The following is a 55,834-nucleotide window of genomic DNA, read 5'->3' as shown; positions in this document are numbered from 1 at the left end:
TCGTGATCCGCAGTGGCGGCGGGTCGCCCGCGGGCGTGCGTCCGGCGGGTCGGGCTCCCGTTCATCGCGGCACGCCGGCGGGTTCCGGAGGCGGTCGACGTATGCCGCCCGCCGGGGACGGGGCGCGATCCGTCCCCAGCGGGCGTCTCTGGTGAAACTAACCCGAAAAGCGTTCGGACACAAGCGCTTGCTCGGTTTTCTTCGCCCTCACGTCTCGTACTGGATCGCGGCGCGCTCCGCCGCGATCGGCGCGATGTAGTCGCCGACGACCGCGCGGTGCGCGGGATGGTCGCGGTAGACGAGGTAGGCGTCGCGGTCGGCGAAGTCCGCGACGATCACGAACTCGTAGGCGCCGGGGGTCACCCCGGCGTCCACCCCGATGCTGTACGCCCCGATCTCGGGGATGGCGCCGGGCAGTTCGCCCAGCCTCTCCGCGACCTCGTCCTGCTGGCCGGTCGTCGTCCCCTCGGCCCACCTGAACATCGCCACATGGCGGAAACCACTCATGCGGGCAAACTACCGGCCGCCCGCTCAGACGCCGCCGAGTTCCGCCGCGGTGACCGCGCCGAGCTCCCAGCACGCCTCCAGGTCGGCCTTGCCCGGCTCGCCGACCACCACGACCGGCGGCTGGACGGCCTTCCACTTCAGCCCCGTCGTGATGGAGTCGAGCGCGCGCAGGGCGCCGGTGGCGTCGTTGTTGCCGTGCAGGAAGGCCCCGAACGGGCGGCGCACGGTCTCCTCCAGGCACGGATAGTAGATCTGGTCGAAGAAGTGCTTGAGCGCACCGGAGAGGTAGCCGAGGTTGACCGGGGAGCCGAGCAGGTAGCCGTCCGCCTCCAGGACGTCCACGGCGGACGCCGTCAGCGCCGGCCGGGACACGACCTCCACGCCCTCGATCTCGTCGGTGGACGCGCCCGCGCGCACCGCCTCGAACATCGCCTGGACGGACGGGGACGGCGTGTGATGGACGAGCAGGAGCCTCTTCATCACCCCGAGGCTAGCGGTGTCGCCCGCGCGTGGCCGGGTATGGCCGTGCGGGACGGTTCGGCGCTGCCCGCGTCGGCGTCCCAGGGTCCCGAACGGCGCGCGACGTGGGCGAACAGCCGTTCCCGGCCCGCGATTTCGGCCGTACGGTGTCCTTGGGAGGCATATCGAACGCCCGGCCGGGGGAATGAGTTCCAAAGGATCTTGGTTGGGGACTCAGCGGAGGTGTCCTTCGTGCAACCAGGGAAACCGGCCGTGCACTCGACCGCACGGCCCGTCCGGCCGCTCGCGCTGGCCACCGCGCTCGTCGCCGTGCTCATCGCGGTGCCGGCGCTGTCCGGCTCCCCCCACTGGCTCGGCCGGCTGTCCCGGCTCGTCACCGGCAGCCCGCTCGCCCCCGCGCACGCCGTCGCCCTCGGCCTGGCGCTCGCGCTCGTCGCCCGCGGCGTGCTGCTGCTGCGCCGCGCCGCCTGGTACGGCCTCGTCGCGCTGATCGTGCTCGGCCTGCTCGCCGTCGTCACCGGCGAGGACGCGCTGTGGCGGCTGCCGATACTCGGCGCCGTCCTCGGCGGGCTGTGGCTGGAGCGCGACCGGTTCCCGGTGCGCCCGCACCCCGAGCGCGTCCGCACGGCGGTGAAGACCGGCGCGCTGCTGGTGGTGGCCGCGGTCGCCGGCTCGCTGCTGTTCGGCGGCGTGTCCGTCCGGTCGGTCGGCGACGTCGCCGCCGGCCTCGGCTCCACCGGCGCGCCGCTGGACGGCGCGTCCTGGCTGCCCGGCGTGCTCGGCCTCGCCGGCGCGGCCGGGCTGCTCGTCCTCGTCATCACGCTGCTCGCGCCCGACCCGGCGCCGCCGCCCGGCGACGAGGCGGAGCGCCGCCGCGTCGCGGGCCTCGTCGCGCATCCCGGCTCCGACACGCTGGCCCCGTTCACGCTGCGCCGCGACAAGGCGTACGTGTTCAGCGCGGACGGGCGCGCCGCGATCGGCTACCGGGTGGTGTTCGGCGTCGCGGTGGCGGGCGGCGACCCGGTCGGCGACCCCGCCTCGCACACCGGCGCCGTCGACGCGTTCCTCGCGATGTGCCGGACGGCGGGCTGGCGCCCGGCCGTCATCGGCGCGAGCGACGAGCTGCTGCCCGCCTGGGGCCCGTGCCGCACGATCGGGTTCGGCGACGAGGTCGTCGTCCGGCCCGCCGAGTTCACGCTGTCCGGGCGGCGGATGCGCAACGTCCGGCAGGCGGTGAAGCGCACCGAGAACGCGGGCGTCACGTCCCGGATCGTCCCGGAACAGGAACTCACGCCGGCGCTGCGCGCCCAGTTGCTGGACGTCGCGTCCCGCTCCCTCGGCGGCGCGGCCGAGCGCGGCTTCTCCATGAACCTGGACGAGCTGCTCACCGGCTACCACCCGGGAGCGGTCGTCGCGATCGCCTACGGCGAGGACGAGGAGCCCATCGCGTTCCAGCGCTACGTCACCGCCGGCCAGGGCATCAGCCTGGACGCGATGCGCCGCAGCCCCGGCGGGCCCAACGGCGTCAACGAGCGGCTCATCGTCGAGATGATCGAGTACGCGGCCGAGCGCGGGCACGGCGTCGTCTCGCTGAACTTCGCCGCGTTCCGCGACCTGCTGGACAACGCGGAGCGCGGCCTGCTGGAGAAGACCGGCTACCAGGCCCTCCACCTGCTGGACCCCTGGATCGCCGTCGAGTCCCTGTACCTGTTCAACAAGAAGTTCCGGCCGTCCTACAAGCCGCGCAACGTCGCCTTCCGGTCGTGGTCCGACATCGTCCTGCTGGCGGCCGCGCTGCTGACCCTGGAGTTCGGCCGCACCCGCCTGGCCCGGCCGGCGGCCGAACCGCTGACCGAGCCCGTCCACCATCTGGGCCGCTGACCGCGCCCGGCTCCGCGGGGAATCCTAGAACGTGATTCTATGGAGTCCCCGTGGAGAGGAATGCGGCAATGGGCACTGTGCAGGGGCACTGCGATCCGGCGTTCGCCGGCGTCCGCGAGGTGTTCGAGCAGCACTTCGCCGAGGGGCGGGAACTCGGCGCGGCCGTCGCCGTCTACGCGGGCGACCGCAAGGTCGTCGACCTGTGGGGCGGCGTCGCCGACCGCCGCACCGGCCGCGCGTGGCTGCCCGGCACGCCCTGCTTCGGGTTCTCCTGCACCAAGGCGGTCACGGCCACCGCCGCGCTGCTGCTCGCCGAGCGCGGCGCGTACGACGTGGACGGCCCGGTGACCGGCTGGTGGCCGGAGTTCGGCGCCGCGGGCAAGGACGGCGCGACCGCCGCGCACCTCCTGTCGCACCAGGTCGGACTGCCCGCGTTCGAGCGCCCCGTGTCGGCGGAGGAGGCGGCGGACGCGCCCGCGCTCGCCGCGGCGCTGGCCGCGCAGGAGCCGGAGTGGACGCCCGGCGAGGCGCACGGCTACCACGCGCTGACCTACGGCTGGCTGGCCGGCGAGATCGTCCGGCGCCACTCGGGCCGGACGGTCGGCGCGTTCGTCGAGGACGAGTTCGCCCGCGGCCTCGACCTGTGGATCGGCGCCCCGGACGAGGTGATCGAGCGCGCCGCGAAGCTGTCGGCCGGACGGCGCGGCCCGGCCGCCGAGCGGCGCGGCGCGTCCGACTCCCCGAGGACGGCCGACCACGACCTGCTGACCCGCCTCGCCGCCGCCTACGGCGACCCGGACAGCACGATGAACCGGTCGCTCAACAACCCGCATCCGGGCAAGGGCGGCTACAACAACCCGGTCGTGCTGCGCGCCGGATGGCCGTCCGCCGGGATGCTCGCCACCGCGCCCGCCTTCGCCGCCTTCTACCGCGACCTCACGGGGGGCCGGATCCTGCGCCCGGACACGCTGCGGGAGGCGATGCGCCCGCGCGTCAGCGGCCCGGACCGGACGCTGCTCATCGACAGCGCGTTCGGGCTCGGCTTCATGCGCCCGGCCCAGACGTACTTCGTCCCGGCCGCCGGACGGGAGACGGCGTTCGGGCACACCGGCGCGGGCGGGTCCATCGGCCTCGGCGACCCCGACGCCGGGCTCGCGCTCGCCTACCTGCCCAACCTGATGGGCGACGCGGCGACCGGCGACGTGCGCGCCTACCGCCTGGTCCAGGCCGCCTACGCGTCGCTGTCCTGAGCGGGCGGGTAGCGTCCCGGGCATGGTGATCCGGGAACTGCACGGCCCGCCGGCCACGGCGGAGGAGGCGGAGGCGATCCAGGAGCGGCTGCGCCCGCTGCTCGAACTGGACGTCCCCGGGCCGGCCGCACCGCGCACGGTCGCCGGCCTGGACGTCTCCTACGCGGGCGACGGCGGCGGAACCGGGACGCGGCTGGCCGCCGCCGCGGTCGTCCTGGACGCCGCGACGCTGGAGGTGCTGGAGGAGTCGGTGGCCGTCGGCACGGCCGCGTTCCCGTACGTCCCGGGCCTGTTCGCGTTCCGCGAACTGCCGACGCTGCTCGACGCGCTCCGCGGCCTGACGACGACGCCCGACCTGCTGGTCTGCGACGGGTTCGGGGTCGCGCATCCCCGGCGGTTCGGGCTCGCCTGCCACCTCGGCGTCCTGACCGGCCTGCCGGCCGTCGGCGTCGGGAAGACCGCGTTCGTCGGCGCGTACGAGCAGCCGGGCGCGCGGCGCGGCGACGCGAGCCCCCTGCTGGACGGCGGCGAGGTCGTGGGGCGCGTGCTCCGCACCCGGGACGGCGTGAAGCCGGTGTTCGTGTCCGTCGGGCACCGCATCGATCTCGACACGGCCTGCCGGAACGTCCTCGCCCTCACGCCCGCGTACCGGCTGCCGGAGACGACGCGCCGCGCCGACCGGCTCTCGCGGGACGCCCTGGCGTCCCACGCGGCCGGGTAGCGCTCGTCCACCGGATGATGGCAGGCTCGTCCCGAACCAGGCGGCGACCACCGCAGGTCATCCCGCTACCGCTGGACGGTGCCCATGGACACTCGCCCGATGCGGGCCGACGCCCGCCGCAACTACGAGCGGCTCATCACGACCGCCCGCACCGCCTTCATGGAACACGGCACGGGGGCGTCCCTCGACGACATCGCCAAGCGCGCGGGCGTCGGGTCCGGGACGCTCTACCGGCACTTCCCGACCCGTGACGCCCTGCTGCACGCCGTCCTGCGGGAGCGCATCGACGGGCTCCTCGCGCACGCCCGCGAGCTGCTGGCCGAGACCGGCCCGCCGGACGCGGAGGCCGCGCTCGGCCGCTGGCTCCGCACCTACCTCACCGGCGCGGCGACCCCGCGCGGCACGTCCACCGTGATCATCGAGGCGATGTCGGCGGAGTGGGCCGACACCGGCCTCGGCGCCGCGGCGGCGGCGATCTGCGACGCGCTCGGCCGGCTGCTGGACCGGGCGCAGCGGGCCGGGGCGATCCGCGCCGAGATCGACCCGGGCGACCTGCTCCGGCTCACCAACGCGATCGGCGTCGCGTCCGAGCGCACCGCCGACCCCGGCGCGTACGCCGACCGGATGCTGGCGCTGCTCTTCGCCGGCCTGCGCACCGGGTAGGGGCGGCTTGTCCAGTTGACCAAGCGTTCGCTAGGTTTGCGGGACGGCAACGGGCGACGAGGAGCGTTGATGGGGCAGCTAGACGGCAAGGTGGCGCTGATCACCGGTGGTGCGCGCGGGATGGGCAAGTCGCACGTCCGCCGGTTCCTGGACGAGGGCGCCAAGGTCGTGTTCGGCGACGTCCTGGAGGAGGAGGGCGCCAAGCTCGCCGCCGACCTCGGGGACGGCGCCCGCTTCGTCCGGATGGACGTGACGTCGCCGGACGACTGGCAGGCGGCCGTCGAGACCGCGACGACGGCGTTCGGCGCGCTGAACGTCCTCGTCAACAACGCCGGGATCCTCCGGCACAAGTCCATCGAGGACATGTCGGTCGACGAGTTCCGCACGATCCTGGACGTGAACCTGGTCGGCCAGTGGCTCGGCGTGAAGACGGTGACCGCGCCGATGCGGGCGGCGGGCGGCGGCTCGATCGTCAACGTGTCCTCGACCGAGGGGTTCATCGGCGCGTCCGGTCTCGCCGCCTACAGCGCCAGCAAGTTCGGCGTCCGCGGCCTCACCAAGTCCGCCGCCCGGGAGCTCGGCGAGTACGGCATCCGGGTGAACTCCATCCACCCGGGCGGCGTGGTCACCCCGCTCTTCATGCAGGACGACATCATCGCGGCGAAGGCGGACGGCGCCGACGCGTTCATGAAGGCCCTGCCCCTCGGCCGCATGGCGGCGTCCAAGGAGGTCTCGGGCCTGGTCGTCTACCTGGCCTCGGACGACTCGTCCTACTGCACCGGCAGCGAGGTCCTCGTCGACGGGGGCATGCTGACCGGCGCGGGCTACTGAGCGCGACGGGCCGCCGGTACCGGCTCGGACCCCCGCACCGGCGGCCCGCCGCGAGTCTCAGGGACGCCGCTCGACCCACCCCTCGACGGCCTCCAGCTGGGCGGCGAGCGAGATGAGCGTGGCCTCGTCGGAGTCGTGCCCGAGCAGCTGGGCGCCGATCGGCAGGCCGCTCTCGGTGAAGCCGGCCGGCACGTTCACGCCCGGCCACCCCAGCACGTTCCACGTCCACGCGTAGGGGCAGGCCGCGGCGACGCCCGACTGGGTCTTCTGATAGCCGGCCCCGTCGAAGGCCCCGATCCGCAGTGGCGGCTGGGCGGTCGTGGGCGTCATCACCACATCGGCGAACTGGAAGATGCGGCCTGCCTTCCGCCGCAGGTAGGGATCCATCCTCTTCGCCAGCGGCAGCAGCCGCTTCCCCGCGATCCGCCCGATGCGCGCCTCGGCCTCCGTGCGCGGATCGGGCCGCGGGTTCGGCAGGGAGTCCAGCCAGTCCGCGACGCCGGCCGTCCCGCGCGGGATGAGCCCGAGCCCCACCAGCCCGTAGTCGGGATCGGCCGGGAAGACCTTGTGCCCGAGGTCGGTCAGCCTTCTCGCGAGCCGCTCGACCGCCGTCCGGATCTCGGGGTCGAGCTTGCCGCTCACGCCGAAGGCCGTCCTGAAGGAGACGGCGATCCGCAGCCTGCCCGGCTCCCGCTTCGCCGCCTCGGCGAACGGCGTCAGCGGCGGATCGACCTGGTACGCGTCGTCCGGGTGGCTCCCGCTCAGGACGTCGAGCAGCAGGGCGGCGTCGCCGACGCTCCTGGCCAGCGGCCCCCAGACGGTGATCCCGTTGAAGGGGTCGGTCTGCGGATACCCCGAGACCCTCCCCCGCTGCGGCTTGATGCCGACCAGCCCCGTCCACGCCGCCGGGATCCGGATGGACCCGGCGCCGTCCGACCCGACCGCCCCGGCGACCATCCCCGCCGCCACCGCGGCGGCCGACCCGCCCGACGACCCGCCCGGCGTGTACACGGGGTTCCACGGATTCCTCGCGCACCCGTACTCGGCCGACTCGCTGAACGGCCACAACCCGAGCTCGCACGTCGTGGTCTTCCCGACGATCACCGCGCCGGCGGCCCGCAGCCTGCGCACGACCTCCGCGTCCCGCGTCGCCGGCCGGTGGTCCCCCGCGACCGCGAACGGCGTGGTCTCGCCCGCCAGGTCCGTGTCGTCCTTGATGGCGACGGGCACCCCGAGCAGCGGCAGCCGCTCCCCCTCGCCGAGCCGCTTGTCGGCCTCCAGCGCCTCCTGTGCCGCGGACTCGGACCGCACCACCCGGAACGCCCCGAGCGACTCCTTCCGCCCGATGCACTCCAGGCTGTCCTCGACCAGTTCGCTGGACGAGATGTCGCCCCGCGCCAGTGCCTCCGCCTGCCCCGCCAGCCCCAGCACCACACGACCTCCACTATCGTTCGTTCGAACGAACGATACCGAAGCCGCCTGCCCTAGGGAAGACTGTGCAGCAATGAGCGCCCGCGACGAGATCCTCCAGGCCACCCTCCGCCTCATCGGCGAGCGAGGGATAGGCGCCGTGACCAACCGCGCCGTCGCCCGCGCGGCGGGCGTCTCCCTCGGCTCCCTCACCTATCATTTCCCCAGCCAGGAGGACCTTCTCCGCGAGGCCCTGCACACCTTCGTGGAAGAAGAGATAGCCCGCATCACCGATTACTGCACGGCCCTCGCCGATTCCGGCATGGCCCCCGTCCAGGCCCCCGACCAGGTCGAGAAGGCGATCGTCGATTTCACCGACGGCCCGGAGCAGATAGCCAATCTGGAACTGCACCTGCACTCGGCCCGCGACCCGTCCCTCCGCGAAACCTCGAAACGCTCCGTCGCGGCCTACGACCGGCTGGCCGCCGCCGTCCTCAAGGCCCTCGGCATCCCGGACGCCGAACAGCACGCCCCGGCGATCGTCGCCATGCTCTACGGCCTCGCCATCCGCCGCCTCGCCACCGGCGACACCAGCGCCGCCGGCACCGCCGACGCCTTCCGCCTCCTCCTGCTGGGCGCGCTCCCCCGCTGAAAAAGGATTCTGGCCCGCACGGCCCCAGAGCGGGGTTACAAGGCCGTGCGGGCCAGAAACCTGTCTCAATCAGGAACCTCAGTCGGAACCTCAGCCGACGTCCGCTTCGCTCTCCGCCTGTGCACCTCCGCCGTCTCTTCAATCTGACATCCGCAACGCTATGCCGCCGCGTCCCCCAACAGAACGCCCTTAAGACTCACTTAGGGAAGGGCTCACCCACTCTTATTCAGAGCCAATCCGGGACCGTCGGGGGAAGTCGTGCCGAGAAGCGCTCACCTGCGGAAACAGGAAAGGAGAGCGGGGGAGGCATTCGGCGCCGCGGCCGGCGCGCCACCGCACGGCCGCGCCAACGGCGGCGGGCATGGCCTGCCGACTCGATATCCGCGGCACCGCCTCGCGGCCCGTCGTACCGGTCGACTGGGACCGGCACTCCGCGCCGGCGTCCTGCGCGGGACGGGAGGCGCCGGCGCGCGGCCGTTCCAAGTGCCGCCCGCGGGTTGGACAAGAAGAGTCTTCGTTACTTTACGTCTACCTATCATGACTCTGGGTAATGGTCCCGAGTGCATGTCGGACGAACCTGGAGGGGATAGATGCGCGTAGGTACGAAGCTCGGTGTGGGGCTGGTGGCGGGCGTGCTCGCCGGGGGAGCGCTGAGCGTCGGGGCGGTCGCCGAGGCGCAGCCGCCACCGCAACCGCAGCAGCAGCAACAGGAGGAAGAGGGCCACGGGCCCGGGGCCATCGTCGTCGGGCCCGAGGGCGCCGCCAAGGCGATGGACCGGCTCATCAACCGGGACGAGGAGCGCACCCGCTGGTGCCGCGGAACCGTCCTGCCGACGGACGGGCTGAACGTCCGCACCGGGCCGGGCGTCCACTACCGGAAGATCGGGACCCTGGCGCACAACGCCCAGGTCTGGACGGACTGGGACACTGTCCAGCGCCGCGACGGATACCTGTGGGTCCGGACGAACCAGCAGCACTGGATCGCCGACTACAAGCTCGGCAACGGCAATGGCAAGTGGTACGTCAGGTACTCCAACTGCTGATCGCGGTCGGGTCGGCGGCCGGCACGGCCGCCGACCCGCTCCGTCCTCTGCACGCCGATCGCGGAGGCGGCGGCCAGGCGGTTCCACACCGGCCGGATCTCGTACGAGGTGGGCCCGGTGGGGATGTTGCCGCCGGCGAGGACGCCGGCGACCGCGATCGCGGCGGCGACGAGCAGGCCGACCACGCCGATGGCGGCGGCGGCCACGTACTGGGGGCGGGGGCGCTTCATGGCGGTCAAGCTAGGGCCGTCCGGAGGCGGCCCTTTCGCGGTTAAGGCGGATTTAAGCTCCCGCTAGGGCGCGGCCGCTATGTGCGGGAGTGGCGGCGGCGGCCGACGAGGCGGCGGGAGCGGCGGGCGGGCGGCAGCCAGCGCGTCCGGAACCACATCTGCACCTGGGCGCCGCCGAGGACGCTCCGGTGGATGCGCAGGTAGCCGCCGCTCGACTCCGCGGCGCGGCGGGCGATGTCCAGGCCGAGGCCGGTGGAGCCGCCGCCGCTGCTGCCGCGCTTGAGCGCCGCGTCCGGGTCGGCGATGCCGGGGCCGCCGTCGGCGACGAGGATGCCGGTGACGCCCTGGCCCTGGTGGAGGGTGACGACGAAGCCGGTGCCCTCGGCGGTGTGCCGGAAGATGTTGCCGAGCAGCGCGTCGACGGCGGCGGCCAGCTCGGTGCCGGGGATCGGCAGCGGCGCGGGGCCCTCGGCGCCGATCAGCTCGCAGGAGCGCCCCTCGTCCTCGGCGAGGACGGACCAGAACGCGACCCGGTCGCGCAGCACCTTGGACGCGTCGCAGCTGCCCCGCCCGGTGGGCCGCCGGACGGTCCGGATGATCTGGTCGACCTCGCGTTCGATGCGGTCGACGGCCTGCCGGGTCTGCTCGGCGACGGACCCGTCGCCGAGCGCCTCGGCGTTGAGCCGCAGCGCGGCGAGCGGGGTGCGCAGGCGGTGCGAGAGGTCGGCGGCCATCTCGCGTTCGGCCGACAGGAGCTGGACGACGTGGTCGGCCATCGCGTTGAACGCGAGCCCGGCCTCGACCAGCTCGGGCGGGCCGTCCGGCTCGATGCGGACCGACAGCTCCCCGTCGCCGAACGCGCCCGCCGCCTCCGCGAGCCGCCGGGTGGAGCGGATCATGCGGTTGCCGAGCCGGTCGGCGACGGCGACGGACCCGGCGACGAGCGCGCAGGCGACCGTCGTCATGACGAGCCACGCCTTCCAGACGCCGCGCGACAGGTCGTCGTCGGGGAGGAACACCTCGACGACGGCGGTGCGTCCGGCGTCGAGGGACACCGGCTGCAGGAGGGCGTACCCGCCGTCGACGCGGGCGGTGTAGGAGCGACCGCGCCGCCCTGCCTCGGTGAGCTGCTCGGGGCCCGCGCTGAAGTCGCCGTGGGCGTCCCGCGGGACGAGCGCGCCGTCCGGGAGGTGCACGGTCATCCGCCCGGCGGCGCCGGCCTGGGTGCTGGCGACGGCGCGTTCGAGGGCGGCCGGGTCCTCGGTGACGACGAGGACGGGGCCGAGGGCGCTCGCCTGCCGCTCGGCGGTGGTGAGCGCGCGGTCGCGGGCGATCTCCCGGACGGTGAGCGCGAGCGGGATCAGGAACGCCAGCGCCACCATGGAGGTGACCGCCAGCGACACCAGGACGAGCGTCTTCCTCATGACCGCGGTTCGGGTTCTGCCAGCCGGACCCCGACGCCGCGCACCGTGTGCAGGTAGCGGGGCGCGGCGGCGGTCTCCCCGAGCTTGCGGCGCAGCCAGGACAGGTGGACGTCGATGGTCTGGTCGTCGCCGTACGCCTGCCGCCACACCTCGGCGAGCAGCTCGCGCCGCGCGACCACCCGGCCGGGCCGGGCGGCGAGGTAGGCGAGCAGGTCGAACTCGCGGCGGGTCAGCTCCAGCGGCTCGCCGTCCAGCAGGGCCTCCCGCCGGTCGAGGTCGATGTGCAGGCCGCCGACGGTGAGCTCGGCGGCGGGCCCGGACCGCGCCGAGCGGCGCAGCACCGCCGCGAGCCGGGCGCTGAGGTGCTCGATGGAGAACGGCTTGATGAGGTAGTCGTCGGCGCCCGCGTTCAATAACCGGACGATCTCCGGCTCGTCGTCGCGCGCCGTCGCGATGATGACCGGGACGTCGGAGATGCCGCGGAGCATCTTCAGGACCTCCGCGCCGTCGAGGTCGGGGAGCCCGAGGTCGAGTACGACCACGTCGGGCGGCGACTGCGTGACCTCGCGCAGCGCGTCCATCGCGGTTCCGACGCTGCGCACGACGTGCGACCGGACGCTCAGCTCCCGGATCAGGGCGGTCCGGACATTCGCGTCATCCTCGACCACCAGAACACTCGCCATGGCGGAACCGTATGCCACCATGTGCCCATGCGTCGCGCAATGTCGTATGTTGCCCCATGGGCCGGGGTGACCGCGCTCGCGGTGGCGCTCTCGTGGCTCGGGGTGCGCGACGTCGTGCGCGGCGCGGTGTCGGAACGGTCGGCGCCGCCGCCGATCGCCGGGCCCGTCATCCACTCCAGCCCGGCGGCGCCGCCGGGCCCGACGGCGATCGGATCGCCGACCGCGCGGCCCCGCCCGCCGGACGGCGCGGACACGGCGCCCAAGCCGTCGAAGTCCGCGAAACCGCCGCCGCCCGACGAGCCCGCGAAGACCCCGAAGCCGCCCGACAACGTGCGCAGCTACGCGACCCGCGGCGGGCGCGCCGCGATGTCGGTCGAGAAGGACCGGGTCCGCCTCGTCTCGGCGACGCCGAACCCGGGGTACGAGACGCGCGTGACGCAGGCCGAGGGGTGGCTCCGCGTCGACTTCCTCGATGACGAGCACACCTCGTCGGTCATCGCCTCCTGGTACGAGCACGCACCGATCGTGAAAGTCTACGAATACTGAGCTCAGCCGGGGAAGGACCACCCCATGCCCATCATTTCCCGCGGATTCGGCGGACGGCGCCCCTCCGGCGACCACGAGCTCCCGCCCGGCCAGTACGAGACGTTCGATTTCCCCGTGCTCTCGGCGGGACCCACTCCCCGGGTGCCGCTGGACGAGTGGGAGTTCACGATCAGCACGGAGGACGGCGCCGAGCACCGCTGGAACTGGGACGACCTGCTGGCGCTGCCCGCCGAGACGCCCACCGTCGACCTGCACTGCGTCACGAAATGGTCGAAATTCGACACGGAGTGGCGGGGCGTCTCCCTGGACGTCCTCTTCGAGGACGTGGAGAGCGCGGCCGACTTCGCCCTCGTCCACTCCTACGGCGGCTACACCACGAACCTCCCGCTGGACGATCTGCTCGACGGGAAGGCGTGGATCGCCTACGGCTACGGCGGGGAGGAACTGCCGCCGGAACACGGCGGCCCGGCCCGGCTCCTCGTCCCGCACCTCTACCTCTGGAAGTCGGCGAAGTGGGTGCGCGGGATCCGGCTCCAGGCCGCGGACGAACCGGGGTTCTGGGAGAGCGCCGGCTACCACGACTACGGAGACCCATGGCGGGAGCAGCGGTACCAGGGCGACTAGGCGGGCGGCTGCGCTGGCACGCCGCCGAACTGCTGGAGCGGCGCGCCGAGTCGGCGACGGCCGTCACGCTGGTCTTCCGCGTGCCCGGGTGGCCGGGTCATCTGGCGGGCCAGCACGTGGACGTCCGGCTCACCGCCGAGGACGGCTACAGCACGCAGCGCGGCTACTCGATCGCGTCCGCGGGCGGCGCCGGGGACGGCGGCGGGGACGGGGACGGCGAGCGCGTCGAGCTGACCGTCCAGCGCGTGGCGGACGGCGAGGTGTCGCCGTACCTCGCCGACACGATGATGCCGGGCGACCTGGTGGAGTTCCGCGGGCCGGTCGGCGGCTGGTTCGTGTGGCGTCCCGAGCAGGCCGAGCCGGTCCTGCTGGTGGCGGGCGGCTCCGGCCTCGTCCCGCTGATGTCCATGATCCGGACCCGGCGGGCGGCGGAGAGCCGGGTGCCGTTCCGGCTGCTGTACTCCGTGCGCGGCCCGGACGACCGGCTCTACGCGAGCGAGCTGCGCCAGGGGTCGCCGGGCCTGGACGTGACGCACCTCTACACCCGCCGCGCCCCGGACGGACGGGGGCGCCCGCCGGGCCGACTCACCGCCGAGGACCTCGTCCGGCACGGCTGGCCCGCCGACTTCGAGCCGTCCTGCTACGTGTGCGGGCCGACCGGTTTCGTCGAGAGGGCCGCCGCCTACCTGGTCATGCTCGGGCACGCGCCCGAGAGAGTCCGGACCGAGCGCTTCGGCCCCAGCGGAGGATGACATGGCGATCCTTGACGACCAGCGCGACGACTTCACCGACGGCAACGCCCTCGCGGGCCCGCTCGCGGAGGTCTTCGCGGTCGACGTGACCGCCGCGCGCAGCCGCTGCGCCGGCTGCGGGCGCACCGGCCCGGTCGCCGAGCTGCGCGTCTACGGCCGCGCGCCCGGACTCGTGGCCCGCTGCCCCGGATGCGGCGACGTCGTGCTGCGCCTGGTGCGCGCCCGGGGAACCGTCTGGCTCGACATGCGGGGCGCGGTCTCGCTCTCGATCCCGGTCGGCGACTGACCGGAGCGCTTCGGCGACGCCCGCGGTTTCGGTGGCGAAGCGAGCGGGCAACAGCCAGATGCAACCGCTGAGACCGACGGGGGCGGTCGGAAAGGCAAGCTCCCATGGTCCTGGATCCCGGAGAGGCCGGCCGCGCCCGCGCCGCCGATCCCGGCGAGCGGCGCGCGCAGGTCCGCAAGGCCGCCGCCGCCAGCGTGATCGGCACCTCCATCGAGTGGTACGACTTCTTCCTCTACAACACGGCCGCGGCGATCGTCTTCAAGGACGTCTTCTTCCCCGAGTCGAGCGACTACGCGGGGACGCTGTCGGCGTTCGCGACGTACGCGGTCGGGTTCGCGGCCCGTCCGGTCGGCGCCGCGATCTTCGGGCACTGGGGCGACCGGCTCGGCCGCAAGGCGACGCTGATCGTGACGCTGGTGCTGATGGGGGTGTCGAGCGCACTGATCGGCGTGCTGCCGGGGACGGAGACGATCGGCTGGGCCGCGCCCGTGCTGCTCGTCCTGCTGCGGATCCTGCAGGGCATCGCGGTCGGCGGCGAGTGGAGCGGCTCGGTGCTGCTGTCGATGGAGTGGGGCGACCGGAGGCGGCGCGGGCTGATGGCGAGCCTGCCGCAGCTCGGCGTGCCCATCGGGCTCATCCTCGGCACCGGCATGATGACGGCGATCGCGCTGTCGGCGGACGAGGCGTTCAAGGACTGGGCGTGGCGCGTGCCGTTCCTGTTCAGCCTCGTCCTCGTCGGGATCGGGCTGTGGGTCCGGGTCCGGGTCATGGAGACGCCGCTGTTCGCCGAGGTCGTCGAGCGGAACGAGGTCGCCCGCGTGCCGGTGGCCGAGGTCGTGAGACGGCACCCGAAGGAGATCGTCCTGAGCGCGCTGCTGCGCTGCTCGGAGCAGATGCCGTTCTACCTGTTCACCTCGTTCGCCCTCACCTACGTGCACGAACACCTCGACCTGGCGCAGGGGCTGGCGCTGAGCGCGGTGACGGCGGCGGCCGTGCTGGAGCTGTTCACGATCCCGGCGGCGGGGCACCTCGGCGACCGGATCGGCCCCCGCCGGGTGTACGCGGCCGGGTCGGTCTGCGTGGCGCTCTTCGCGTTCCCGTACTTCGCGCTGCTCAACACCGAGGTCGCGGCGCTGATCGTCGTCGCGGTGGTGGTCGCGCAGATCCCGCACGCGATCCAGTACGGACCGCAGGCGTCGCTGATCGCCACGGCGTTCCCGACCCGGCTGCGGTACGGCGGCGCGGGCATCGGCTACCAGCTCGCCTCGGTGTTCGCGGGCGGGCCGGCGCCGCTGCTCGCGACCTGGCTGCTGCACGACTACGGCTGGCAGGCGATCTCCGTCAGCATGATCGTGGCGTCCGCGCTGACGCTGACCGCGCTCGGGCTCATGCCCGCGCCCGCCGCGGACCGGCCCGAACCGGCGACCGCGGCGAAGGCGCCGACGTGAACCCGGTCAGGCGGCGTGGACCAGGTCAGTCGACGTGAACCGGGTCAGGAGTGCGGGACGAACCGCTGCGGCATGATGAACATCGCGGTGGCCTCCACGGTGACGCGGCCGTCCGGCCCGGAGATCGTCCCGGACGCGTAGACCTTGCGTCCCTCCACCCGGCTCGCCTTCGCCTCCACCGTGAGCGGGACGCCGAGCGGGGTCGGCCGGCGGTACCGCGTCTCCAGGGTCGCGGTCATGCCGGGCGTGCCGGACGCCGCGGCCGCCATGCCGAGCACCTGGTCGAGCACCATCGCGGACACGCCGCCGTGCACGTACGACGGCGGGCCCTCGTAGACGGGGCCGAGCGTGAACTCGCCGCGGACGATGCCGTCCGAGCCGACCGTCAGCTCGACGGGCGGCGCGAGGGGGTTGAGCGCCCCGGTGACGGGGTTGCCGATCTGCCGGTCCATGCGGCGCTCGCCGGCCGGGACGAAGGGCGGCGCGTCCCGGCGCTCGGCGGCGAGCCGGGCGGTCAGCGCCTCGACCTCGGCGGCGACGGCCGCGGCCTCGGCGGAGCCGACCGCGGTGAGCACGGCGGCCTCGGCCAGCTCGCGGACGCGGGCGGCGAGGCCGCTCAGGACCGCCGCCTCGGCCTCGCCCAGCTCGGACCGCTCCATCGGGATCGCGCTCATTCACCCTCCTCGCAGGGGGCCGCCTCTGGCCGCCCCCTAAGCCGAACGAAATTCTAAAATAGCGGCGCGAGCACTCCGGACACCGGGTCCCGCTCAGCGGCGGCCGGATGCGGCGGACCCGATTGAGATAGATTCCTGCCGTATCTCCACCGGCCGCACCGCAGAGCGCTAGGACAGCACGTGACGGACCAGCCCCCACCGCCGCCCGGTCAGCCGCCGCCGTACGGGGGGCCGTACGGGCAGCCGCCCGGCGGATACGACCCGCGGTTCGGGTACGGGCCGCCGGGCGTCCCCTACGGCGTGCCGCAGCAGGGCCCCGCCGAGGAGACGACCTGGGCGATCTTCGCCTACCTCGGCAACGTGCTGATCGGCTTCCTGCCCGCGCTGATCATCTACCTGGCGAAGAAGAACACCTCGCCGCTCACCAGGTTCCACGCGGCGCAGTCGATGAACCAGCAGCTCACCCTGCTGATCCACCTACTGGCGGTGGTCGCGGTGTGCGTGCCGCCGGCGATCGTCCTGGAGGCGCCGGCCTTCCTGCTCCTGCTGCTGATCCCCTACCTGGAGCTGCTGATCGCCGGGTGGACGTTCATCATCCTGGGCGCGGTGAAGGCGGGAAAGGGCCAGTACTACCGCTTCCCGACCTTCTTCTGCTTCCGCATGATCCGGTGACTCACCGGCACGCGCCCGCCGGGAGCGAACGCGTCTGCCCCGGACGGACCGGTCACAGCAGGACGGCTCGGTCGTCCACCCGGGCCACGGCGCGGACGGGAGCGCCGCCGGCGCCGGCCAGGGCGATGGGGAACAGGGAGACCTCGATCGCGCAGCCGCCGTCCTGCGCGTCGACGAGGCGGTCGAGGCCGGTCAGGTTCTCGGCGATCACCGCGCCCGCCCCGCAGAGGACGCGGTGGGCGGCCAGGGAGAAGTCGCCGGAGCCGGGCGGCGGGGTGCGGTCCACGCTGAGCGCGTCGATGCCCACCGTGCGGACGCCCGCCGCGATGATCGCCTCGGCCGTCTCGGGCGCGGGGTAGGGGTGGGCCGGGTAGTCGCCGGTCCCCCAGTGCCGCGACCAGCCCGTCGCGATGAGCAGGACGTCGCCCGGGGCGAGACCGGGCGGGACGGCGTCCGGCGGGATGGGCGTGCGGGGCGGCAGGCCGCGGACGTCCATGACCACGGCCGGGCCGGTGAAGCGGGTCAGCGGCAGCTCGTCGAGGCGGGGCAGGGCGTCGTCGATGTGGAACGGCGCGTCCACGTGCGTGCCCGTCTGCGAGCCCATGTGCAGGCGCAGGACGTTCACGCCGGAACCGGCGACCGTGAGGGCCGGGACGGCCTCCACCTCGGGGTCGCCCGGGTAGACCGGCATGCCCGTGGTGATCGGCACGGAGAGGTCGAGCAGCTCAACGCCCATATATCGATTATCCCGCGCCGACCCCCACCCGGTAGCGTTGCGACGTGTTGCCACATGTGACGGCCATCCGATACGTGACGCCGCTCCGCGAGGGCGGTTCGCTCCCGGGCATCGTCGAGGCCGACGACCTCGGCACCTACGTCATGAAGTTCCACGGCGCGGGGCAGGGCCGCAAGGCGCTGATCGCCGAGGTGGTCGCGGGCGAGCTGGCCCGCAGGCTCGGCTTCCGGGTGCCCGAGCAGGTGCTCATCGACCTGGACCCGGCCATCGGGCGCCACGAGCCCGACCCCGACGTGCAGGACCTCCTCAAGGCCAGCCCCGGCTGGAACCTCGGCGTCGACTTCCTGCCGGGCTCGCTCGGCTTCGACCCGCTGGGGTGGGGCCCCGACGCCGACTTCGCGTCCCGGGTGCTGTGGCTCGACGCGTTCATCGGCAACGTCGACCGCAGCTGGCGCAACCCGAACATGCTCGTCTGGCACGGCGACGTGTGGCTGATCGACCACGGCGCGAGCCTCATCTTCCACCACGCGTGGACGAACGCGGCCCGGCTGTTCTCCGGCCCGTACGACGTGGACGACCATGTGCTGACCCCGTACGCGACCCGCCTGGAGGCGGCCGAGGCCGACCTCGCCCCGCGGATCACCGAGGGGCTGCTGCGCGAGGTGACCGAAATGGTGCCCGACCGCTGGCTGGAGGGCGAGCCCGGTTTCGCCGGGCCGTCGGCGCTCCGGGACGCCTACGTCGACATCCTGCTGCCGCGCGCCGGCAAGCCGCGCGAATGGCTGCCCGACCTGGACGTCGGCGGCCGCCGGCGGGGCACGCCGGCGCGGCGCGGCGAGAACCGCCCCGACTGGCTCGGCGGTCCCTCGTGAGCGGCGCCGGCGTGAGCAACATCAGGACGCCCGGCGAGCCGACGGTGTTCGAGTACGCGGCGCTGCGGATCGTGCCGCGCGTCGAGCGGGGCGAGTCCATGAACGTGGGCGTGGTGGTGTACTGCCGGGCGCTCGACTACCTCGGCTGCCGGACGCACCTGGACGAGCGGCGCCTCCTCGCCCTGGACCCCTCGCTCGACCTGGAGGGCGTCCGGGCGGCGCTCAAGGGCGTGGACGCGGTGTGCTGCGGCGGCGAGGGCGCCGGGCAGGCCGCGGACGAGTCGCCGGGCAGGCGGTTCCGGTGGCTGACGGCGCCGCGCAGCACGATCGTCCAGCCCGGCCCGGTGCACCCCGGCCTCACCGCCGACCCGGCCGCCGAGCTGGAGCGGCTGCTGCGCCTGCTCGTCCTCTAGTCCCACTCCCAGCGGATGCCGTGGTAGCCGGCGGCCATGCCGAACTCGATGAAGTGAACGCTGTGGTAGCTGGACATGCGCAGGTCCGCGGAGTCCTTCAGGGCGGTCTGGCCGTCGGGGCGCCACGTCCGGTGGCAGCGGGCGGGCAGCGCGGACGGGTGGAACCGCACCTCGATGAGGAACTCGTGCTGCGGGGTGCGGAAGCCGCGCCCCTCCTCGGTGATGGGCGGGCCCGTCTCGTCGAACCCGAAGCCGTACTCCAGCAGGTACGTCTCGCCGCGGCCGAGCGCCCGGTCGAACAGCAGCTCGGCGGCGATGAGGCCGCTGGCCTCGTCCATCCGGACGCGCCCGAACCGGCAGCCGCGCGCGGTCCGCGACGACGGCAGGACGCCCTGCGGGTGGTGGTACACGGCGATCCAGCGGTCGACGCCGCGCTGCTGCGCCTGGAACACCGCGCGGCAGCGGACCTCGCGCAGCTCCCGGCGGCGGCCGAGGATGTACTGGTCGTGCAGGCTGAGCCCGGTGAGCTGCCGCTCGCCGCGGTCGCCGATCTCGTCCAGCAGGTCGCGGACGCCCGGTTCGGGGCACAGCTCCTCGACCGGCAGCCACGGCCCGGCGGTCCGCTCGGTGGTCGGCCTGAGCAGCGTCAGCAGGGAGTGCCGCGGCAGTTCGAGGATGACCTCCAGGCCGCGGACGGCGCGCAGCGAGTCGGCGCGCTCGGGCCTCGTCCGGCCGCGCTGCCAGTAGCTCAGCGTGGACAGGCTGACCGCGATGCCCTGCTCCTCCAGGCGGCGCCGCAGCGAGTCGAGGCTGAGGCCGCGCGCCTGGATCGCCGCGTGCAGGGCGACGTTGAACGGACCGTACTGGAGGACCTGTAGGAGATCGTCCTCAGCGACACTCTGCACCTGCGGCCTCCGGATCGGCTCCGGCCGGCCCCCGTCCAACGGCCTTGACTCCCTCTATTGCAGCTTCCGCGCTCACTGTAAAGCGGTTGGCCCCCGTTGCCAACGGGCAACTTGTCACAACCGGGGGTCCACGCGCTAGTGCCACTCCTATTCGACGCCGACGATGCCGCGGCGGACGGCGCCGACCGCGATGTTGGCACTGCCGGACGTGCCGACCCACAGCTCGCCGAGCCGCCGCCGGGGCGCGTGCGAGCTCTCGGCGGTGAACCCGTAGCAGCGCGCGGGGAGCCGGCCGCCGTCGAACTGGACGATCGCGACGTAGTCGTGGACGGGATGGGGGAAGCGCCGGTCGTAGCTGTCGGACGGCGGCTCCCCCGCCGGGCCCAGCTCGTACTCGACGACCGCCGTGTCGCCGGCCGCCAGGACCCGGTCGAAGACCAGCTCGAACGCCATCAGGCCGTCCTCGGCGCGGATGCGGCCGGGCCGGCAGTACCGCACGGCGGCGAGGGCGGCGGCGCCCCGTCCGGGCCGGTCGCCGGAGGCGCCGCCGGTCTCGGGGCTGCCCGGCTCGGGGGCGCCGGCCGTCTGGTGGACGCAGACGACGCGGTCGATGTCGTCGCCCGCCGCGCGCAGGACGGTCCGGACCGACAGCGTCCAGGAGCGGCGCGCCTCGTCCAGCCGGTACACGTCGTGGATGCTGAGCCGCTCCAGCCGGTGGTCGCCCGACCGGTCGAGCTGCCCGACGAGGCAGGCGTAGCGCTCGGGGTCGGGCCACAGGTCACGCGCCGTGCGGCTCCGGTCCGCCGCGCCCGGCCCGGCGCCGGGTCCGCCGCGTCCGGCCGCCGTCCGCGCGGGCGCCGCGGTGGGCGCGGGATCGTCCAGCAGCCCGGTGAGGCCGCCCGCCGGGACCTGGAGGATCTCCTCCAGCGCCGCGACCACCGTGCGCGAGCGCGGCCGGCTGCGGCCCCGCTGCCAGTAGCTGAGCGTGGCCACGCTGACGGTCAGGCCCCGCCGCCCGAGCCTGTGCCGGATCCGCTCCAGGGTCAGCCCGCTCGCCTGGACCGCCTGCCGCAACGCCCCGGCGAACTCCACGGCGGGATGGTACCCGCCGGGCAAGATCAAATCAGGTACCGGGGCGGATCGGGCACGCAGCGACAAGCCGGGCGCGGGTCAGAACAGGACCGACATGAAGGAACCGAGCTCGCCGAACCCGACCCGCCGGTAGGCGGCCCGCGCGCGGGTGTTGTAGTCGTTGACGTACAGCGAGACGGTCGGCGCGACGCTGCGCAGCGCCTCCCGCACCACCGCGGACATCCCGGTCTCCGACAGGCCGCGGCCGCGCAGGTCGGGCGGCACCCACACGCCCTGCACCTGGCAGGCGCGCGGGGTGACGGCGCCGATCTCGGCCTTGAACATGACGCGGCCGTCCTCGATGCGGGCGAAGGCGCGGCCGTCGCGGATCAGCTCGGCTACGCGGGCGCGGTAGAGCACTCCGCCGTCGCCGGTGTTGGGCGAGACCCCGACCTCTTCGGTGAACATCGCCACGCAGGCCGGGTAGACGACGTCGAACTCCTCCATCCGGACGCGCCGGACGCCCGGGTCGGGCGGCATGTCGGGGACGGCGGAGGTGGCCATTACCGGCTGGGACGCGCGGACTGCCCGCGGCGGCCCCCAGTACGGCGCGAGGATCTCCCACAGCTCGCCGACCGCGTCGACCGGCCCCACGATGGACGAGCAGCGCCGGCCCTGCGCCTGCGCCCGCTCGGCGAACGCGCGGACCGCCTCGGGCCCGGCCGCGACCGGGATCAGGTTGGCGCCGGAGTAGCACAGCGAGACGAGCCGCCCGTCGCGCAGGTATCCCCACATCTGGGCGCCGAGGCGCCGGGGGTCGAGCCCCGCGGCGTGCACGCGCGAGCTGACGAACACGTTGGACACCGGGTCGGCGTCCAGGATCGCGAGGGCCTCCGCCCGGTACCGGTCGTCCAGCACGCGCACCGGCATCGAGCCCAGCATGCGCATGGTTACCGGCCCCTGGACGGGAGCGGCCCCCGTTCGGCCCTCACCACTGAAAGCTCCACGTGGACAAGCCTATGCGGTCCGGAGCCCGCGCACTGCTGCGGGCTCCATACCGGCCGGCGCGAAATGGGCTCAGCGGGGTGCCGCCGTCTGGCCGGCGCGGAGGCCCTTCTTGCCCGCGGCGGGCTCGGGCTCCGGCCCCGCCTTGCACGTCGCGTCCGGGCCGGGGCGGTTCGGGGGCAGCTCCCCGCGGCCGAGGTAGGCGGCGACGTGCCGGTCCACGCACGCGTCGCCGGACAGCGAGACGCCGTGGTCGCGCCCGCCGGCCTGCACGAGCAGCCTGGACCCGGGGAACCTGCGGTGCGTCTCCAGCGCGCCCGGGTACGGGGTGGCGGCGTCCTCGGTGGCCTGGACGAGCAGGACCGGCGGCGGCGACGGCGCGCCCCCGACCCGCGGCGGCGGGCCGCCCTGCGCCGGCCAGAACGCGCAGGGCGCGTTGTACCAGGTGTTGCCCCAGGTCTCGAAGCGGTAGCCCGCGCGGTAGAGGCGCTCGCTGTCGGCGTGCCAGCGGGCCCAGTCGCGCGGCCAGGCCGCGTCCCGGCACTGGACGGCGTTGTAGACGGTGTAGTTGTTCTGGTCGAGCCGCCCCAGGGGCTGCCACTCCTTGCGCAGCGGCCCGGGGTCGCGCCGGACGACGAACGCCGACAGGGCGCGCGCGTGCGCCGGCCAGGCGTAGTCGGCGTAGCCGTCGGCGAGGAACACGTCGTCGAGTTCGGCCGGGCCGATCTTCCCGTCGACGGGCTTCGCCTTGACCGCGGCCCGCGCCCTGGCGTACGAGGCGGCGACCTCCCGCCCGGTGTCGCCGAGCCTGTAGACCTTGTGGTGGCGGGCGATCCAGGCGAAGTACGCGCGGATGCGCTTCTCGAACGCCACGTTCTGGTCGAGGTTGTCCTGGTACCAGACGCCGCTGGACCGGACGACGCTGTCGAGCACCATGCGCTGGACGCGTCCCGGGTACATCGTCGCGTACACCGCGCCGAGGTAGGTGCCGTACGAGTAGCCGAAGTAGCTGATCTTCCGCTGGCCGAGGGCGCGCCGGATCGCCTCCATGTCGCGCGCCCCGTCGGCCGTCCCCATGTGCGGGAGGAGCCTGCCGTACCTGCGGCCGCAGTCGTCGGCGTACGCCTTGGCCCTGGCCTTCCACGCCCGCTCCTCCGCCGCGTTCGCGGGGACGGTGTCGGGCCGCGCGCGGCCCGGGTCCTGGTAGGCGGGGTCGCAGATCAGCTCGGGCCTGCTGGCGCCGACACCGCGCGGGTCGAAGCCGATCCAGTCGTAGGACGCGGCGACCTTCGCGGGCAGCGACCGCGTGAAGAACGCGGGCAGGTCGCGCCCGTGCGCGCCGGGCCCGCCCCGGTTGAGCAGCACCGCGCCGCGCGACGCGGCCGCGGTGTGCCGGGCGCGGGTGAGTTCGAGGGTGATCTGCTCGCCGCCCGGACGGGCGTGGTCGAGCGGCACCTTGAGGGACGCGCACTGCAGGCCCTTGAGCCGGGCGCCCTCGACCGGGTCCTTGGCGGGGCACGGCTTCCAGGCGAGGCCGCGCGGCTTGAGCGCGGCTTCCGGCACGGGGGGCGCGGCGGCGGCCGCGGACGTGCCCATGGCGGCGGCCCCGAGCGCGACCGCGGCGGCGGCCGTCCCGGCGGCGGCCCTTCTTCCAGCGTCGTTCAGCACCCCCGTTTTCTACCGGCCGGGGGCCGCCGATCGAGGGACCTCCGGATCGCGCGATTCCGTCCGGAACCGGGGTCACCGGCCCGAAACGAATCGCGGCGCGCCCGCCCCGCGAGTGGGACGGGCACGCCGCGAGCCAGCGTGCCGACCGGGTCTTACGGACGTCCGACCGGGAGGTCCTTGCCCGCGGCGGCGCGGGCGGCCTTCGCGGTCATGGCCGTCGGGTCCGGGTCGTTCAGCGCCGGGACCGCCTTGCAGTAGGCGTCCGGGCCGCGGTGGCCCGCCGGCAGCGCACCCGAGTCGAGGTACGCGGCGACCTTGTCGTCCAGGCAGGCGTTGCCGTTGAGCGTGTTGGCGTGGGTCTTGCCGCCGACCTCGAACACCAGCCGCGAGGACGGGAAGGCCTTGTGCATCTCCAGGCCGCCCGCGACCGGCGTGGCCGCGTCCTCGGTGGACTGGACGAGCAGCATGCCCGGCAGGTCCCGCGCGCCCTTCAGCTTGACCGCCGGCCCGCCCTGGAAGGGCCAGAAGGCGATCGGGGCGTTGAACCAGACGTTGCTCCAGGTGTTGAACCGGTAGCCCTGGCGGTAGAGCTTCTCCGCGTCAGCGTGCCACTTGCCCCAGTTGCGCGGCCACCGGGCGTCGGCGGCCTGGACGGCGTTGTAGACGGCGAAGCCGTTGTCGTCGCCGCCGGTGCTCATCCAGCCGAGCAGCCCGGAGGCGTCCTCGCCGTTGACCCACGCGGACAGCGCCTCCGCGAACGGGATGTAGTAGCCGGTGTTGTAGCCGGCGGACAGCACCGTGTCGTCCAGCTCGTCCGGGCCCATCTGCCCGCCGATCGGCGCCTTCTTCGCGGCGGCGCGGACGGCGTAGTACTTGGCCTCGACGGCCTTCTCGGTCTTGCCCAGGTGGTAGACCGAGTCGTACTTCGCGATCCAGCCCCACCACGCCTTCATGTTGTGCTCGAACGCCTTGTCCTGTTCGAGCTGGGCGTCGTACCAGACGGTCTTCGGGTTGACGTTGCCGTCCAGCACCATCCGCTTCACGCGCTTGGGGAAGAGCGTGGCGTAGGTGGCGCCGAAGTAGGTCCCGTAGGAGAAGCCGTACCAGCTGATCTTGCTCTGGCCGAGTGCGGCGCGGATCGCGTCGACGTCGCGCGCGGCGTCGGTGGTGCGCATGTGGGGCAGCAGCCAGCCGAACTTCTTCGCGCAGTCCTGCGCGTACTTCTTCGACTTGGCGATCCAGGCCCTCTCCTCCTTCGCCGAGCCCGGCACGTAGTCCGGGCGGATCGGGTCGGAGAAGTTCGGGTCGCACGACAGCGCCGGCTTGCTGGACCCGACGCCGCGGGGGTCGAAGCCGATGATGTCGTACTTGGCCGCGACGTCGGCGTGGCCGACGCCGCCGATCCAGCGGGCGAGGGCCGGCGCGTAGGCCAGGCCGGAGCCGCCGGGGCCGCCCGGGTTCACGAACAGGACGCCCTGGTAGTTCTTCTCGTCGGTGTGCCGGTAGCGCGACACCGCGATGGAGATCTTGCGCCCGTTCGGCCGGCTGTAGTCGAGGGGGACCTCGACCTGCGCGCACTGGGCGCGGTTCATCGGGTCGTCCGGGCCGCTGACCTCGCACTCGCCCCAGTCGATGCCCTGGGCCGCGACCGCGGCGGGACCGGACGGGCCGGTGTCCGCGCTCGCGGAGACGGCGGCCACGGCGCCGCCCCCCGCCGTCACGACCGCGGCGGTCGCGACGATGACCATCTTCTTCACTTGACCCCCTCAGATCGGCGGCTCCGGATGCCCCGTCGTTGGGCCGGAGGGGGGAGCCACGCCGATGCATAGCGGATGCGGATTGCGTGGAGATTGTGGCGGTTATGTCGCTTATGACGGCAGAGCGCCGTGCGACTGGATGCGAAATCGTGACAAGATCAACGGAACTTCGTGATATCGCCGCGCGTTTGCCCCGCTTCGGACCGAACCGGCGCCCGGTACGGCCCGCCGATGTCACGGCAGGTGGAAGGCCCGGCACACGGAAGGCCGGGGCACGCGGAAGGGCCCCGGGGATCGCTCCCCGGGGCCCTCGTCACGCTCGGCCGTTCGCCGTCTCCCCGCGTCAGCGGATGACGTCGGCCTCCAGGCGCGCGGCGTTCGGCACCGCCGCGCCGCTCAGCGTCCGGGCGGACGCCTGCGACGGCGGAACCGGGTCACCGAGCTGCGGGACGTGCACCGTGCGCCGCTCCGGACGCTCTCCCCGCAGGAAGTAGGCGTCGAAGTAGGCGTCCACCGCGGCGGAACCGCGGTGCACGATGCAGTGCGTCCGGTCGCCGTCCTGGACGACCAGGCGCGAGCCCTTGAGCCGGCGCTGCATGTCCAGCGCGCCCTCGTACGGCGTGGCCGCGTCGGCGGTGGACTGGAACATCAGGATGTTGTCCGGCAGGTTCCGGGCGTGCCCGATGTCGACCGGCTTGCCGGCCTTGGCGCCCCAGAACAGGCACGGCGCGTTGAACCAGGCGTTGCCCCAGGTCTCGAACGGGTGCTTGCGGTTGATCCGCTCGTTGTCGCGCTGCCACTTGCCCCAGCTGAGCGGCCACTGGACGTCCGTGCACTCGGTGGCGAGGTACATCGCGGTGCCGTTGTCGTCGGACTCGCCGGTGGTCTGCCCGCCGAACGTGCCCGCGAAGGTCGCGGTGTCGCCGGTCTTGTAGGCGGCGAGCCCGGCGGCGTAGCCGTGCCAGATCGCCTGGCTGCGGCGGTAGCCGGCGTTCAGGATGACGTCGGTCAGCTCGTCCGGCCCGACGGCGAGGGTCTGCCCGCTGTCCGGGTCGGTGTAGTAGACCGGCTTCTTCTTGAGCTGCCCGCGCAGGCCGTAGAAGAAGTCGCGCACCTGCCGCTGGGTCGTGCCCAGGTGGTACACCGAGTCGTACTTGGCGATCCAGCCGAAGTAGTAGTCGATGTTCTTGTCGAACGCGACGTCCTGCTTGAGGTTGGCGTCGTACCAGGCGTCCGACGGGCCGACGTTGCCGTCCAGCACCATCCTGCCGACGTTCTTCGGGTACACGGTGGCGTAGGCCGACCCGAGGTACGTGCCGTACGAGGCGCCGTAGTAGTCGATCTTGTCGTTGCCCAGCGCCTTGCGCATCGACTCGATGTCGTTCACCGAGTCGATCGTCTTGACGTGGTCGAGCAGCCCGATCTTGTCGCCCTCGGCGCAGTCGTCGGCGTAGCCCTTGGACTTCTTCAGCCAGGTGGTGACCGACTCCCGGTCGCCGGTGCCGTAGTCCGGACGCGGGGCGTTGGCCCACTCGGGGTCGCACCTGACGGCCGGGACGCTCATGCCGACGCCGCGCGGGTCGAACCCGATGACGTTGTAGGCCGCTCGCATCGGGGCCGAGTTCTGGGCGAACACGCGCGGGCCGAAGAGCGCGCCGCCGCCGCCCGGTCCGCCCGGGTTGACGATGATGTCGCCCTTGGCCTTGCCCTCGCCCGTGTGGGGCGTCTTGGTGAGCTGAAGGGTGATCTTCGTGCCGTTCGGCCTGGCGTAGTCGAGCGGCACCGACAGCTCCGCGCACTGCATGATCGTGGAGACCGGGTACAGGGCGTCGTACAGGTCGTGCACCGTCTGGACGAAGTCCGCCGGGCAGGCGTGCCATTGCAGCGCGGCGGGGTTGAAACCTCCGGCCGTTCCGGCGGAGGGGCCCGCGGCCTGTGCGCTTGTGGCGCCGAGGCCGGTGAGACCGAGCCCGGCCACCGCGGCCACGACAACGATCCTCTTCACATATCCCCCTATCGTGCCGACTCCGGTTGAGTCAGACATACGGGTAAATGACAGGAGATTGTGACGTCGTTGACGCGAGCCCCGACAGGGCCCGCCACAAGTGGATGCCGAATCGTGACAAGATCAGCGGAACTCCGTGACAAGTCCGGACGTTCCGGTCACGGAACCGGATACGGCCCGGCTCACCGGGCCTTCATGCACGCGCGAAAAGGGCCCCGGGTGTGCACCCGGGGCCCTTCGGCGTTCGCTACCGCGTCAGATCAGCCGACCACCACGTCGGCGCCCGGCCCGCTCACCGAGCCGTCCTCGCCGATCTCGATGCCCATCTCGTCGGCGATGCGCATGGCCTCCTCGATCAGCGTCTCGACGATCTGGGCCTCCGGGACGGTCTTGACGACCTTCCCCTTCACGAAGATCTGGCCCTTGCCGTTGCCGGACGCGACGCCGAGGTCGGCCTCGCGGGCCTCGCCGGGCCCGTTCACCACGCAGCCCATCACCGCGACGCGCAGCGGGACGGGGAAGTCCTTCAGGCCGGCGGTCACCTGCTCGGCCAGCATGTACACGTCCACCTGCGCGCGCCCGCACGACGGGCACGACACGATCTCCAGGCCGCGCTGGCGCAGCCCCAGCGACTCCAGGATGGCCGTGCCGACCTTGACCTCCTCGACCGGCGGCGCCGACAGCGACACCCGGATCGTGTCGCCGATCCCCTCGGCGAGCAGCGCGCCGAACGCCACCGCCGACTTGATCGTGCCCTGGAACGCCGGACCGGCCTCGGTCACGCCCAGGTGCAGCGGGTAGTCGCAGGCCGCGGCCAGCCGCCGGTACGCGTCGATCATCACGACCGGGTCGTTGTGCTTGACCGAGATCTTGATGTCCTGGAAGCCGTGCTCCTCGAACAGCGAGCACTCCCACAGCGCCGACTCCGCCAGCGCCTCGGGCGTGGCCTTGCCGTACTTCTCCAGGAGGCGCTTGTCGAGCGAGCCGGCGTTCACGCCGATCCGGATCGGCACGCCCGCGTCCGTCGCGGCGCGCGCGATCTCGCCGACCTTGTCGTCGAACTTCTTGATGTTGCCGGGGTTCACCCGGACGGCCGCGCAGCCCGCGTCGATCGCCGCGAACACGTACTTGGGCTGGAAGTGGATGTCGGCGATGACCGGGATCGGCGACTTGCGGGCGATCGCCGGCAGCGCCTCGGCGTCGTCCTGCGACGGCACCGCGACCCGCACGATCTGGCAGCCGGCGGCGGTCAGCTCCGCGATCTGCTGGAGCGTGGCGTTCACGTCGGCGGTGAGGGTGGTGGTCATGGACTGCACCGACACCGGCGCGTCGCCGCCGACCGGAACGTTCCCGACCATGATCTGCCGGGACTTGCGGCGGGGCGTGCTCGTACCCTGCGCCCCCTGCCCGCCGCCTTCGCCCCGGACATTAGGCATTCCCAGTGAAACGCTCATCCCTCTCCTCTTACTTGCGGCCCCGTACAAAGCCTAAGCGCCCGGTGCGGCCGAACGGACGCCGCCCGGCACCGAACAGTGTGACCTTATGGATACTCTCCGCGACCACCCGAGGTCATTCCGGCAGCCGCAGCGGGTTGACCAGGTCGGCGAGGATCAGCAGCACCCCGAAGCCCACCAGCAGCAGGACCGCCAGATAGGTCAGCGGCAGCAGCCTGGTCATGTCGACCGTGCCGGGGTCCGGCCGTCCGCGGACCCGGTTGACGCCCGCGCGCGCCCGCTCGTACGCGACGACCGCGAGATGCCCGCCGTCCAGCGGCAGCAGGGGCAGGACGTTCAGCGCGCCGAGGAAGATGTTCACCGACACGACCAGCGACAGGAACAGCGCGACCTTGTCCCGCGCGGTCTCGTCGGAGGAGAAGATCTGCCCGGACACCTCGGTCGCGCCGACCACGCTGCCGACCTGGCCGCCGGGCGTGCTCTCCCGCTCGGGCGAGAACAGCCTCGGTATCGCCGCGGGCAGGTCCGCCGCGACCCTGCCGATGCCCTCGACCGTCCGGCCGATGCCGCGCCCGGCGAACACGGCGGCGTCCACCGGCCCGGCCCGCTCGTACCCGCCGCCGGCGACCTTCGCGGAGACGCCGACGAACGGCTCCCCGCCCGCCTCCGCGAGCGTGACCGGCACCGTCAGCGGGCGGTCCGCGCCCGGCCGCTGGACCGTCACCGCCACCGTCTCCCCCGGTTTCGCGTCCCCGATCGCCCGGGTGAGGTCGTTCCAGTCGGAGACCGGCGTGCCGCCGAACGCGACGATCCGGTCGCCGGCCCGCAGCCCGGCCCGCGCCGCCGGCGACGGCGGGCGGCCGCTCTCGCAGGCGCCCTGCATGGTCGCCGGAACGCAGGGCGAGACCTCCTCCACCGTGCTGGTCACCGTGCCCGGCAGCGGCTTGCCTATCGTCATGGCCATCACCATGAGCAGGACGAACGCGAACGCGAAGTTGGCGACGACGCCCGCCCCGATGACGACCGCGCGGCGCCCGGCGGGCTGCCGGTAGAACGCGCGGGGGCGGTCCGCCTCGTCGACGTCCTCCAGCGGCGTGTAGCCGACGATCTTGACGAAGCCGCCCAGCGGGATCGCCTTCACGCCGTACTCGGTCTCGCCCCGGCGGGTGGACCACAGGGTCGGCCCGAAGCCCACGAAGTACTGGGTGGCCTTCATCCCGAACCGCTTGGCGGTGAGCAGGTGCCCGCCCTCGTGCAGCATCACCGACGCCAGCAGCGCGACGACGAACGCCACCGCGCCCAGCAAGAAGGCCATCCGGGGGTTCCCCTCGGGCTCGTTCCCGGGGGTTCCCGGGTCAGTCGGTTCCGGTCAGTTCCCTGCTCCTGGTCCGCGCCCATCCGTCGGCCGCGAGGACGTCGTCCAGCGTCAGCTCCCCGGGCGTGCCCGCACCGTGCTCCTCCACTACCCGCGCGACCGTGTCGACTATCCCGAGGAACGGGAGCCGTCCCGCGCGGAACGCGTCCACACATTCCTCGTTCGCGGCGTTGTAAACGGCGGGCACGGTCCCGCCCAGCTCACCGGCGTGCCGCGCCAGCGCGACGGCGGGGAACGCCTCGTCGTCGAGCGGGAACAGCTCCCAGGTGTGCGCCTTCGTCCAGTCGATCCCCGGCGCGGCGTCCGGGACGCGGTCGGGCCAGTCGACGCCGAGCGCGATCGGCAGCCGCATGTCGGGCGGGCTCGCCTGCGCGAGCGTGGCGCCGTCGGTGAACTCGACCATCGAGTGGATGACCGACTGCGGGTGGACCATGACCTCGATGCGGTCCATCGGGACGTCGAACAGCAGGTGCGCCTCGATGACCTCCAGGCCCTTGTTGACCAGGGTCGCGGAGTTGATGGTGACGACGGGGCCCATGGCCCACGTCGGATGGTTCAGCGCCTGCTCGGGGGTGACGCCGCCGAGCTCGGCGCGGCCGCGGCCGCGGAACGGGCCGCCGCTCGCGGTCAGCACGAGCCGCCGCACCTCGTCCGCGCGCCCGCCGCGCAGGCACTGGGCGAGCGCCGAGTGCTCGGAGTCGACCGGGACGATCTGCCCCGGCCGCGCCCGCTCCTTGACCAGCGGGCCGCCGACGATGAGCGACTCCTTGTTGGCGAGGGCGAGGGTGCGCCCGGCGTCCAGCGCGGCGAGGGTCGAGGCGAGGCCGAGCGCGCCGGTCACCCCGTTGAGGACCACGTCGCACTGCCAGGCGGCGACCTCGGCGACCGCGTCCGGGCCGGCGACGATCTTCGGGATCGCGAAGCCGCCGGAGGAGTAGCCGCGCCGCTTGGCCTCGGCGTAGAAGGCCAGCTGCAGATCCTGCGCGGCGGACGCCTTGGCGACCGCGACGATCTCGGGCCGGAACTCCAGCGCCTGCTCGGCCAGCAGCTCCACCCGCCCGCCGCCGGCGGCGAGCCCGGTCACCCGGAACCTCCCCGGGTTGCGGCGGACCACGTCCAGCGCCTGGGTGCCGATCGAACCGGTGGAGCCGAGGACGACCACCTCGCGGACGGGCGCGCCGGAGCCGGAGGTGTCGGGGCTTGAAGGAGACATCACCGCTCCATTCTCGGGCATCCGCCCGCTCAGGTCTCCCCCGCGCCGCGGGCGAGCCGCGCCCGGAGCGGCGCCGGCGGGCGAGCGGCGGCCTGTCGGCGCGCATAGCCCCTTCGCCGCCGGACCAGCGGACGACACGTGAGACTTTGCCGCCCTTTTCACCGTGCGTAACGGGAGCAACACCCGTTGCCGCCTATAAAGGAGTCACGTGAAGGCGACTCCCTTCAGGGGGATGGGACATGGGCCAGACAGACGAGCCGGTGATGGACCCGGACGGGCTGAGCGCAGCCCAGCTCCTGGGCGACGCCTGCGTCGTCTGCCGCAAGAGGTGGCCCCGGCCGCGCGTCCGCGTCGGCCGCCTGCCGGACTCGTCCGGGGTGTTCGCGTGCGACGAATGCGCACCCGCCCCGCCGGCACCCCGCCCGCGGCGGGGCCCGCGGGAGCCGCTCACGGACGCCGGGCGGCCGGCCGGCGAGCCGGCCCCGGTGAAGGCGGCGGGCCTGGAGTCCGTCGTCGTGGAGGTCTCTCCAGGGAGAAGGGTGACCCGGGCCTTCGGGGGGAAGCCCGGGACCACCCCGCAGGCGCGCTCGGCTGGGGGCGGCCGAGCGCGCCGGAGAGACCTTTAGACCAGTCCGGGCGGCCGTTCAGGCAGGCCCGTTCAGGCAGGCCCGTTCAGGGCGGGCCGGGCGTCACGGCTTGGCCTGCGGCTTCACCGTCTGCGGGCGCGTGGCCTCGATCCAGACCTTCGTCCACTCGGCGTAGTCGGTGCAGTCGTTCTTCTTCGACTTCCCGCCGCACGCCTTCGACGGCGCGTGCGCGAAGACGATCTTTTCGAGGTGGTTCCGGTCGCCGACGCGGTAGGCGGCGCAGAACCCGGACCTGAGCCGGTCGCCCGAGCACGCCTGCGGGTTGGCGGGCGCCACGCCGGTCCACTCGGCGACCTGCTGCTGGACGTCCGGCGACGCCGTCCACTGCAGCCACTGGTACATGCAGTTCGGGTGCTGGGCGCGGGCGCCGATCAGCCACGCGTCCATCCAGCCGGTGACGCCCTCGGCCGGGATGACGCTCCGGACGGGCCGCCCCGCCCGGCTCAGCACGTCCGCCTGGTAGGGCCACGCCTGGCCCAGCACGGCGCGTCCGCCCGCGAAGGCGCTGACCGCGTCGGCGGGCGGCTCCCAGTACTCCCCGACGTGCGGGCGCTGCCTCGCCAGCACGCGGCCGGCGGCGGCGAGCTGCTTCGGGGTCAGCGAGTACGGGTCGCGGATCTTGAGCTTGCGGTCGCCGCCCTTGAGGTAGAGCGCGGCCTCGGCGATCGCGAGCGGGCTGTCGCGCATGATGATCCTGCCGGAGTAGCGGCGCGCCTGGCCGGGATCGAAGATCGCGGCCCAGCTCACCGGCGGCGGGACGGTCCGCGTGTCGTACATCAGCAGGTTGGAGCCCCACACGTAGGGGATGCCGTAGTGCTTGCCGTCCCGCTCCAGCAGGCCGCGGAGCTTCGGTTCCAGCTTCTTGTAGCCGTCCACGAGGTCGGTGTTGACGGGGACGACCTGCTTCTCGTCGATCAGCCGGCCGGCGACCTCCGGCGGCGCGGCGACGCCGTCGTACCGGCGGTCCGCGTCGCGCATGAGGCCGGCCATCTCCTCGGGCGTCTTCGCGACCTTCAGGCCGACCTTGCAGCCGGTGCGCTCCTGGAACGGGGTGACCCAGTCGACGCGCGGGTCGGTGCCGCCGCTCTCGATGGAGCCGGGCATCGTGACGAGGTTGAGCATCCCCTCGCCGGGCCCCAGGGTGCTCGCGACCCTGGCCGCGCCGACCGGCTCGGCCGCGTCGTCGCTGCAGGCGGCGAGGCCCGCCGCGGCGACCACCGCCGCCGCCAGGGCGCCCGCCGCCCTGGCCCGTGCCACCTTGGCGCGTCCTGCCGTGACCCGTGCCGTGGCCGTCCGCCGCATGTCGCTCCCGATCCGTGCCCAGGGCCCTCCCCCTCGCGAACGGGCCCATCGGCGCAGCGTAGCGCGTCCGCCCCGGCGGGACGGCGCGTACCCGCGGGGAACGGACGCCGCCGCCCGGCCCGCGCCGCCATTCCGGTCGCGCCGGCGGTTGTCCGCGATTCGATCGCCGGTTTCCCGTGCTTTTCCTTCCGGCGGACGACGGGACGGCGGTCAATTACGGGAGGCCGCGACGCGGGCGCGAACCCGCAGTGTTTCTGAAAGGTAAGAATGACCTGACCATTGTCGCACCATTATGTGCGGCTTTTCGGACGGGTCGTTAACGGAGAAACCGCCGGGGCCCCGGGGGACGGAGGGTGCTGGCGTCCGCGCCATACACGGAGGGTGCTGGAGAGGGATATGGCGCGGGCTGCCGTCCTTCCCGGGACCGCGGCGGCACCGGCGGGCGTGGCGAGGGTGGGGAACAGCGGATCACCGTGCGGTGCTGCCCGGCCACGCGATCACCGGTACCCGGCCGAACGGCGACGGTGTGACGCCCTCGAGACGGAGGAGATTCGAGGGACGCCGCACGTCCGGTCGGGTGTCGCGGGACGGCCGCGGAGGGCCGCCTGGCTGGAGTGCCGGACGCTGCGCCGGCGGACGCCGCGGGGCGGCGCGCTTGACCACCTCGATCCGTGCGATGAGCCGTTGCGGGGTGTCGGCCTCGAGGAGGTCTCCGACGTCGCGGTCCTTGGGCGGCAGCGCCCACCAGTGGCCGGTGAACAGGCCGAACCAAATGGTCCAGCCCGGAAATCGCCTTCCCAGCGCGTCCACCTCTGCCGCGTGGTCGCCTGCGGCCATAGCGCGACTCCCCTTGACTGCCGACCCTGACTTTTCAATTTCGCCCCAATTAATTGAGACAGTCAGATTGTGTCGCCGGACACAGAGCCCGTCAATGGGTGTTGGCATTATTCGCACAGCCGTGCCGGACAAAAATTAACGACGAAATACGGCGCCGGTGGGAAATTCCCAAACGGCGGCGACCTGCGCGTACGTACGGCCGGTGACCGCGGGGGCCACCGGCCGTACGCGCCGCGGACGCGAATCAGCCGCTCGTCGGGAAACCGAGGTTCACGCCGCCGTGGCTCGGGTCCAGCCAGCGTGCCGTGACGGCCTTCGTGCGGGTGTAGAAGTGGACGCCCTCCATGCCATGGGCGTGGCTGTCACCGAACAGTGAGTCCTTCCAGCCGCCGAAGGAGTAGTAGGCCATCGGCACGGGGATCGGGACGTTCACGCCGACCATGCCGACCTCCACCTCGTTCTGGAAGCGGCGCGCCGCCCCGCCGTCGTTGGTGAAGATCGCGGTTCCGTTGCCGTACGGGTTGGCGGAGATCAGCTCCATGGCCGCGTCGTACGAGCCGGCCCGCACGACCGACAGCACCGGGCCGAAGATCTCGTCCTTGTAGGCGTCCATCTCCGGGGTGACGTGGTCGAGGACGGACGGGCCGAGCCAGAAGCCGCCGCCCGCGCCGCCGAGGACGTCCGGGTCGCGCCCGTCGATCGCGAGGGTCGCGCCCTGCGCGACGCCGCCGTCCAGGTAAGAGGCCACCTTGTCGCGGTGCGCCCGCGTGACGAGCGGCCCCATCTCCGCCGCCGGGTCGTCCCCCGGGCCGATCTTGAGCCTGCCGACGCGCTCGGCGATCCCGGCCGTCAGCTCGTCCCCGACCGGGTCCACGGCGACGACGACGGAGATCGCCATGCAGCGCTCCCCCGCCGAGCCGAACCCGGCCGACACGGCGGCGTCGGCGGCGAGGTCGAGGTCGGCGTCCGGCAGGACCAGCATGTGGTTCTTCGCGCCGCCGAGCGCCTGCACCCGCTTGCCGTTCGCCGCGGCCGTCCCGTAGATGCGGCGGGCGATGGGGGTGGAGCCGACGAAGCTGACCGCCTTGACGTCCGGGTGGTGCAGCAGCCCGTCCACCGCGGCCTTGTCGCCGTGGAGGACGTTGAACACCCCGTCCGGCAGCCCGGCCTCGGCCCACAGCTCCGCCAGCCGGACCGACGCCGACGGGTCCTTCTCCGACGGTTTGAGGACGAACGTGTTCCCGCAGGCGATCGCCACCGGGAACATCCACATCGGCACCATCGCCGGGAAGTTGAACGGCGTGATCCCCACGGCCACGCCGAGCGGCTGCAGGATCGAGTAGGCGTCCACCCTCGTGGACACGTTCTCCGAGAACCCGCCCTTGAGCAGGTGCGGGATGCCGCAGGCGAACTCGACGACCTCCAGGCCGCGGGCGACCTCGCCGGCCGCGTCCGAGACCACCTTGCTGTGCTCGGACGAGATCAGCCGCGCGATCTCGCCGGCGTGCGCGCTGACCAGCTCCCGGAACCGGAACAGCACCTTCGCGCGCATGGACAGCGAGGCGTCCCGCCAGCCGGGGAACGCGGCCTTCGCGGCGGCCACGGCCGCGTCGACCTCGTCGCCTCCGGCGAAGTCGACCGTCCCGGCGAGGGTCCCGGACGCGGGCTCGTAGAGGTCGCCCCGCCGCGCGGACGCCCCGTCGAACGGCTTCCCGCCGATCCAGTGGGTGACGTGCTTCTGCGCGACGGGCTTCTGGGTCGCGTGCTTCGTCATGCGGCCTCCCCGTTCACGGTCTCCAGGGACGCGATCAGGATGCCGAGGCCCTCGGCGGCCTCGGCGTCGGTCAGGTTCATCGGCGGCGCCATGCGCACCACGTTGCCGTACAGGCCGCCCTTGCCGATCAGCAGCCCCCGTTCGCGGGCCGCCTCCATCACCGCGGCGGCGAGCGGCGGGCTCGGCTCGCCGGTGCGCGGGTCCACCAGCTCGACCGCGAACATCAGGCCCTTGCCCCGCACGTCCCGGGCGATCGGGAGCCGCCCGGCGGCGGCGCGCAGCCCGCCGATGATCGTCGCGCCCTGCCTGGCCGCGTTCGCCTGGAGGTCGTGGGCGAGGACGTAGTCGAGCGCCGCGTTCGCGGCGGCCGTCGAGACGGGGTTGCCGCCGAAGGTGGAGATGCCGAGCGCGGGCAGCCCGTCCATCAGGTCGCCGCGCGCGACGACGCCGCCGATCGCGAACCCGTTCCCGAGGCCCTTGGCGAACGTCATCATGTCGGGGGTCACGCCGTGGCCGTCGATGCCCCAGAAGCCCTGGCCCGTCCGTCCCCAGCCGGTCTGGACCTCGTCGGAGATCAGCAGGATGCCGGACTCGTCCAGGACGCTCTTGTAGGCGGCGAACAGGCCGTCCGGCGGCATCGTGAAGCCGCCGACGCCCTGGATCGGCTCGGCGATGAGCGCGGCGACGTCCGGGCCGGCCGCGGTGGCGAGGACGTGCCGCAGGTCCTGCGTGCACGCGTCGATGTACTCCTCGTCGGACATGCCGGCGAACTGCGGGAGGTGGCGGTCGGCGCCGTGCAGGAAGTGGACGTCCAGCGGCGAGAACGACAGGTTCGTCCAGGCCCGGTTGCCGGTGACGCCCGCCGCGGCGAACGACCGGCCGTGGTAGCTCTGCCGCATCGCGAGGACCTGGTCGCTGCGCCGCGCGTACGCGGCCAGCAGCAGCGCCGTCTCGTTCGCCTCCGTCCCGGAGTTGGCGAAGAAGACCTTCGCGTCCGGGATGCCGGACAGCCGGGCGATCTTCTCGGCCAGCTCCACCTGGCCGCGCAGCAGGTAGGCGGTGGAGGTGTGCACGACGCCGGTGGCGAGCTGCCGCTCCACCGCGTCCCGCACCTCGGGGACGTCGTAGCCCAGCATGTTCGTGAGGATGCCGGTAAAGAAGTCGAGGTAGCCGTTCCCCTCGGCGTCGGTCACGCGGGCGCCCTTGCCGCCGACGATCTCGATGGGGTCCGAGTAGTTGAGCGCCATCCACGACGGCATGACCGCCCTGTGGCGCCGGAGCAGGTTCGCGTGTTCCGACATGGCTCAAGTCTCGGCCGCGCGGACGGTCCCGGCCACCCGCAGAGTGTCAGCACAGCGCGCGTCCCGTTAACGGTCTGCTCGCGTCCGGCGCCCGGCCGACCTGAGCGGCGCGGATATCATCGCGAGCGATGCTGCCCACCGTCGACGACGTCCTCCAGCTCGACGCGGTCCGCCGCGGCCAGCCGCGCGTCGTCGCGGGCGCGGACCGCACCGGCAACCGCGTCCGCTGGGTGCACGTCGCCGAGGTCACCGACATCGCGCACCTGCTGCACGGCGGCGAGCTCGTGCTGACGACCGGGATCGCGCTGCCGGACGAGCCGGCGCGGCTGCGCGCCTACATCGCCGACCTCGCCGACGTCGGGGTCAGCGGGCTGATGATCGAGCTGGGCCGGCGCTACGCGAGCGTCCTGCCGCCCGCGCTGGTCGCCGCCGCCGAGGACCACCGCCTCCCGGTGATCGTCCTCGCGCACGAGCCCGCGTTCGTCGACATCACCGAGGCCGTGCACGCCCGGATCGTGCGGGAGCAGTTCGCGGAGCTGCGCGCGTCCGAGCGGCTGCACGAGATCTTCACGCAGCTGTCGGTCGAGGGCGCCTCCACCGACGAGGTCGTCCGGCAGGTCGCCGCGCTCGGCGGGCACCCGGTCGTGCTGGAGAACCTCGCCCACCAGGTGCTCGCCGCCGACGCCGCCGGGGCCGACCCGGCGGAGCTGCTGTCGGCGTGGGAGACCCGCTCGCGCGCGGTGCGGCCCGGCCGGCGCACCGGCCACGACCCGGCGTCCGGGTGGCTGGTGACCATGGTCGGCGCGCGCGGCGAGGACTGGGGCCGGCTGATCATCGAGCTCGGCGCGCCGCCGTCGCCGCGCGACGCCGTGCTGATCGAGCGGGCCGCGACCACCCTCGCCCTCGGCCGGCTGCTGGACCGGCACGCCGAGGGCGTCGAACGCCAGGCGCACGGGACGATCATCGCCCGCATCCTCGCGCACGCCTACTCCGACCCGCAGGAGGCCGCGGCCCGCGCCCGCGCGCTCGGCGTGCCGCTGTCCGGCCGCCGGCTGCTCGGCGTGGTGCTCCGGCACCGCGGGCCGGGCACGCCCGCGCCGCCCGCCGGGGAGCTGGCCGCGCTCGCCGAGACGGCCGCCGCCGCCTGCAAGGACGCCCGCCTCGCCGCGCTCGTCGGGGTGCTGGACGAGGGCGGCCCGCACGCCCGCGTCGGCGTCCTCGCCTCGCTGCCCGCCCGCGCGGACGCGGAGACGGCGCTCACCGAGGTCGCCACCCGCGTCCGCGAGCGGTCCGGCGGCACGGTGATGGCGGCCGGGTCGGTGGTGGAGACGATCCAGGACGTGCGCCGCTCGTTCCTGGAGGCCGAGCAGGTCGCCGACGTCGCCGCCCGGGGCTCCGGCGCCCGCCTGTTCTACCGCCTCCCCGACCTGCGCCTCCGCGGCCTCCTGCATCTGCTCCGCGACGACGTCCGCGTCCAGACGTTCGTGGAGCGCGAGCTGGGGCCGCTGCTGGAGTACGACGCCCAGCGCGGCAGCGACCTCACCCGCATCCTGGAGCTCTACCTCGAGTCGGGGCGCAACAAGGCCGTCGCCGCGCAGCAGGCGCACCTGTCCCGTCCCGCGTTCTACGAGCGGCTGCGCCGCATCGAGCGCGTCCTCGACGCCGACCTCGACGACGTGGAGTCGTGCGTGTCGTTCCATGTCGCCTTGCTGGCGTTGAGCTCCGTCCGGTGGGAGCGGCCCTGAGCGGTCCCCGCTCTGGCCGGTGAAGGACGTCCGGGGCGGCCCCTTCGCGCATACGCTTCACTGCATGACGGACGCGGCGTTGCATGTGCATCGATACGGAGACCCGGCGGGGGCGCCCGCCGTCCTGCTGCACGGGGTCACGGGGCATGGGGCGCGCTGGCGGCGGACGGCGGAGTCGCATCTGGCGGACCGCTCCGTCCTCGCGCCGGACCTGCGCGGCCACGGACGATCGCCGCACGAGCCGCCGTGGACGGTCGAGCGGCACGTGGCGGACGTCCTCGCCCTCCTGGACGCGGAGGGCGTCGAGCGGACCGACCTCGTCGGGCACTCCTACGGCGGCATGATCGCGCTGCATCTGGCGCGGACGGCGCCGCGGCGGGTGCGCCGGCTCCTCCTGCTCGACCCGGCGATCGGGCTCGCCCCGGAGGACGCCGCGCGGGAGGCCCGCGGCTACCTGGCCCCCGTGTCGTTCGGCGACGTCGCGGAGGCGCGCGCCCACCTGGCGGCCCGCTGGCCCGGGGCCCCGGCCGACACGGTGGACGAGGAGGTCGCCGAGCACCTCGACCCCGGCCCGGACGGGCGGCCGCGGTGGCGGTTCGAGCCGGCGGCGGTGGTCACGGCGTACTCGGAGATGGCCCGACCCCACCTGACGCCGCCGGCGGACGTGCCCGCGCACCTGGTCATCGCGACGCGGGCCGACCTCGTCCGCCCCGAGTTCGTGGTGGACTGCCGCGCGGCCCTCGGCCCCGGCCTCGTCATCAGCGAGATCGAGGCGGGGCACATGCTCTACCTCGAACGCCCGGAGGAGACCGGGGCGCTGCTCGCGGACTGGCTCAGCGGAGCAGGCGCCGGCCGGTGAACGGCGGCAGGGTCAGCGGTGTGTGCAGGCCGGGCGGGGCCCCGGCGACCGCCGGAACGGCGTTGACCATGCGCGGCGCGACCGCGTCGGCGCCGCCGGGCCCGGCGAGGTCCATCCGCGCGGGCGGCTCGCCCGCGATCTCGACGCGGTAGCCGCCCGCCTCGCCGGGCGGCGGGGCGGGCCAGTGCGGGGCGAGGTCCGCGCGCGCCCGGACGACGTGCTCCACGGTGATCACGGGACGGCGGCGCAGCACGCCCGACACCTGGCACCGCAGCCCGGCCACGGCGCCCTTCGCGATGGGGCCGCCGGGCCCGTCGATCGCCTCCGGCGCCGCGCACAGCTCGTAGGTCTCGGCGAGGTCGTCCAGCGGGACGTCCAGGTGCCGGGCGAGCAGCCGGACGACCGGTCCCCACGTCCGCGCGGGCGCGCCCGGCCGCATGATCGGCGGACGGCGGCCGATGGGCTCGCCGAGCCCGAACCGGGCGGCGGCGCCGGGGCCGTCGACGCGGGGGAACTCGGTGGCCTTGATCCCGTCGATGCGCCGGCAGGCGCCGCTGAGCAGCAGCGGGAGCACGTCGCCCACCAGGCCGGGGCCGAGGGTGAGGCAGGCGGCGCCGCCGGTCGCGCACGCCGCGCGGAGCCGCCGGACCAGGGCCTGGTCGGCGGACGGCGGGTCGACCAGCGCGGGCAGGGCGTTCGACACCACGCCGGCGCCCGCCTCCAGGGCGCGGCACAGCTCGCGGGCCGGGCCGCCGGTGTGGCAGACGACCGCGGGCCGCCGGGCCAGCAGCCCGGCGGGGTCGCCGGTGACGGGCACGCCCAGGCGGCGGCCGGTTCCGGCCACTTCGGCGGCGTCCAGGCCGACCAGCCGGGGGTCGTCGGACACGACGCCGGCGAGTTCGAGGTCCGGGTGCTCGATGAGGGCCCTGAGCGTCCGCCTGCCGACGGCTCCGGTGCCCCATTGGCCGACGAGATAGGACATACCACCAGCTTTCAACCAGGTGTCCGGTCAACCGCGCGCGCATTGTAGGCACAGCCCTCCGACCAGGACGATCCCCTCCGGGGACGTTCAACGGTGCGCTTCCGGGAAGGAGTTCCTGGTGACACTTCACACGGGTCCGCGCACGTTCGGGGTGGAGGAGGAGCTGCTCCTCGTCGACCCGGCGAGCGGTGCGCCGCAGGCCGTCTCCGGTTCCGTCATCCGCTACGCCCAGCGCCATGACGAGCTGTTCCTGACGGGCGGCCGGCGGTCGGGGCCCCTGGAGACCGAACTTCAGCGCGAGCAGCTCGAGACCGCGACGCCGGTCTGCCGGTCGCTCGGCGAGCTGTCCGAGCACGTCCGGTCGGCGCGGCTGGCGGCGGCCGAGTCGGCGGCGGGGGTCGGCGCCGTCGTGGCCGCGCTCGCCACGTCCCCGGTCAGCGTCCGCCCGTCGCCGACCCCCTCGCACCGCTACCTGCGGATGCTGGACGCCTACGGGCCGGCCGCCGGGGAGCAGCTCACCTGCGGCTGCCACGTGCACGTCGGCATCGAGTCCCCGGACGAGGGCGTCGCCGTCCTGGACCGGATCCGGCCGTGGCTGCCGCCGCTCCTCGCGCTCAGCGCGAACTCGCCGTTCTGGCAGGGCGCCGACACCGGCTACGACAGCTGGCGGCACCAGGTGTGGAGCCGCTGGCCGTCCAGCGGCCCGACCGAGCTGTTCGGCTCCGCGACGGCGTACCGGGCGACGGTCGAGGCCCTGCTCGCCACCGGCGCCCTCGTCGACGAGGGCATGATCTATTTCGACGCCCGGCTGTCCCGGCACTATCCGACCGTGGAGATCCGGGTCCCGGACGTGTGCCTGGACGCCGACGACGCCGTGCTCATGGCCGCGCTCGTCCGGGCGCTGGTCGACACGGCCGCCGTGGCCTGGCGTGCGGGCGAGCCGCCGGACCCGGTCCGCGCCGACCTGATGCGCCTGGCGATGTGGCGGGCCGGCCGGTCGGGGCTGCGCAACGACCTCATCGACCCGTGCACCCGCCGCGCCGCCCCCGTCACCGCCGTCGTGGACGCGCTGCTCGACCACCTCACCCCGGCCCTCGACCGCGCCGGCGACCTCGACGCCGTCACCCGCCTCCTCCGGGGCCTGCTGGATCGCGGCAACGGCGCCGCCTTCCAGCGCGACGTCCACGCCCGGACCCGGGACGTCGCGACCGTCGTCGCCGAGGCCGTCGACCGCACCGCGGCGGTCTGACTCCGGCAGGATCCCCCCATGCCCCACCTGGACGACACCGCGCTGGAAAGCTCGTCGGTAGTGGCCAACTGCGCCATGAACCGAGAACGCACCCTGAAGAACTACGTCCGGGAACTGGGCATCGACGTCCTGGCCGAAGCCGGCGACGGCCGCTGGCTCGACCTGTGCTGCGGCACCGGCCGCGCCCTCACCGAAGCGGCGGCGGCGAACCCCCGCTTGGAGATCACCGGAGTGGACCTGGTCGACCACTTCGTCCCGGCCCCGGACTCGCTCAGGCTGGTCACCGCGTCGGTGGCCGCGTGGACCCAGGACGCGCCGGCCGATCTGATCACCTGCGTGCACGGCCTGCACTACGTGGGCGACAAGCTGGGCGTCCTGGCCCGCGCCGCGTCGTGGCTCACCGAGGACGGACTGCTCGTCGCGAACTTCGACACGAGGAGCGTCCGCCTGGAGGACGGCTCCCCCGCGGGCCGCCGCCTGACTGCGGCCCTCCGCGAAGCGGGCTTCACCTACGACCCCCGCCGCCACCGCATATCCCGACGCGGCAACCGCAAGATCGACCTCCCCTACAGCTACATCGGCGCCAACGACCAGGCGGGCCCGAACTACACGGGCCAACCAGCAGTCGACTCCCACTACCACCACACCCGCCCCGACCACCCGCTCAGGCTCGAACCCCAACCACCTGCTCAGGTTTGAACCTCAGCCGGGGCCACGGGTCGGGCGGCCGGAGGGCGCTCTGCGCCCGGAGGCCGCCCGACCCGCCGAGCCGGGCGACCGCAGCGACGCCCGACAACCCGCACGGTCACAACAACCGCAACGGCGGCGTGAGGATCGACCGGCTCGCAACGGGGGTTCCAGGGGGTCGCCCCCCTGGGCAAATACAGCCCCCCTGGGAGTTACAGCTTTATCCCTGCCAGGGGAGGTAGCGGTCGGCTCGGCGGGGGCGGGCGCGGAGGCCGGTGGATTCGACTGCGAGGATGCGGTCGAAGCGGAAGGCGCGGACGCCGCGGCGCATGCGGCACCAGCCGACGAGGTACCAGTGGTCGCGGTGGACGAGGCAGGTGACGGGTTCGACTTCGCGGATCGTGACGTTGGCGCCGGCGTCGCCGTAGCAGAGGCGGACGACGCGGTGGTCGGTGATGGCGGCGGCGATCACGCGGGCGCGGTCGGAGGTGGAGGCTTCGAGCGGGGTGGTGAGGGTGGCGAGGGTGGTGGTGACGACGTCGTCGTGGGGGGTGGTGTCGAGGAGGGTGTGCAGGGCCCGGCGCGCGGTGGTGGCCTGCGGGCCGGCGCCGAGGTGCGCGAGGGACAGCGCGAGGGCGGCGATCTCGGCCGCGGTGAGGGGGGCCGGCGCGGTGGGCGCGGTCCGGGGGTGCGTCGCAACGTTCGCCATGGTTCGATCATACGTTCGAACACTGACATTTTGGAGTCTTCGGGCACGGCCGGATCGCGTCGCGGGACGCACGGCGGGGGCGGCGCGGGCCCGGTGATCGCCTCCGGTTGAGAAGGCGGCCTCGCATGGGGAAAACTGAGGCTCCAAAAACGTGCTCTATTCGGGGGAATCGGGGGCGAACATGGGCCAAGTGTGGACCGGCCTTGAGTGACGCGCGCGTGAACGGCCCCCCGATGAGCCGCGAGGAGGCGGACCGCACGCTCGCACGGCTCCGGGACGAGAAGGAGCGCATCGGCGCCGCGCTGCTCGAACTGGAGGCGCACCAGGGGTACCAGCTGCTGGAGGGCGCGGCGCTGAGCGGGGAGTCGCAGCGCGTGCAGGCGGACGTCCGGGAGCGCATGGCGTCGCTGTGGGGCCTGTTCGACCTGTACGGGCGCGCGGTCGACGCGGCCGGGGAGCTGCGGGCCCGCCATCCGAGGCCAGGGCAGGCGCAGCTCGCGGAGCTGACCCGGCTGCTCGCCGGGCCGTCGGTCGAGCTGCCCGTGACCGAGGTGCCGCTGGAGCGGCGGACGCTGCTGGCCGTCCCGTCCGGCGAGCGGCTGACGCTGCGGGCGGCGGTCGACCGGATGACCCCGCTGTACGAGGAGATCGCGCGATCGGTGGCGGCGCTCGACACGGTCTGGTCGACGCTCCTGTCCCGGCTCGCCGAGGTCGAGGCGGAGCGGCGGGCGGCGGGCGAGCTGCTGGAGTCCCTGGACGGGGCCGACCCGGAGTTCGAGCGCCTGCGCGGCGAGCTGGAGTCGGCCGCGGCCGTCGTGCGCGGCGACCCGCTGGCCCTCGCGCGGGACGGGCACGCCGACACCGCGCGGCTGGACGCGATCCTCACCGGCCTCGCCGGGGTGCGCCGCAGGCTGGCGGAGGCGGAGCGGCTGCGCGACGGGTTCGCCGACCGGATCCGCGGCGTCGCCGCCGTCCTGGGGCTGCTGCGCGAGGCGGAGGCGGAGGCGCGCGGGGTCCGGGACGAGGTGCTCGCCAAGATCGCCTCCCCGGTGCTGCCCGACCTGCCCGACCTGTCGGCGAGCCTCGGCGACCGCCTCGCCGCGGTCGGCGCGCCCGGCCGCGGCGGCTGGCACGACCTGGCGGAGCGCGTCGCCGACCTCGAACGCGCGGCCGCCGCGGCGCTGGAGCGGGCCCGCGAGACCACGGGCGTGGTCCGCGGGCTGCTGGACCGCCGCGAGGAGCTGCGCGGCCGGCTGGAGGCCTACCGGGTGAAGGCCGCGCGCCTCGGCCACGCCGAGGACGCCGAACTGGCCCGGATCTACGAGCAGGCCCGCGAGCTGCTGTGGACCTCCCCCTGCGATCTGCGGAGGGCGACCGTGTCGCTGTCCGGATACCAGCAGGCCATCATGTCGCGGGCGAAGGGAGCGGAACGATGAGCCAGTGCACCGAGCCGGGCTGCGGCGGAACCGTCGACGGCGGCTACTGCGTCCTATGCGGCGTGGCAGCCTCGCCCGGAACCCCGGCCCCAGGAACCCCCGCATCAGGAACCCCGGCGCCGTCCGCGCCCGGCGCGTGCGCGCAGCCGGGCTGCGGCGGGACGATCACCGACGGGTACTGCGACGTCTGCGGCAATCCGCCCGGGCCCGCCGCGCCGGGCGTGCCCGCGCCGCGTCCGGCCGCCGAGCGGTCCGACGCGTGCGGGCAGGTCGGCTGCAGCGGGACGATCATGGACGGCTACTGCGGCGTGTGCGGGTCGGCGCCCGCGCAGACGGCCCGCGTGGCGACGACCGGCACGTCCGGCACGTCCGGCAGCAGGTCCACCGGCAGCACCAGGACGGGCAGCACCCGCAGCGGTGCGACGCGCGGGTCGGGCCGCCGGGGCATGCTCGGCGCCGGGCTGGTCGAGGTGCCGCGCGTCCCGTACCGGGACCCGTCCAGCGCGGTCATGAGCGACCCGCAGGTCGCGGAGACCAAGCGGTACTGCAGCAGCTGCGGCGAGCCCGTCGGGCGCGGGCGCGGCGACCGCCCCGGCCGCACGGAGGGGTTCTGCCCCAAGTGCGGCACCCGCTTCTCCTACACCCCGAAGCTCAGCCCCGGCGACCTCGTCGGCGGGCAGTACGGCGTGCTCGGCTGCCTCGCGCACGGCGGACTCGGCTGGATCTACCTCGCCAAGGACCGCAACGTCCACGACCGCTGGGTCGTGCTGAAGGGCCTGCTGGACAGCGGCGACGCCGACGCGATGGCCGCCGCGGCGGCCGAGCGCGCCTACCTCGCCGAGGTCGAGCACCCCAACATCGTCAAGATCTACAACTTCGTCCAGCACGACGGCGACGGCTACATCGTCATGGAGTACGTCGGCGGCGAGTCGGTCAAGGACATCCTGCTGCGCCAGCCGCAGCCGCCGGGCGAGCGGCACCTGCCGCTCGCGCAGGCCATCGCGTACGGGCTGGAGGTGCTGCGGGCGTTCGAGTACCTGCACGCGCAGGGCCTCCTGTACTGCGACTTCAAGCCGGACAACGTGATCCAGTCCGAGGAGCAGCTGCGGCTGATCGACCTCGGCGGCGTCCGGCGGCTGGACGACCCGGACGGCGCCATCTGGGGCACGGTCGGCTACCAGGCGCCCGAGATCGCCGACGCGGGGCCGTCCATCTCCTCCGATCTGTACACCGTCGGCCGCGCGCTGGCCGTGCTGAGCTTCCCGTTCCGCGGTTACACGAGGCAGTACGTCGACTCGCTGCCGCCGAGTTCAGAAGTGCCGGTCTTCCGGCGGTTCGAGTCGTTCCACCGGTTCCTGCTGCGCGCGACGCACCCCCGGGCCGACGCGCGGTTCCAGGACGCGGCGGAGATGGCCGAGCAGCTCACCGGCGTCCTGCGGGAGGTCCTCGCCGCCGAGGACGGCGCCCCGCGGCCCGCCCCGTCGGGGCTGTTCGGGCCGGAGCGGTTCACGACCCGGATGGCGGGCGGGACGCACGAGGAGCAGGCGCTGCCGCCGGTCCCGCCGGAGGTGGCCGCGGCGGCGCTGCCGGTGCCGCTGGTGGACGGGACCGACCCCGCCGCCGGATTCGTGTCCGGGCTGTCGGCGCTGGAGCCCGCGCAGGTCGCGGAGGCGGCGGCCAACGCGCCGTCCCGCACGCCAGAGGTCCGGCTGGCGCACGCCCGCGCCAGGATCGAGCTGGGCGCGGCCGACGAGGCCGCCGAGCTGCTCGGCGAGCTCGCCGCCGAGCGCCCCGGCGACTGGCGGGTCGACTGGTACCGCGCGGTCGCGCTGCTCGCGCGCGGCCGGGCCGCCGAGGCCGGACCGCTGTTCGACCGGCTGTACGGGCTGCTACCCGGCGAGGCGGCGCCCAAGCTCGCGCTCGCCTACTGCCGCGAGCAGACGGCGCCCGCCGACGCGGTCCGCCTGTACGAGACGGTGTGGCGCACCGACCAGAGCTACCTCAACGCGGCGTTCGGCCTGGCCCGCGTGCACTTCGCGGCGGGCGACCGGCGCGCGGCCGGCGCGGCGCTCGACTCGGTGCCGACGATCTCCATCCGGTACGTGCCCGCCCAGGTCGCGGCGGTGGCGACGGCGGTGCGCGGCCGCCCGCCCGCCGAGCTGTCGGCGGCCGAGCTGGTCGCCGCCGGGGACCGGCTCACCGCGCTCGACCTGGACGACGAGCGCCGCGACCGGCTCGCCGCGGAGGTGCTGGAGGCCGCGCTCGACTGGCTCCTCGCCGGCTCCGGCCCGGCGGGCGGTGCGCCGGGCCGGGCGCAGGGCGGGTCGCTGCTGGGCGCGCCGCTCACCGAGACCGCGCTGCGCCGCCTGCTGGAGACGACCTACCGGGAGCTCGCGCGCCGCACCCGTGACCGGGACGAGTGCCGCCGGCTCGTCGACTCCGCCAACGCCGTACGCCCGAGGACGCTGCTGTGACCGACGACCAGACCGGAGCCGCTCCCGCCGGAGCCGAGCACGCCAAGGCCGCGGAGCTGTCCTGCCCCGCCTGCGGCGAGATCGTCTACGCGGAGGAGGTCTTCTGCGAGCAGTGCGGGCACCGGCTCACCGACGCCCCCGCCCCGGCCGAGCCGGCGGCGGAGGCGGCCGCGGGGCGGCCGTGCACCGGCTGCGGCGGGACCGCGATCGACGGCGACGGCTACTGCGAGCACTGCGGGCTGCGCCAGCCCGCCGAACGCGACCACGTCGAGCTGGAGCTGCCCGCCCCCGGCGGGAACGGCGGCCGGCCGCTGCTCGCGGCGGGCGCCAGCGACCGCGGCCGCCGCTACAGCCGCAACGAGGACGCGATCGCCATCGCCGCGCACGCCGCCGGGATCGCGGCCGTCGTGTCGGACGGCGTCGGATCCTCGCAGCGCCCCGAGGACGCCTCCCGCGCGGCCGCCGACACCGGCGCCGCCGAGCTGGTCGCGCGGCTCGACGCCGGCGAGGACCCCGAGGACGCCACCCGGCACGCGGCGCTGCGCGCGGCCGCGGCCGTCGCCGCGCTGGCCACCTCCCCGTCGGACGCGCCGTCCTGCACGTACGTGTCCGCGGTGACGCGCGGCGCGACCGTCACCGTCGGCTGGGTCGGCGACAGCCGGGCCTACTGGCTGTCCGCCGGCGGCGCCGCGGAGCCGGACGAGAACGGTCCAACGGGGCCGGTTCCCGCCGACGCCGAGGTCAGCACCGGCGACATGGCCGAGCTGGGCCCGTCCCGCCGGCTCACCGAGGACGACTCGTGGGCGGCGTTCATGGTCGCCGAGGGATCGCTGACCGAGGCGGAGGCCGAGGCGCACCCGAACGCGCACGTCATCACCGCGTGGCTCGGGGTGGACGCCGGAGACGTCCGCCCGCACGTCGCGACGTTCCGGCCCGGCGGCCCAGGCACGCTGCTGGTCTGCAGCGACGGCCTGTGGAACTACTTCCCGGCGGCCGGCGACCTGGCCGCGCTGCTTCCCGGCGGGCCCGACGGCGCGAACGGCGGGCCCGGCGGCGCGTCGCCCGACCCGCTCGGCGCGGCGCGGACGCTCGTGCGGCACGCTCTGGACGCGGGCGGCCGCGACAACATCACCGTCGCCGTCATCCCGCTCCCGTCCCCCGCCGCCGGTCACCGTCCCACCGCCCAGAGCCTCGACACCCCGCAGAGCACGGAGCAGCCCCGATGAGCGAGCAGCCGCAGTTCACCGTCAAGATCGACCAGAACCGGTACCTGCCCGAGAGCGGACGCGAGATGCACGCGATCGTGTCCGTCGAGGCGACCGCGGCGGACGGCGTGCCCGTCCCGTCCGCGACCCGGGCGTCCGAGGTCGTCATCATCGACACCTCGGGGTCGATGTCCTACCCGGAGACCAAGCTGCGCGCGGCGGTCGCCGCGGCGCAGGTGGCGATCGACACGCTGCGCGACGGCGTGGAGTTCGCGGTCGTCTCCGGCTCCAACCAGGCCAAAATGATCTTCCCGAAGCACCCCGGGCTGGTCGCCGCGACGCCGGAGACCCGCGCCGCGGCGAAGCAGGCGCTGAGCAGGCTGTCGGCGTCCGGCGGCACCGCGATCGGGTCGTGGCTGCGGCTGGCGGCCCAGCTGTTCGACACGGCGCCGGGCGGGATCCGGCACGCGATCCTGCTGACCGACGGCAAGAACCAGCACGAGACGCCCGCGGAGCTGGACGCCGCGCTCGCCGCGTGCGGCGGCCGGTTCGTCTGCGACTGCCGCGGCGTCGGCACCGACTGGGAGGTCGCCGAGCTGCGCAAGGTCGCCTCCGCGATGCTCGGCAGCGTCGACATCGTCGCCGACCCGGCCGGGCTGGTCGCCGACTTCCGGGCCATGACGGAGGCGGCGATGGGCAAGTCCGTCGCCGACGTCGCGCTCCGGATCTGGACGCCGCAGACGGCGAGGCTGCGGTTCGTCAAGCAGGTGATCCCCTCGGTGGAGGACCTGACCGGCAAGCGCGCCGAGGCGGGGCCGCAGGCGGGCGACTACCCGCTCGGCTCGTGGGGCGCGGAGAGCCGCGACTACCACGTCTGCGTGGAGCTGACCCCGGGCCAGGTGGGCGGCAAGGAGCTGCGCGCCGCGTGGGTGAAGCTGGTCGTGCCGGGCGGGCCGGGCGAGGAGGCGCAGGTCCTGGCGACCGGCAACATCCTGGCCCAGTGGACCGACGACGAGGCCCTCTCCACCAAGATCAACCCCCGGGTGGCGGACGCCACCGGGCAGGCCGAGCTGGCGGTCGTCATCCAGGAGGGGATGCAGGCCCGCCGGGACGGCGACCTCGACACCGCGACGGCGCGGCTCGGCCGCGCGGTGGCGCTCGCCGACGAGGTCGGCAACGAGGCGATCACCGCGATGCTGCGCAAGGTCGTGGACGTCGTCGACCCGGCGACCGGCACCGTCCGGCTGAAGCGCAACGTCGACAAGGTGGCCGAGATGGAGATCGAGACACGGTCCACCAAGACGGTCCGAACTCGCAAGGACGAGACCGTGACGACGCGGCGGGGCGAGGGCTGAGCATGGCGAGCTGCCCCAGCGGACACACCTCCCGGTCGGCGGACTACTGCGACGTCTGCGGCGAGGCCATCGCCGGCGCCCCGGCGGGGAACGCCTCACCGGCGGGGAGCGCCGCGCCGCCCGCCCCGGAACCGCGGGCGTGCCCCGACTGCGGGACGCCCGGCGCCGACCGGTTCTGCGAGGTGTGCGGCTACGACTTCGAGACCGGCGGCGGCCTGCCCACGCCGAGGACGGCTCCCGCCCACAGCGCCCGGCCGGGCCCGCCCGTCCCGCCGGCGCCCGATCCGGCGCTCCGGGAACCGTCCAATCCGCGGCCCGCGCCCCCGATGCCCGCCCCGCCCGTGCCCGCGCCGCCGGTGCCGCAGCCGCCGGTGCCCGCGCCGCCCGTGCCGCAGCCGCCCGTCCCGGCGCCTCCGGTGCCCGCTCCGCCCGTTCCGGCCCCGCCGGTCCCCGGGGCGGTCTGGACGGCGGTGGTGACGGCCGACCGCGAGTACTTCGGCACGGTCATCGCCGAGGAGGGGCCCGACTCGGCGGCGCTCGCGTTCCCCCCGTACGCGCCCGAACGGCGGATTCCGCTCACCGGGCGGGAGATCCGGATCGGGCGGCGCAGCTCGTCCCAGCCGTCCCCGCCGGAGATCGACCTCCGCGAGCCGCCCGAGGACCCCGGCGTCTCCCACGTCCACGCGGTGCTGCTGGCCCGGCCGGACGGCGCCTGGACGCTGGTCGACCCCGGCTCCACCAACCGGACCTGCGTCAACGGGTCCACCGATCCGATCCCGTACAACGTGGAGGTCCCCGTCTCCGAGGGAGACCGCATCCACGTGGGCGCCTGGACCACCATCACGCTCACCCGAGGCGAGGCGACATGACGGCCGTTCAGCAGGCTCCCCCGGCGGGGCCCCCCGCCCCTTCCGCGCCGGCGCCGCCGCCCGCCCGCCGCGGCTCCGCCGGACGGCTCCGGCGGGCGTCCGACGCGCCGCCGGCCGGTGTCGCGCGGCTGCTGCCGCGCACGGTCGCGGCCCGCGTCCGGGCGCTGACCGCGCTGTCGCTCGTCCTGCTCGTGGTCCTGCTCGGCGCCGGCTGGGCGGCGATCGCGAACGCCCGCGAGGGCGTGCGGGTCATCGGCCACGACGCGGGCCCGCAGGTCGTCGCGACCGGCGACCTGTACTTCCAGCTCACCGACATGGACGCGCAGCTCGCCAACGCGCTGCTGATCGGCGGCGCGGCGGGCGGCGGGCGCGAGCAGGCCCTCGCCCGCTACGAGGAGAACCGGCAGAAGGCCGGGGACGCGCTGCTGAAGGCCGCCAAGCTCGCCGACGAGAAGACGGAGGACAACACCGCCAAGGACGTGCTGGACGCGCTCGGCCGCTACGAGCGGCTCGCCGGGCAGGCGCTGCTGCTCGACCGGCAGACCCCGCACGCGTCCGGGCCGCCGTCGCAGAAGGTCATCGACCTCTACCGGCAGGCGACCGACCTGATGAAGCTGGACCTGCTGCCCAAGGCGTACAACCTGACGCTCGACAACGGGACGCTCGTCCGGCACACCTACGAGGACAAGCGGTCCGCGGTCCTGACGGGCCGCACGGGGATCCTCGTCGCGGGCCTCGCGCTGCTGGCGACCCTCGCCGGGTTCCAGCTCTACCTGGCGAAGCGGTTCCGCCGCCTGCTGAACGTGCCGCTGGCGCTGGCCACGCTCGGCACGCTCGTCCTGGTCGCGGTGGGCGCCCTCATGCTGTCCGGTCAGGCGAACCATCTGCGCAAGGCCAAGGAGGAGGGGTTCGACTCGATCCTCGCCCTCTCGCGGACGCGCGCCATCAGCAACAGCGCGAGCGCCGACGAGACCCGCTTCCTGCTCGATCCCGGACGGGCGGACGCCTACGAGCAGGTGTACCTGAGCAAGTCCCAGACCGTCCTCTACCTGAAGGCGGGCAACCTGACCCAGTACAACGACGAGGTGCAGAAGGACCTGTCGTTCGAGCCCGGACGGGCGAAGTTCCTCGGGTTCCTCGGCACCGAGGCCAACCGGCCGGCGGAGTCGGGCGAGCGGGAGGCGCAGCTGGCGGGCGTCATGGGCAAGACCCTGAGCGCCTACCAGAAGGTCCAGGCCAACGACCGCCGGATGAGGGACCTCGTCAAGGCGGGGCAGCGGGACCAGGCCGTCGCCGCCCGCGGCGGCGCCGCCGCCGACTTCACCGTCTACGACCGCTCCCTCCAGGAGCTCGCCCGCGTCCACCAGAAGGCGTTCGACGAGGCGGTCGAGGACGGGGACGGCGGGACGAGCGGCTGGTACGCGGTCCTGCCCGCCGCAGGCGTGGTGATCGCCCTGCTCGTGCTCGCCGGGGTGCGTCCCCGCCTCGCGGAGTACCGGTGGTCGAAGTGAGGGCGCGGCGCGCCGCGGCGGCCGTCCTCGCCGCGGCCGCGGTCCTCGGGTCGGGCACGGCGTGCGGCGTCGCGGACGCCGGCGAGGAGTCGGTGGCCGGCGCGGACCGGCTCGTCATCGGCGTCAACGCCGACCAGCCCGGCGTCGGCGAGGGCAGGGGCGGCGGGTACGAGGGCTTCGACATCGACGTCGCCAAGGAGATCGCCCGGCGGCTCGGCGTCACCGGGGCGAACCTGGCGTTCAAGCGCGTGACCTCGGCGACGCGCGAGAAGATGCTGGGGAACGGCGACGTCGACCTCGTCGTGGCGAGCTACTCCGTCACCCCCGAGCGCAAGGTCGACGTGTCGTTCGCGGGCCCGTACTACGTCGCCCACCAGGACATCCTCGTCCGCGCGTCGGACGGCGCGAAGATCCGGAGCATCCACGACCTGAAGGGCAGGCGGCTCTGCAGGGTGCGGGGGTCGGTGTCGTTCCCCCGCGTCCACGACGAGCAGGGCATCGCCGCGCTGCCGGTCGAGGCGGACGGCTACGCCGACTGCCTGACCGACCTCGTCGCCGGCCGGCTCGACGCGGTCTCCACCGACGACCTGATCCTCGCGGGCCTCGCGGGCAAGGCGTCCGGAAGCGGCCAGAGGCTCAGCGTCGTCAACGCGCCCTTCACCGACGAGCCGTACGGCGTCGGCATCCGGAAGGGCGACGTGGCGGGCTGCGAGGCGGTGAACAAGGCGATCACCGAGATGTACCAGGAGAGGACCGCCCCGGCGTTGCTGAAGCGGTGGTTCGGGACGTCCGGACTGAAGATCACCACCACCGTCCCGCAGTTCGAGGGCTGCGTCTGAACGCGGCCACCAGTAGCACGGACCCGGTTACGCAGTGACACTGGACGTGCCGTTGAGACCCCCCGGTCATGGAGATCAGACGGTTACGTAAGTTCCGGTCGGCGTCCGTGATCGTAAGTTATGGTCGCGATCAAAACCCGATCCGGAAATCACCGTCCCGCCCGAGGAGTGCCATGACGACGGTCATCCTGGTGGTGATGTGCGTCGTGGTGGGGGCGCTGGAACTCTACGCGGGCAAGCAGAGCCGCGACCAGGCCAACGCGTTCACCCGCCGGATCGACGAGCTGAACGACCAGGTCACCAAGCAGAACAACGTCCTGGTCACGGTCGGCGAGCAGCTCACCGCCGAGCTGTCGCGGGTCAAGCAGGACGTGCTGCCCGCCCTCGACAACCGGCTCCGGCAGAACACCGGGCAGGTCGAGGAGCTGGCGGGCCTCGTCCACCAGGCCGACGACTACCTGCGGACGCAGGCGGGCCGGCTGCGCGAGCTGGAGCAGCAGCGGATCACCCTCGCGGCGCTGCGCCGCAAGCTCGGCGAGGTCGAGACGTCGGTGCGCGCCGTCACCCGCGCGCACGGCGAGTCCGCCTCCGGGAAGGTCGACGCGGCCCTGGACCGGCTGTCCGACCTGGAGCGCGGCGGCGCGGAGATCCTGGATCTGCAGCGCACCCTCACCCGCACCCTGGAGGACGTCGAGGACGTCGTCGCCGAGCTGCTCCAGTTCACCGAGGGCGAGCTGGACGACACCGTCACCGCGGCGCTCACCGGCCGTCCCCGCTCCCACGGCGACGCCGTCACCGCCACCGGCCGGCTCTGGACGCGCGACGACCAGCTGGAGGACATCCTCTGCGAGATGTACGAGCGGTGCGTGCGCGCGAGCCGGCTGAACGTCCGGTTCCGCACCGCCGAGGGCCCGGACGGGCCCGCGCCCGGCTCGCCCGAGCGGCGCCGCTACTTCCTCGGCGGGCACACCGCCGAAGACCTCGCCGGGGTGTTCAGCGCGCTGCTCATCTCCACGGGCGCCGACCTGCCGCACAACGGCGCCGCCGAGCCCAGGCGCGGGCTCGCCCGGGTGGAGCCCGGCGTCCCGTCCGGGGTCGAGCCGGTCCGCCCGCCCGAGGACGAGGCGGCCCTCAAGTCCCTCCTGCGGACGCTCGCCGAGTGCTCCGGCGCCGTCGCGCAGATCGGCCCGCTCATGGCCGTCCGGACGCGGGACGAGCTGCTGTGCGCGGTGCTGACGGCCGGGCAGTCACTGGAGCTGGAGAGCGACGAGGTGTTCTGGGACCCGGCCGCCGCGACCGTCCGGCTGCGGCGGCTGCCGACCCATCAGCTCTGGGACCTCACCGGCTGGGGCAGGGCGTAGGCCCGGACGCTGCGCTCGGCGGGGCCGCCGATGCGCACGTACAGCGGGCAGCCGGCCGCGCGGGTGAGCGGGTCGACCTCGGCGCACAGCCCGATCCCGGCCGCGCGGTCGAGGAACACCACGTTCTCCACCGCCCGCGCCCCGCGCACCGCGTACGGGACGGAGTCGGCGTCGGCGGTGTCGAACAGGTCCTCGAACGTCAGGCGGCGCGCGAACCGCATCAGCACGCCGGCGTCCACGACGCGGCTGCCGATCGCGGCGGAGGGGCCCGCGACGACGATGCCGAAGCTCGGGTCCTCCCGGCCGCGGACGTAGATCTCCCGGTCCGGTTCCAGGCCCCGCCGGCGGTCCGGGACCTGCACGCCGAACCCGGTGTCGCCGTCCAGGTAGGCGGGCGGCCCGAAGCCGGGGGCCGCCGTCCCGGGCCGGACCCGCAGCGCGCCCGCCGGCATCTCCCAGCCCGGCAGGTAGACGCCGAGGCCCCGCAGCAGCAGCCGCCAGATGGGACGTCCCGTCACGTCCGGCGTGAACTCCATGGGTTCCATCATCGGGCTCCGGCTCCGCCGTCCACAAGATCCTCTCGGGGGCCAGAGCCCTTACCGCGCGGCCGCTGCGCGGCCGGCGGCGCGTCGGCTACCGTTGGAGCAACCGGATCATGACGAGGACGCCGCCGTGAATCTGCAGGACATGATGGTGCACCGCGACAACTCCTCGCGCACCGTCGACAAGTATCTGATGTCCTACGAGGGGCGCGTCATCGCGGTGCGCAAGCATCCCGCCGTCCTCCTCGTGCCCGTCGCGGCCGTCGTCGCCGGGCTCGTCGCGTGCGGCGCGGTCAGCGCGGTGACCGGCATCGCCTGGATCTGGTGGCTGTGGCTGATCACCGTCGCCTACCTGGCCTGGAAGGTCATCGCCTGGTCGGTGGAGTTCTTCCTGGTCACCGAGCACCGGGTGATGGTGATCAACGGCGTGTTCAACCGCAACGTCGTGATGATGCCGCTGGCCAAGGTCACCGACATCACGCTGAACCGCTCCATGGGCGGCCGCCTGCTCGGCTACGGCGAGTTCCGCACCGAGACCGCGGGCCAGAAGCAGTGGCTCCAGAGCATCCCCTTCATGCCGTACCCGGAGCAGCTCTACCTGGAGGTCTCCTCGGTGATCTTCGGCAGCACCGACGCCTCCCCCGACTGATCCGGCCGGTCTCACGAGTCGAAGCCGAGGCCCATGCGGTCGAGGGTGCGGAGCCAGAGGCCGCGGCGGCCCGCGTTGCGGTCGGCGCGGGCGATCTCGCGGCGGGTCAGCTCGATGACGCCGTACCGGAGCGGCTCGGGCGGGAACGGGACGGGCTTGGTGCGCACCATCGTCAGCCGTGTCCGCTCGGTGTCCTCGCCGGGCGCGAGGCCGACGCGCAGCAGGTCGAGCATGACGTCCGCGCCGAAGC

At 74.0% G+C, this 55,834-nt stretch carries 53 protein-coding genes (1 of these 53 only partly in view); 28 read left to right on the top strand and 25 right to left on the bottom strand.

What is annotated here, in order from left to right; all coding sequences use genetic code 11:
* Window positions 1-207: 207 nt before the first annotated feature.
* On the bottom strand, window positions 208-507 hold the full coding sequence (locus ACA511_RS33155) for a Dabb family protein (protein WP_375028628.1): 300 nt from the start codon (window positions 505-507) through the stop codon (window positions 208-210).
* Between the two features lie 24 nt (window positions 508-531).
* Window positions 532-987, bottom strand: coding sequence for a flavodoxin family protein (locus ACA511_RS33150; protein ID WP_375028627.1), 456 nt, complete (start codon window positions 985-987; stop codon window positions 532-534).
* Window positions 988-1,239: 252 nt separating this feature from the next.
* Between ACA511_RS33150 and ACA511_RS33145 the strand changes: the two genes are divergently transcribed.
* The 5 genes from ACA511_RS33145 (at window position 1,240) to ACA511_RS33125 (ending at window position 6,333) form a co-directional block, all read left to right on the top strand.
* A complete protein-coding gene (locus tag ACA511_RS33145) occupies window positions 1,240-2,868 on the top strand; it encodes a bifunctional lysylphosphatidylglycerol flippase/synthetase MprF (protein WP_375028626.1) in 1,629 nt (542 codons plus the stop codon).
* Window positions 2,869-2,936: 68 nt separating this feature from the next.
* The gene (locus tag ACA511_RS33140; protein ID WP_375028625.1) at window positions 2,937-4,118 is read left to right on the top strand and encodes a serine hydrolase domain-containing protein; all 1,182 of its coding nucleotides are present in this window, start codon (window positions 2,937-2,939) and stop codon (window positions 4,116-4,118) included.
* A gap of 22 nt (window positions 4,119-4,140) precedes the next feature.
* Window positions 4,141-4,839 (top strand): endonuclease V, encoded by a 699-nt coding sequence (locus ACA511_RS33135; RefSeq protein WP_375028624.1) that lies wholly within the window; start codon window positions 4,141-4,143, stop codon window positions 4,837-4,839.
* Window positions 4,840-4,923: 84 nt separating this feature from the next.
* Complete coding sequence (locus tag ACA511_RS33130; protein WP_375028623.1) at window positions 4,924-5,502, top strand: TetR/AcrR family transcriptional regulator; 579 nt, start codon at window positions 4,924-4,926, stop codon at window positions 5,500-5,502.
* Window positions 5,503-5,571: 69 nt separating this feature from the next.
* Window positions 5,572-6,333: a glucose 1-dehydrogenase gene (locus tag ACA511_RS33125; RefSeq protein WP_375028622.1), complete on the top strand. Its 762-nt coding sequence runs from the start codon at window positions 5,572-5,574 to the stop codon at window positions 6,331-6,333.
* A gap of 57 nt (window positions 6,334-6,390) precedes the next feature.
* On the opposite strand, the gene ACA511_RS33120 is transcribed toward ACA511_RS33125, so the two are convergent.
* Window positions 6,391-7,881, bottom strand: coding sequence for an amidase (locus tag ACA511_RS33120; RefSeq protein WP_375028621.1), 1,491 nt, complete (start codon window positions 7,879-7,881; stop codon window positions 6,391-6,393).
* On the opposite strand from ACA511_RS33120, the gene ACA511_RS33115 reads away from it, so the two are divergent.
* Window positions 7,838-8,395 carry a TetR/AcrR family transcriptional regulator gene (locus ACA511_RS33115; protein ID WP_375028620.1) on the top strand — a complete coding sequence of 186 codons (558 nt, stop codon included), beginning with the start codon at window positions 7,838-7,840 and terminating at the stop codon, window positions 8,393-8,395. The genes ACA511_RS33120 and ACA511_RS33115 overlap by 44 nt on opposite strands.
* Before the next feature lie 590 nt (window positions 8,396-8,985).
* The gene (locus tag ACA511_RS33110; protein WP_375028619.1) at window positions 8,986-9,438 is read left to right on the top strand and encodes a hypothetical protein; all 453 of its coding nucleotides are present in this window, start codon (window positions 8,986-8,988) and stop codon (window positions 9,436-9,438) included.
* Here ACA511_RS33110 and ACA511_RS33105 read toward each other — a convergent pair.
* The 3 genes from ACA511_RS33105 to ACA511_RS33095 form a co-directional block, all read right to left on the bottom strand.
* On the bottom strand, window positions 9,384-9,668 hold the full coding sequence (locus tag ACA511_RS33105; protein ID WP_375028618.1) for a hypothetical protein: 285 nt from the start codon (window positions 9,666-9,668) through the stop codon (window positions 9,384-9,386). The two genes, ACA511_RS33110 and ACA511_RS33105, sit on opposite strands and share 55 nt — an antisense overlap.
* A gap of 77 nt (window positions 9,669-9,745) precedes the next feature.
* Window positions 9,746-11,092, bottom strand: coding sequence for a sensor histidine kinase (locus tag ACA511_RS33100; RefSeq protein WP_375028617.1), 1,347 nt, complete (start codon window positions 11,090-11,092; stop codon window positions 9,746-9,748).
* Window positions 11,089-11,775: a response regulator transcription factor gene (locus ACA511_RS33095; protein WP_375028616.1), complete on the bottom strand. Its 687-nt coding sequence runs from the start codon at window positions 11,773-11,775 to the stop codon at window positions 11,089-11,091. The genes ACA511_RS33100 and ACA511_RS33095 overlap by 4 nt, the downstream gene beginning before the upstream one ends.
* A 27-nt stretch (window positions 11,776-11,802) precedes the next feature.
* Between ACA511_RS33095 and ACA511_RS33090 the strand changes: the two genes are divergently transcribed.
* The 5 genes from ACA511_RS33090 to ACA511_RS33070 all read left to right on the top strand — a co-directional run bounded on the left by ACA511_RS33090 (window position 11,803) and on the right by ACA511_RS33070 (window position 15,431).
* Window positions 11,803-12,321 (top strand): hypothetical protein, encoded by a 519-nt coding sequence (locus ACA511_RS33090; protein WP_375028615.1) that lies wholly within the window; start codon window positions 11,803-11,805, stop codon window positions 12,319-12,321.
* Between the two features lie 24 nt (window positions 12,322-12,345).
* A complete protein-coding gene (locus ACA511_RS33085; protein ID WP_375028614.1) occupies window positions 12,346-12,945 on the top strand; it encodes a sulfite oxidase-like oxidoreductase in 600 nt (199 codons plus the stop codon).
* Complete coding sequence (locus ACA511_RS33080; protein ID WP_375028613.1) at window positions 12,915-13,697, top strand: ferredoxin reductase; 783 nt, start codon at window positions 12,915-12,917, stop codon at window positions 13,695-13,697. Before ACA511_RS33085 ends, ACA511_RS33080 begins: the two co-directional genes overlap by 31 nt.
* Before the next feature lies 1 nt (window position 13,698).
* The gene (locus ACA511_RS33075; RefSeq protein WP_375028612.1) at window positions 13,699-13,983 is read left to right on the top strand and encodes a DUF6510 family protein; all 285 of its coding nucleotides are present in this window, start codon (window positions 13,699-13,701) and stop codon (window positions 13,981-13,983) included.
* Window positions 13,984-14,087: 104 nt separating this feature from the next.
* Window positions 14,088-15,431, top strand: coding sequence for an MFS transporter (locus ACA511_RS33070; protein ID WP_375028611.1), 1,344 nt, complete (start codon window positions 14,088-14,090; stop codon window positions 15,429-15,431).
* Between the two features lie 44 nt (window positions 15,432-15,475).
* On the opposite strand, the gene ACA511_RS33065 is transcribed toward ACA511_RS33070, so the two are convergent.
* On the bottom strand, window positions 15,476-16,105 hold the full coding sequence (locus ACA511_RS33065) for a PaaI family thioesterase (protein WP_375028610.1): 630 nt from the start codon (window positions 16,103-16,105) through the stop codon (window positions 15,476-15,478).
* Window positions 16,106-16,285: 180 nt separating this feature from the next.
* On the opposite strand from ACA511_RS33065, the gene ACA511_RS33060 reads away from it, so the two are divergent.
* Entirely contained in the window at window positions 16,286-16,777 is a 492-nt protein-coding gene (locus ACA511_RS33060; RefSeq protein ID WP_375028609.1) for a DUF4870 domain-containing protein, read from the top strand.
* A gap of 52 nt (window positions 16,778-16,829) precedes the next feature.
* Here ACA511_RS33060 and ACA511_RS33055 read toward each other — a convergent pair whose 3' ends face one another.
* Entirely contained in the window at window positions 16,830-17,513 is a 684-nt protein-coding gene (locus tag ACA511_RS33055; protein WP_375028608.1) for a cyclase family protein, read from the bottom strand.
* Between the two features lie 44 nt (window positions 17,514-17,557).
* Between ACA511_RS33055 and ACA511_RS33050 the strand changes: the two genes are divergently transcribed.
* Window positions 17,558-18,385: a HipA family kinase gene (locus ACA511_RS33050; protein WP_375028607.1), complete on the top strand. Its 828-nt coding sequence runs from the start codon at window positions 17,558-17,560 to the stop codon at window positions 18,383-18,385.
* A gap of 11 nt (window positions 18,386-18,396) precedes the next feature.
* Entirely contained in the window at window positions 18,397-18,798 is a 402-nt protein-coding gene (locus tag ACA511_RS33045; RefSeq protein WP_375028606.1) for a DUF3037 domain-containing protein, read from the top strand.
* Here ACA511_RS33045 and ACA511_RS33040 read toward each other — a convergent pair.
* The 13 genes from ACA511_RS33040 to ACA511_RS32980 all read right to left on the bottom strand — a co-directional run bounded on the left by ACA511_RS33040 (window position 18,795) and on the right by ACA511_RS32980 (window position 37,112).
* On the bottom strand, window positions 18,795-19,703 hold the full coding sequence (locus tag ACA511_RS33040) for a hypothetical protein (protein ID WP_375028605.1): 909 nt from the start codon (window positions 19,701-19,703) through the stop codon (window positions 18,795-18,797). The two genes, ACA511_RS33045 and ACA511_RS33040, sit on opposite strands and share 4 nt — an antisense overlap.
* 147 nt (window positions 19,704-19,850) lie before the next feature.
* On the bottom strand, window positions 19,851-20,795 hold the full coding sequence (locus ACA511_RS33035; RefSeq protein ID WP_375028604.1) for a helix-turn-helix domain-containing protein: 945 nt from the start codon (window positions 20,793-20,795) through the stop codon (window positions 19,851-19,853).
* Between the two features lie 78 nt (window positions 20,796-20,873).
* Entirely contained in the window at window positions 20,874-21,716 is an 843-nt protein-coding gene (locus ACA511_RS33030) for a GNAT family N-acetyltransferase (protein WP_375028736.1), read from the bottom strand.
* 135 nt (window positions 21,717-21,851) lie between these two features.
* Entirely contained in the window at window positions 21,852-23,447 is a 1,596-nt protein-coding gene (locus ACA511_RS33025; RefSeq protein ID WP_375028603.1) for an alpha/beta hydrolase, read from the bottom strand.
* Window positions 23,448-23,599: 152 nt separating this feature from the next.
* Window positions 23,600-25,195 carry an alpha/beta hydrolase gene (locus tag ACA511_RS33020; RefSeq protein WP_375028735.1) on the bottom strand — a complete coding sequence of 532 codons (1,596 nt, stop codon included), beginning with the start codon at window positions 25,193-25,195 and terminating at the stop codon, window positions 23,600-23,602.
* A 352-nt stretch (window positions 25,196-25,547) separates the two neighbouring features.
* Window positions 25,548-27,209, bottom strand: coding sequence for an alpha/beta hydrolase (locus ACA511_RS33015; protein ID WP_375028602.1), 1,662 nt, complete (start codon window positions 27,207-27,209; stop codon window positions 25,548-25,550).
* Between the two features lie 260 nt (window positions 27,210-27,469).
* A complete protein-coding gene (gene ispG / locus ACA511_RS33010; RefSeq protein ID WP_375028601.1) occupies window positions 27,470-28,663 on the bottom strand; it encodes a flavodoxin-dependent (E)-4-hydroxy-3-methylbut-2-enyl-diphosphate synthase in 1,194 nt (397 codons plus the stop codon).
* A 115-nt stretch (window positions 28,664-28,778) separates the two neighbouring features.
* A complete protein-coding gene (locus ACA511_RS33005; protein ID WP_375028600.1) occupies window positions 28,779-29,978 on the bottom strand; it encodes an RIP metalloprotease in 1,200 nt (399 codons plus the stop codon).
* A 40-nt stretch (window positions 29,979-30,018) separates the two neighbouring features.
* On the bottom strand, window positions 30,019-31,251 hold the full coding sequence (dxr, locus tag ACA511_RS33000) for a 1-deoxy-D-xylulose-5-phosphate reductoisomerase (protein WP_375028599.1): 1,233 nt from the start codon (window positions 31,249-31,251) through the stop codon (window positions 30,019-30,021).
* A 689-nt stretch (window positions 31,252-31,940) separates the two neighbouring features.
* Window positions 31,941-33,155: an ABC transporter substrate-binding protein gene (locus ACA511_RS32995; protein ID WP_375028598.1), complete on the bottom strand. Its 1,215-nt coding sequence runs from the start codon at window positions 33,153-33,155 to the stop codon at window positions 31,941-31,943.
* Window positions 33,156-33,668: 513 nt separating this feature from the next.
* Window positions 33,669-34,037 (bottom strand): hypothetical protein, encoded by a 369-nt coding sequence (locus ACA511_RS32990; protein ID WP_375028597.1) that lies wholly within the window; start codon window positions 34,035-34,037, stop codon window positions 33,669-33,671.
* Between the two features lie 244 nt (window positions 34,038-34,281).
* The gene (locus ACA511_RS32985) at window positions 34,282-35,811 is read right to left on the bottom strand and encodes a CoA-acylating methylmalonate-semialdehyde dehydrogenase (RefSeq protein ID WP_375028596.1); all 1,530 of its coding nucleotides are present in this window, start codon (window positions 35,809-35,811) and stop codon (window positions 34,282-34,284) included.
* On the bottom strand, window positions 35,808-37,112 hold the full coding sequence (locus ACA511_RS32980; RefSeq protein WP_375028595.1) for an aspartate aminotransferase family protein: 1,305 nt from the start codon (window positions 37,110-37,112) through the stop codon (window positions 35,808-35,810). The genes ACA511_RS32985 and ACA511_RS32980 overlap by 4 nt, the downstream gene beginning before the upstream one ends.
* A gap of 128 nt (window positions 37,113-37,240) precedes the next feature.
* Here ACA511_RS32980 and ACA511_RS32975 point away from each other — a divergent pair, with 128 nt between their 5' ends.
* Both ACA511_RS32975 and ACA511_RS32970 read left to right on the top strand, forming a co-directional pair.
* Entirely contained in the window at window positions 37,241-38,857 is a 1,617-nt protein-coding gene (locus ACA511_RS32975) for a PucR family transcriptional regulator (RefSeq protein ID WP_375028594.1), read from the top strand.
* Between the two features lie 64 nt (window positions 38,858-38,921).
* Window positions 38,922-39,716, top strand: coding sequence for an alpha/beta fold hydrolase (locus ACA511_RS32970; RefSeq protein WP_375028593.1), 795 nt, complete (start codon window positions 38,922-38,924; stop codon window positions 39,714-39,716).
* On the opposite strand, the gene ACA511_RS32965 is transcribed toward ACA511_RS32970, so the two are convergent.
* On the bottom strand, window positions 39,691-40,698 hold the full coding sequence (locus ACA511_RS32965) for a hypothetical protein (protein ID WP_375028592.1): 1,008 nt from the start codon (window positions 40,696-40,698) through the stop codon (window positions 39,691-39,693). The genes ACA511_RS32970 and ACA511_RS32965 overlap by 26 nt on opposite strands.
* A gap of 118 nt (window positions 40,699-40,816) precedes the next feature.
* Here ACA511_RS32965 and ACA511_RS32960 point away from each other — a divergent pair, with 118 nt between their 5' ends.
* Complete coding sequence (locus ACA511_RS32960; protein ID WP_375028591.1) at window positions 40,817-41,947, top strand: glutamate--cysteine ligase; 1,131 nt, start codon at window positions 40,817-40,819, stop codon at window positions 41,945-41,947.
* A gap of 18 nt (window positions 41,948-41,965) precedes the next feature.
* Window positions 41,966-42,646 (top strand): class I SAM-dependent methyltransferase, encoded by a 681-nt coding sequence (locus ACA511_RS32955; RefSeq protein ID WP_375028590.1) that lies wholly within the window; start codon window positions 41,966-41,968, stop codon window positions 42,644-42,646.
* Between the two features lie 208 nt (window positions 42,647-42,854).
* Here ACA511_RS32955 and ACA511_RS32950 read toward each other — a convergent pair whose 3' ends face one another.
* Window positions 42,855-43,343, bottom strand: coding sequence for a helix-turn-helix transcriptional regulator (locus ACA511_RS32950; RefSeq protein WP_375028589.1), 489 nt, complete (start codon window positions 43,341-43,343; stop codon window positions 42,855-42,857).
* Window positions 43,344-43,546: 203 nt separating this feature from the next.
* Between ACA511_RS32950 and ACA511_RS32945 the strand changes: the two genes are divergently transcribed.
* The 8 genes from ACA511_RS32945 (at window position 43,547) to ACA511_RS32910 (ending at window position 54,393) form a co-directional block, all read left to right on the top strand.
* Window positions 43,547-44,779, top strand: a complete 1,233-nt coding sequence (locus ACA511_RS32945) for a hypothetical protein (RefSeq protein WP_375028588.1) — start codon at window positions 43,547-43,549, stop codon at window positions 44,777-44,779.
* The gene (locus ACA511_RS32940) at window positions 44,776-47,253 is read left to right on the top strand and encodes a tetratricopeptide repeat protein (RefSeq protein WP_375028587.1); all 2,478 of its coding nucleotides are present in this window, start codon (window positions 44,776-44,778) and stop codon (window positions 47,251-47,253) included. The genes ACA511_RS32945 and ACA511_RS32940 overlap by 4 nt, the downstream gene beginning before the upstream one ends.
* Window positions 47,250-48,479 carry a protein phosphatase 2C domain-containing protein gene (locus ACA511_RS32935; protein ID WP_375028586.1) on the top strand — a complete coding sequence of 410 codons (1,230 nt, stop codon included), beginning with the start codon at window positions 47,250-47,252 and terminating at the stop codon, window positions 48,477-48,479. The genes ACA511_RS32940 and ACA511_RS32935 overlap by 4 nt, the downstream gene beginning before the upstream one ends.
* Window positions 48,476-49,813: a VWA domain-containing protein gene (locus tag ACA511_RS32930; protein WP_375028585.1), complete on the top strand. Its 1,338-nt coding sequence runs from the start codon at window positions 48,476-48,478 to the stop codon at window positions 49,811-49,813. Before ACA511_RS32935 ends, ACA511_RS32930 begins: the two co-directional genes overlap by 4 nt.
* A gap of 2 nt (window positions 49,814-49,815) precedes the next feature.
* Entirely contained in the window at window positions 49,816-50,682 is an 867-nt protein-coding gene (locus ACA511_RS32925; RefSeq protein ID WP_375028584.1) for an FHA domain-containing protein, read from the top strand.
* Window positions 50,679-52,193, top strand: coding sequence for a hypothetical protein (locus ACA511_RS32920; RefSeq protein ID WP_375028583.1), 1,515 nt, complete (start codon window positions 50,679-50,681; stop codon window positions 52,191-52,193). The genes ACA511_RS32925 and ACA511_RS32920 overlap by 4 nt, the downstream gene beginning before the upstream one ends.
* Window positions 52,181-53,032 (top strand): transporter substrate-binding domain-containing protein, encoded by an 852-nt coding sequence (locus ACA511_RS32915; protein ID WP_375028582.1) that lies wholly within the window; start codon window positions 52,181-52,183, stop codon window positions 53,030-53,032. Before ACA511_RS32920 ends, ACA511_RS32915 begins: the two co-directional genes overlap by 13 nt.
* 173 nt (window positions 53,033-53,205) lie before the next feature.
* Window positions 53,206-54,393, top strand: coding sequence for a hypothetical protein (locus tag ACA511_RS32910; RefSeq protein ID WP_375028581.1), 1,188 nt, complete (start codon window positions 53,206-53,208; stop codon window positions 54,391-54,393).
* Here the strand turns inward: ACA511_RS32910 and ACA511_RS32905 are convergent.
* Complete coding sequence (locus tag ACA511_RS32905) at window positions 54,357-54,929, bottom strand: hypothetical protein (protein WP_375028580.1); 573 nt, start codon at window positions 54,927-54,929, stop codon at window positions 54,357-54,359. The two genes, ACA511_RS32910 and ACA511_RS32905, sit on opposite strands and share 37 nt — an antisense overlap.
* A gap of 136 nt (window positions 54,930-55,065) precedes the next feature.
* Here ACA511_RS32905 and ACA511_RS32900 point away from each other — a divergent pair, with 136 nt between their 5' ends.
* Entirely contained in the window at window positions 55,066-55,584 is a 519-nt protein-coding gene (locus ACA511_RS32900) for a PH domain-containing protein (RefSeq protein WP_375028579.1), read from the top strand.
* Between the two features lie 11 nt (window positions 55,585-55,595).
* Here the strand turns inward: ACA511_RS32900 and ACA511_RS32895 are convergent, their stop codons facing one another.
* On the bottom strand, window positions 55,596-55,834 hold the 3' end of the coding sequence (locus ACA511_RS32895; RefSeq protein WP_375028578.1) for an NAD(P)/FAD-dependent oxidoreductase. Its footprint extends 1,174 nt past the window's final position; 239 of the gene's 1,413 nt are visible here — the last part of the coding sequence; its start codon lies off the right edge, out of view; it ends in the stop codon at window positions 55,596-55,598.

The sequence above is a fragment of the Actinomadura sp. GTD37 genome (assembly GCF_041951365.1).
Taxonomy (GTDB): Bacteria; Actinomycetota; Actinomycetes; order Streptosporangiales; family Streptosporangiaceae; genus Spirillospora.
This window is presented reverse-complemented; position numbering and strand designations above follow the sequence as displayed.

What these genes read in the sequence shown, in the direction of transcription:
- ACA511_RS33140 (WP_375028625.1), top strand. Translation starts at nt 2,937, where the DNA reads ATGGGCACTGTGCAGGGGCACTGCGATCCGGCGTTCGCCGGCGTCCGC.
- ACA511_RS33100 (WP_375028617.1), bottom strand. Translation starts at nt 11,092, where the DNA reads ATGAGGAAGACGCTCGTCCTGGTGTCGCTGGCGGTCACCTCCATGGTG.
- ACA511_RS32975 (WP_375028594.1), top strand. Translation starts at nt 37,241, where the DNA reads ATGCTGCCCACCGTCGACGACGTCCTCCAGCTCGACGCGGTCCGCCGC.
- ACA511_RS33030 (WP_375028736.1), bottom strand. Translation starts at nt 21,716, where the DNA reads ATGCTGGGCTCGATGCCGGTGCGCGTGCTGGACGACCGGTACCGGGCG.
- ACA511_RS33110 (WP_375028619.1), top strand. Translation starts at nt 8,986, where the DNA reads ATGCGCGTAGGTACGAAGCTCGGTGTGGGGCTGGTGGCGGGCGTGCTC.
- ACA511_RS32940 (WP_375028587.1), top strand. Translation starts at nt 44,776, where the DNA reads ATGAGCCAGTGCACCGAGCCGGGCTGCGGCGGAACCGTCGACGGCGGC.
- ACA511_RS32955 (WP_375028590.1), top strand. Translation starts at nt 41,966, where the DNA reads ATGCCCCACCTGGACGACACCGCGCTGGAAAGCTCGTCGGTAGTGGCC.
- ACA511_RS33130 (WP_375028623.1), top strand. Translation starts at nt 4,924, where the DNA reads ATGGACACTCGCCCGATGCGGGCCGACGCCCGCCGCAACTACGAGCGG.
- ACA511_RS32905 (WP_375028580.1), bottom strand. Translation starts at nt 54,929, where the DNA reads ATGGAGTTCACGCCGGACGTGACGGGACGTCCCATCTGGCGGCTGCTG.
- ACA511_RS33020 (WP_375028735.1), bottom strand. Translation starts at nt 25,195, where the DNA reads ATGGTCATCGTCGCGACCGCCGCGGTCGTGACGGCGGGGGGCGGCGCC.
- ACA511_RS32985 (WP_375028596.1), bottom strand. Translation starts at nt 35,811, where the DNA reads ATGACGAAGCACGCGACCCAGAAGCCCGTCGCGCAGAAGCACGTCACC.
- ACA511_RS32920 (WP_375028583.1), top strand. Translation starts at nt 50,679, where the DNA reads ATGACGGCCGTTCAGCAGGCTCCCCCGGCGGGGCCCCCCGCCCCTTCC.
- ACA511_RS32910 (WP_375028581.1), top strand. Translation starts at nt 53,206, where the DNA reads ATGACGACGGTCATCCTGGTGGTGATGTGCGTCGTGGTGGGGGCGCTG.
- ACA511_RS32925 (WP_375028584.1), top strand. Translation starts at nt 49,816, where the DNA reads ATGGCGAGCTGCCCCAGCGGACACACCTCCCGGTCGGCGGACTACTGC.
- ACA511_RS33065 (WP_375028610.1), bottom strand. Translation starts at nt 16,105, where the DNA reads ATGAGCGCGATCCCGATGGAGCGGTCCGAGCTGGGCGAGGCCGAGGCG.
- ACA511_RS33055 (WP_375028608.1), bottom strand. Translation starts at nt 17,513, where the DNA reads ATGGGCGTTGAGCTGCTCGACCTCTCCGTGCCGATCACCACGGGCATG.
- ACA511_RS33075 (WP_375028612.1), top strand. Translation starts at nt 13,699, where the DNA reads ATGGCGATCCTTGACGACCAGCGCGACGACTTCACCGACGGCAACGCC.
- ACA511_RS33150 (WP_375028627.1), bottom strand. Translation starts at nt 987, where the DNA reads ATGAAGAGGCTCCTGCTCGTCCATCACACGCCGTCCCCGTCCGTCCAG.
- ACA511_RS32970 (WP_375028593.1), top strand. Translation starts at nt 38,922, where the DNA reads ATGACGGACGCGGCGTTGCATGTGCATCGATACGGAGACCCGGCGGGG.
- ACA511_RS32965 (WP_375028592.1), bottom strand. Translation starts at nt 40,698, where the DNA reads ATGTCCTATCTCGTCGGCCAATGGGGCACCGGAGCCGTCGGCAGGCGG.
- dxr (WP_375028599.1), bottom strand. Translation starts at nt 31,251, where the DNA reads ATGTCTCCTTCAAGCCCCGACACCTCCGGCTCCGGCGCGCCCGTCCGC.
- ACA511_RS32980 (WP_375028595.1), bottom strand. Translation starts at nt 37,112, where the DNA reads ATGTCGGAACACGCGAACCTGCTCCGGCGCCACAGGGCGGTCATGCCG.
- ACA511_RS32930 (WP_375028585.1), top strand. Translation starts at nt 48,476, where the DNA reads ATGAGCGAGCAGCCGCAGTTCACCGTCAAGATCGACCAGAACCGGTAC.
- ACA511_RS33115 (WP_375028620.1), top strand. Translation starts at nt 7,838, where the DNA reads ATGAGCGCCCGCGACGAGATCCTCCAGGCCACCCTCCGCCTCATCGGC.
- ACA511_RS32950 (WP_375028589.1), bottom strand. Translation starts at nt 43,343, where the DNA reads ATGGCGAACGTTGCGACGCACCCCCGGACCGCGCCCACCGCGCCGGCC.
- ACA511_RS33080 (WP_375028613.1), top strand. Translation starts at nt 12,915, where the DNA reads ATGGCGGGAGCAGCGGTACCAGGGCGACTAGGCGGGCGGCTGCGCTGG.
- ACA511_RS33155 (WP_375028628.1), bottom strand. Translation starts at nt 507, where the DNA reads ATGAGTGGTTTCCGCCATGTGGCGATGTTCAGGTGGGCCGAGGGGACG.
- ACA511_RS33090 (WP_375028615.1), top strand. Translation starts at nt 11,803, where the DNA reads ATGCGTCGCGCAATGTCGTATGTTGCCCCATGGGCCGGGGTGACCGCG.
- ACA511_RS32990 (WP_375028597.1), bottom strand. Translation starts at nt 34,037, where the DNA reads ATGGCCGCAGGCGACCACGCGGCAGAGGTGGACGCGCTGGGAAGGCGA.
- ACA511_RS33095 (WP_375028616.1), bottom strand. Translation starts at nt 11,775, where the DNA reads ATGGCGAGTGTTCTGGTGGTCGAGGATGACGCGAATGTCCGGACCGCC.
- ACA511_RS33105 (WP_375028618.1), bottom strand. Translation starts at nt 9,668, where the DNA reads ATGAAGCGCCCCCGCCCCCAGTACGTGGCCGCCGCCGCCATCGGCGTG.
- ACA511_RS33125 (WP_375028622.1), top strand. Translation starts at nt 5,572, where the DNA reads ATGGGGCAGCTAGACGGCAAGGTGGCGCTGATCACCGGTGGTGCGCGC.
- ACA511_RS33135 (WP_375028624.1), top strand. Translation starts at nt 4,141, where the DNA reads ATGGTGATCCGGGAACTGCACGGCCCGCCGGCCACGGCGGAGGAGGCG.
- ACA511_RS33085 (WP_375028614.1), top strand. Translation starts at nt 12,346, where the DNA reads ATGCCCATCATTTCCCGCGGATTCGGCGGACGGCGCCCCTCCGGCGAC.
- ispG (WP_375028601.1), bottom strand. Translation starts at nt 28,663, where the DNA reads ATGAGCGTTTCACTGGGAATGCCTAATGTCCGGGGCGAAGGCGGCGGG.
- ACA511_RS33005 (WP_375028600.1), bottom strand. Translation starts at nt 29,978, where the DNA reads ATGGCCTTCTTGCTGGGCGCGGTGGCGTTCGTCGTCGCGCTGCTGGCG.
- ACA511_RS33070 (WP_375028611.1), top strand. Translation starts at nt 14,088, where the DNA reads ATGGTCCTGGATCCCGGAGAGGCCGGCCGCGCCCGCGCCGCCGATCCC.
- ACA511_RS33120 (WP_375028621.1), bottom strand. Translation starts at nt 7,881, where the DNA reads ATGAGGCGGAGGGTGGCCTGGAGGATCTCGTCGCGGGCGCTCATTGCT.